52 protein-coding genes and 1 tRNA gene are annotated in these 41,343 nt (G+C 46.3%); 18 read left to right on the top strand and 35 right to left on the bottom strand.

Features of this window, described 5'->3' with window-relative positions:
• Nucleotides 1-107 precede the first annotated feature (107 nt).
• The 5 genes from ACQY6Q_RS09200 to ACQY6Q_RS09180 all read left to right on the top strand — a co-directional run bounded on the left by ACQY6Q_RS09200 (nt 108) and on the right by ACQY6Q_RS09180 (nt 5,868).
• Nucleotides 108-704, top strand: a complete 597-nt coding sequence (locus ACQY6Q_RS09200; protein ID WP_427980469.1) for a YitT family protein — start codon at nt 108-110, stop codon at nt 702-704.
• 3 nt (nt 705-707) lie between these two features.
• Complete coding sequence (locus ACQY6Q_RS09195) at nt 708-1,919, top strand: methyltransferase (protein ID WP_427980467.1); 1,212 nt, start codon at nt 708-710, stop codon at nt 1,917-1,919.
• Between the two features lie 64 nt (nt 1,920-1,983).
• Nucleotides 1,984-3,477: a succinylglutamate desuccinylase/aspartoacylase family protein gene (locus ACQY6Q_RS09190; RefSeq protein ID WP_427980464.1), complete on the top strand. Its 1,494-nt coding sequence runs from the start codon at nt 1,984-1,986 to the stop codon at nt 3,475-3,477.
• Nucleotides 3,470-4,057 (top strand): DNA-3-methyladenine glycosylase I, encoded by a 588-nt coding sequence (locus ACQY6Q_RS09185; protein ID WP_427980462.1) that lies wholly within the window; start codon nt 3,470-3,472, stop codon nt 4,055-4,057. The genes ACQY6Q_RS09190 and ACQY6Q_RS09185 overlap by 8 nt, the downstream gene beginning before the upstream one ends.
• An 860-nt stretch (nt 4,058-4,917) precedes the next feature.
• Nucleotides 4,918-5,868, top strand: a complete 951-nt coding sequence (locus tag ACQY6Q_RS09180) for an NADPH:quinone reductase (protein ID WP_427980459.1) — start codon at nt 4,918-4,920, stop codon at nt 5,866-5,868.
• Between the two features lie 67 nt (nt 5,869-5,935).
• Here the strand turns inward: ACQY6Q_RS09180 and ACQY6Q_RS09175 are convergent, their stop codons facing one another.
• On the bottom strand, nt 5,936-7,003 hold the full coding sequence (locus tag ACQY6Q_RS09175) for a TRAP transporter substrate-binding protein (protein WP_427980457.1): 1,068 nt from the start codon (nt 7,001-7,003) through the stop codon (nt 5,936-5,938).
• Nucleotides 7,004-7,322: 319 nt separating this feature from the next.
• On the opposite strand from ACQY6Q_RS09175, the gene ACQY6Q_RS09170 reads away from it, so the two are divergent.
• The gene (locus tag ACQY6Q_RS09170) at nt 7,323-7,862 is read left to right on the top strand and encodes a YfaZ family outer membrane protein (RefSeq protein WP_427980454.1); all 540 of its coding nucleotides are present in this window, start codon (nt 7,323-7,325) and stop codon (nt 7,860-7,862) included.
• A gap of 343 nt (nt 7,863-8,205) precedes the next feature.
• Nucleotides 8,206-9,885 (top strand): 2-isopropylmalate synthase, encoded by a 1,680-nt coding sequence (gene leuA / locus ACQY6Q_RS09165; protein WP_427980451.1) that lies wholly within the window; start codon nt 8,206-8,208, stop codon nt 9,883-9,885.
• A gap of 38 nt (nt 9,886-9,923) precedes the next feature.
• Here the strand turns inward: leuA and ACQY6Q_RS09160 are convergent, their stop codons facing one another.
• The 5 genes from ACQY6Q_RS09160 to ACQY6Q_RS09140 form a co-directional block, all read right to left on the bottom strand.
• Nucleotides 9,924-10,403 (bottom strand): FKBP-type peptidyl-prolyl cis-trans isomerase, encoded by a 480-nt coding sequence (locus ACQY6Q_RS09160; RefSeq protein ID WP_427980449.1) that lies wholly within the window; start codon nt 10,401-10,403, stop codon nt 9,924-9,926.
• A 99-nt stretch (nt 10,404-10,502) separates the two neighbouring features.
• Nucleotides 10,503-10,691, bottom strand: coding sequence for a hypothetical protein (locus ACQY6Q_RS09155; RefSeq protein WP_427980447.1), 189 nt, complete (start codon nt 10,689-10,691; stop codon nt 10,503-10,505).
• Between the two features lie 134 nt (nt 10,692-10,825).
• Nucleotides 10,826-11,179: a sirohydrochlorin chelatase gene (locus ACQY6Q_RS09150; RefSeq protein WP_427980445.1), complete on the bottom strand. Its 354-nt coding sequence runs from the start codon at nt 11,177-11,179 to the stop codon at nt 10,826-10,828.
• A 150-nt stretch (nt 11,180-11,329) separates the two neighbouring features.
• Nucleotides 11,330-11,602, bottom strand: coding sequence for a nucleoid-associated protein HU-alpha (hupA, locus tag ACQY6Q_RS09145; protein ID WP_055733924.1), 273 nt, complete (start codon nt 11,600-11,602; stop codon nt 11,330-11,332).
• A gap of 160 nt (nt 11,603-11,762) precedes the next feature.
• Entirely contained in the window at nt 11,763-12,353 is a 591-nt protein-coding gene (locus tag ACQY6Q_RS09140; protein ID WP_427980442.1) for a YjaG family protein, read from the bottom strand.
• 116 nt (nt 12,354-12,469) lie between these two features.
• On the opposite strand from ACQY6Q_RS09140, the gene ACQY6Q_RS09135 reads away from it, so the two are divergent.
• A complete protein-coding gene (locus tag ACQY6Q_RS09135; protein WP_427980439.1) occupies nt 12,470-13,402 on the top strand; it encodes a D-2-hydroxyacid dehydrogenase in 933 nt (310 codons plus the stop codon).
• Between the two features lie 41 nt (nt 13,403-13,443).
• Here ACQY6Q_RS09135 and ACQY6Q_RS09130 read toward each other — a convergent pair whose 3' ends face one another.
• The gene (locus ACQY6Q_RS09130) at nt 13,444-13,680 is read right to left on the bottom strand and encodes a TIGR02922 family protein (protein ID WP_427980437.1); all 237 of its coding nucleotides are present in this window, start codon (nt 13,678-13,680) and stop codon (nt 13,444-13,446) included.
• A 223-nt stretch (nt 13,681-13,903) separates the two neighbouring features.
• Between ACQY6Q_RS09130 and ACQY6Q_RS09125 the strand changes: the two genes are divergently transcribed.
• Both ACQY6Q_RS09125 and ACQY6Q_RS09120 read left to right on the top strand, forming a co-directional pair.
• Nucleotides 13,904-14,116 (top strand): DUF4177 domain-containing protein, encoded by a 213-nt coding sequence (locus tag ACQY6Q_RS09125; RefSeq protein ID WP_427980434.1) that lies wholly within the window; start codon nt 13,904-13,906, stop codon nt 14,114-14,116.
• 2 nt (nt 14,117-14,118) lie between these two features.
• The gene (locus ACQY6Q_RS09120) at nt 14,119-14,502 is read left to right on the top strand and encodes a TM2 domain-containing protein (protein ID WP_427980432.1); all 384 of its coding nucleotides are present in this window, start codon (nt 14,119-14,121) and stop codon (nt 14,500-14,502) included.
• Here ACQY6Q_RS09120 and ACQY6Q_RS09115 read toward each other — a convergent pair.
• The 5 genes from ACQY6Q_RS09115 to nudC form a co-directional block, all read right to left on the bottom strand.
• Nucleotides 14,499-14,672 carry a PLDc N-terminal domain-containing protein gene (locus ACQY6Q_RS09115; RefSeq protein WP_427980429.1) on the bottom strand — a complete coding sequence of 58 codons (174 nt, stop codon included), beginning with the start codon at nt 14,670-14,672 and terminating at the stop codon, nt 14,499-14,501. The two genes, ACQY6Q_RS09120 and ACQY6Q_RS09115, sit on opposite strands and share 4 nt — an antisense overlap.
• A gap of 24 nt (nt 14,673-14,696) precedes the next feature.
• Nucleotides 14,697-15,020: a hypothetical protein gene (locus ACQY6Q_RS09110; protein WP_427980427.1), complete on the bottom strand. Its 324-nt coding sequence runs from the start codon at nt 15,018-15,020 to the stop codon at nt 14,697-14,699.
• 12 nt (nt 15,021-15,032) lie between these two features.
• Nucleotides 15,033-15,812, bottom strand: coding sequence for a sulfite exporter TauE/SafE family protein (locus ACQY6Q_RS09105; RefSeq protein ID WP_427980424.1), 780 nt, complete (start codon nt 15,810-15,812; stop codon nt 15,033-15,035).
• Between the two features lie 367 nt (nt 15,813-16,179).
• Complete coding sequence (gene hemE / locus ACQY6Q_RS09100; RefSeq protein ID WP_427980422.1) at nt 16,180-17,244, bottom strand: uroporphyrinogen decarboxylase; 1,065 nt, start codon at nt 17,242-17,244, stop codon at nt 16,180-16,182.
• A 67-nt stretch (nt 17,245-17,311) separates the two neighbouring features.
• Nucleotides 17,312-18,112 (bottom strand): NAD(+) diphosphatase, encoded by an 801-nt coding sequence (nudC, locus tag ACQY6Q_RS09095; RefSeq protein WP_427980419.1) that lies wholly within the window; start codon nt 18,110-18,112, stop codon nt 17,312-17,314.
• 185 nt (nt 18,113-18,297) lie between these two features.
• On the opposite strand from nudC, the gene rsd reads away from it, so the two are divergent.
• On the top strand, nt 18,298-18,777 hold the full coding sequence (gene rsd, locus ACQY6Q_RS09090; RefSeq protein ID WP_427980417.1) for a sigma D regulator: 480 nt from the start codon (nt 18,298-18,300) through the stop codon (nt 18,775-18,777).
• Between the two features lie 74 nt (nt 18,778-18,851).
• On the opposite strand, the gene fkpA is transcribed toward rsd, so the two are convergent.
• Entirely contained in the window at nt 18,852-19,619 is a 768-nt protein-coding gene (gene fkpA, locus ACQY6Q_RS09085; RefSeq protein WP_427980414.1) for an FKBP-type peptidyl-prolyl cis-trans isomerase, read from the bottom strand.
• Nucleotides 19,620-19,766: 147 nt separating this feature from the next.
• Between fkpA and ACQY6Q_RS09080 the strand changes: the two genes are divergently transcribed.
• From ACQY6Q_RS09080 to ACQY6Q_RS09065, 4 genes are read left to right on the top strand one after another with little or no spacing between them, the layout of a single operon-like run.
• Entirely contained in the window at nt 19,767-20,744 is a 978-nt protein-coding gene (locus ACQY6Q_RS09080; protein WP_427980412.1) for a WD40 repeat domain-containing protein, read from the top strand.
• Nucleotides 20,745-20,748: 4 nt separating this feature from the next.
• A complete protein-coding gene (locus tag ACQY6Q_RS09075) occupies nt 20,749-20,970 on the top strand; it encodes a SlyX family protein (protein ID WP_427980410.1) in 222 nt (73 codons plus the stop codon).
• Nucleotides 20,971-20,978: 8 nt separating this feature from the next.
• Nucleotides 20,979-21,476, top strand: coding sequence for an N-acetyltransferase family protein (locus ACQY6Q_RS09070; RefSeq protein WP_427980408.1), 498 nt, complete (start codon nt 20,979-20,981; stop codon nt 21,474-21,476).
• 10 nt (nt 21,477-21,486) lie between these two features.
• Nucleotides 21,487-21,783, top strand: a complete 297-nt coding sequence (locus ACQY6Q_RS09065; protein ID WP_427980406.1) for a GNAT family N-acetyltransferase — start codon at nt 21,487-21,489, stop codon at nt 21,781-21,783.
• Nucleotides 21,784-21,949: 166 nt separating this feature from the next.
• Here the strand turns inward: ACQY6Q_RS09065 and ACQY6Q_RS09060 are convergent, their stop codons facing one another.
• Nucleotides 21,950-22,153: a YheV family putative zinc ribbon protein gene (locus ACQY6Q_RS09060; RefSeq protein WP_427980404.1), complete on the bottom strand. Its 204-nt coding sequence runs from the start codon at nt 22,151-22,153 to the stop codon at nt 21,950-21,952.
• Between the two features lie 101 nt (nt 22,154-22,254).
• Here ACQY6Q_RS09060 and ACQY6Q_RS09055 point away from each other — a divergent pair, with 101 nt between their 5' ends.
• The gene (locus ACQY6Q_RS09055; protein ID WP_427980402.1) at nt 22,255-24,174 is read left to right on the top strand and encodes an ABC transporter ATP-binding protein; all 1,920 of its coding nucleotides are present in this window, start codon (nt 22,255-22,257) and stop codon (nt 24,172-24,174) included.
• Between the two features lie 73 nt (nt 24,175-24,247).
• Nucleotides 24,248-24,595 (top strand): hypothetical protein, encoded by a 348-nt coding sequence (locus ACQY6Q_RS09050; protein ID WP_427980400.1) that lies wholly within the window; start codon nt 24,248-24,250, stop codon nt 24,593-24,595.
• 35 nt (nt 24,596-24,630) lie between these two features.
• On the opposite strand, the gene mgtE is transcribed toward ACQY6Q_RS09050, so the two are convergent.
• The 3 genes from mgtE to metA all read right to left on the bottom strand — a co-directional run bounded on the left by mgtE (nt 24,631) and on the right by metA (nt 30,906).
• Nucleotides 24,631-25,968 (bottom strand): magnesium transporter, encoded by a 1,338-nt coding sequence (gene mgtE, locus ACQY6Q_RS09045; RefSeq protein WP_427980398.1) that lies wholly within the window; start codon nt 25,966-25,968, stop codon nt 24,631-24,633.
• Between the two features lie 235 nt (nt 25,969-26,203).
• Nucleotides 26,204-29,875 carry a methionine synthase gene (metH, locus tag ACQY6Q_RS09040; RefSeq protein ID WP_427980395.1) on the bottom strand — a complete coding sequence of 1,224 codons (3,672 nt, stop codon included), beginning with the start codon at nt 29,873-29,875 and terminating at the stop codon, nt 26,204-26,206.
• A gap of 89 nt (nt 29,876-29,964) precedes the next feature.
• Nucleotides 29,965-30,906, bottom strand: coding sequence for a homoserine O-succinyltransferase MetA (gene metA, locus ACQY6Q_RS09035; RefSeq protein WP_427980392.1), 942 nt, complete (start codon nt 30,904-30,906; stop codon nt 29,965-29,967).
• Nucleotides 30,907-31,061: 155 nt separating this feature from the next.
• Here metA and ACQY6Q_RS09030 point away from each other — a divergent pair, with 155 nt between their 5' ends.
• On the top strand, nt 31,062-32,318 hold the full coding sequence (locus tag ACQY6Q_RS09030; RefSeq protein ID WP_427980389.1) for an HD-GYP domain-containing protein: 1,257 nt from the start codon (nt 31,062-31,064) through the stop codon (nt 32,316-32,318).
• A 75-nt stretch (nt 32,319-32,393) separates the two neighbouring features.
• On the opposite strand, the gene rplQ is transcribed toward ACQY6Q_RS09030, so the two are convergent.
• From rplQ to ACQY6Q_RS08940, 18 genes are all read right to left on the bottom strand, one after another.
• Nucleotides 32,394-32,786: a 50S ribosomal protein L17 gene (gene rplQ, locus ACQY6Q_RS09025; RefSeq protein WP_040307251.1), complete on the bottom strand. Its 393-nt coding sequence runs from the start codon at nt 32,784-32,786 to the stop codon at nt 32,394-32,396.
• Nucleotides 32,787-32,828: 42 nt separating this feature from the next.
• Entirely contained in the window at nt 32,829-33,815 is a 987-nt protein-coding gene (locus tag ACQY6Q_RS09020) for a DNA-directed RNA polymerase subunit alpha (RefSeq protein ID WP_427980386.1), read from the bottom strand.
• Nucleotides 33,816-33,838: 23 nt separating this feature from the next.
• Nucleotides 33,839-34,459 (bottom strand): 30S ribosomal protein S4, encoded by a 621-nt coding sequence (rpsD, locus tag ACQY6Q_RS09015; protein WP_427980383.1) that lies wholly within the window; start codon nt 34,457-34,459, stop codon nt 33,839-33,841.
• Between the two features lie 26 nt (nt 34,460-34,485).
• The gene (gene rpsK / locus ACQY6Q_RS09010) at nt 34,486-34,875 is read right to left on the bottom strand and encodes a 30S ribosomal protein S11 (RefSeq protein ID WP_016402131.1); all 390 of its coding nucleotides are present in this window, start codon (nt 34,873-34,875) and stop codon (nt 34,486-34,488) included.
• Nucleotides 34,876-34,888: 13 nt separating this feature from the next.
• Nucleotides 34,889-35,245, bottom strand: a complete 357-nt coding sequence (gene rpsM / locus ACQY6Q_RS09005; RefSeq protein ID WP_055733904.1) for a 30S ribosomal protein S13 — start codon at nt 35,243-35,245, stop codon at nt 34,889-34,891.
• 108 nt (nt 35,246-35,353) lie between these two features.
• On the bottom strand, nt 35,354-35,467 hold the full coding sequence (rpmJ, locus tag ACQY6Q_RS09000) for a 50S ribosomal protein L36 (RefSeq protein ID WP_000868186.1): 114 nt from the start codon (nt 35,465-35,467) through the stop codon (nt 35,354-35,356).
• A 40-nt stretch (nt 35,468-35,507) separates the two neighbouring features.
• Nucleotides 35,508-36,833, bottom strand: coding sequence for a preprotein translocase subunit SecY (gene secY / locus ACQY6Q_RS08995; protein ID WP_055733903.1), 1,326 nt, complete (start codon nt 36,831-36,833; stop codon nt 35,508-35,510).
• A gap of 9 nt (nt 36,834-36,842) precedes the next feature.
• Nucleotides 36,843-37,277: a 50S ribosomal protein L15 gene (gene rplO / locus ACQY6Q_RS08990; protein ID WP_427980377.1), complete on the bottom strand. Its 435-nt coding sequence runs from the start codon at nt 37,275-37,277 to the stop codon at nt 36,843-36,845.
• Nucleotides 37,278-37,279: 2 nt separating this feature from the next.
• Nucleotides 37,280-37,462, bottom strand: a complete 183-nt coding sequence (rpmD, locus tag ACQY6Q_RS08985; RefSeq protein WP_055733901.1) for a 50S ribosomal protein L30 — start codon at nt 37,460-37,462, stop codon at nt 37,280-37,282.
• Nucleotides 37,463-37,468: 6 nt separating this feature from the next.
• On the bottom strand, nt 37,469-37,972 hold the full coding sequence (rpsE, locus tag ACQY6Q_RS08980) for a 30S ribosomal protein S5 (protein WP_055733900.1): 504 nt from the start codon (nt 37,970-37,972) through the stop codon (nt 37,469-37,471).
• Nucleotides 37,973-37,982: 10 nt separating this feature from the next.
• The gene (gene rplR / locus ACQY6Q_RS08975) at nt 37,983-38,333 is read right to left on the bottom strand and encodes a 50S ribosomal protein L18 (protein WP_427980373.1); all 351 of its coding nucleotides are present in this window, start codon (nt 38,331-38,333) and stop codon (nt 37,983-37,985) included.
• Between the two features lie 9 nt (nt 38,334-38,342).
• Nucleotides 38,343-38,870 carry a 50S ribosomal protein L6 gene (gene rplF, locus ACQY6Q_RS08970; RefSeq protein WP_427980370.1) on the bottom strand — a complete coding sequence of 176 codons (528 nt, stop codon included), beginning with the start codon at nt 38,868-38,870 and terminating at the stop codon, nt 38,343-38,345.
• A 15-nt stretch (nt 38,871-38,885) separates the two neighbouring features.
• Complete coding sequence (gene rpsH / locus ACQY6Q_RS08965; RefSeq protein ID WP_055733897.1) at nt 38,886-39,278, bottom strand: 30S ribosomal protein S8; 393 nt, start codon at nt 39,276-39,278, stop codon at nt 38,886-38,888.
• Nucleotides 39,279-39,304: 26 nt separating this feature from the next.
• On the bottom strand, nt 39,305-39,610 hold the full coding sequence (rpsN, locus tag ACQY6Q_RS08960) for a 30S ribosomal protein S14 (protein WP_055733896.1): 306 nt from the start codon (nt 39,608-39,610) through the stop codon (nt 39,305-39,307).
• A gap of 13 nt (nt 39,611-39,623) precedes the next feature.
• The gene (gene rplE, locus ACQY6Q_RS08955; protein WP_427980367.1) at nt 39,624-40,163 is read right to left on the bottom strand and encodes a 50S ribosomal protein L5; all 540 of its coding nucleotides are present in this window, start codon (nt 40,161-40,163) and stop codon (nt 39,624-39,626) included.
• Between the two features lie 12 nt (nt 40,164-40,175).
• On the bottom strand, nt 40,176-40,490 hold the full coding sequence (rplX, locus tag ACQY6Q_RS08950) for a 50S ribosomal protein L24 (protein WP_055733894.1): 315 nt from the start codon (nt 40,488-40,490) through the stop codon (nt 40,176-40,178).
• 10 nt (nt 40,491-40,500) lie between these two features.
• The gene (gene rplN / locus ACQY6Q_RS08945) at nt 40,501-40,869 is read right to left on the bottom strand and encodes a 50S ribosomal protein L14 (protein WP_055733893.1); all 369 of its coding nucleotides are present in this window, start codon (nt 40,867-40,869) and stop codon (nt 40,501-40,503) included.
• Between the two features lie 322 nt (nt 40,870-41,191).
• A tRNA-Thr gene (locus ACQY6Q_RS08940) sits at nt 41,192-41,267 on the bottom strand.
• Nucleotides 41,268-41,343: the final 76 nt, after the last annotated feature.

Below are 41,343 nucleotides of genomic sequence, written 5' to 3'. Positions count from 1 at the left end.
TACTATGTTAGTGGTTTTTTTTGTTTTAAATCTTATACATAGTTGTTTATCTCAATCTTACAAAAACAGTGCTATTATTCACTGTCTATTAGCAACTGAAGAGCATCATGGAAAAGCACAACTGGCTAGAGGACATCCTCGCCTTAATTATTGGCAGCATAATGGTGTCATTAGGGCTGTTCTTTTTTAAAGAAACCCAGTTACTCACCGGAGGCACCGCTGGCCTCGCCTTATTAAGCAACCAGTTTATCGCGCTGTCTTTTGGCCAGATTTTCTTGTTAATCAATCTGCCATTTTTCATACTCGGCTTCGCTAAGATGGGCGCGGGTTTTACTTTACGCACCGTTGCCTGCGTAGTGCTAGTATCGCTAATGACCGACTACTTGCATTTAGTGATAGCCCTCAGTGAACTAAATCGCGCCTATGCAGCTTTGTCGGGGGGCTTTTTAATCGGCACCGGCATGCTTATCCTAATTCGCCACAAGGGCAGTTTAGGTGGCGTAAATATTCTGGCTCTCTACTTACAGCAAGCCTTTAATATTCGCGCGGGTCATGTGCAAATGGCCCTAGATGTATCAATTGTGGCCACCTCTTACTTCTTAGTGCCCTTGAGCATATTGCTATGGTCCATCGTAGGCGCCATCGCCCTGAACATTGTGATAGCCTTAAATCACAAGAGTGGCCGCTATCAGGGTTTGTCTTAATCAATGGTAAATAATAAAAGCGCGAGTTTTAGTCGCCAGTTTAAGCGCCTTGATCAGCTGCTGTATCGTTACCAAGACTACTGGCAGTTCAGCCCTTTTGAGCAGCAAACGCGTCCTTGGCAAAACCCAGCGCTAGATGCTTATCTCGACCAGCTGGAACCCAAACGACAGCAGACACCAGCGCAAGCTAAGCAAGCCGATGAAGGCTTAATTGCGTTCTTTCCAGAGCTTGCCGAAACGCTTGAGTCGCTTGCCTTAGCCAGCAGCAAGGCTGATAAACTGGCTACGCCATTTTGGCTAAATACCGGAATAAAAGGGCGTAAAGCAGAGCAAATCCAAGCCTTTAGTGAGCAGCTGCAAGGCGAGAACTTAGCCATACTGGAATGGTGTGCCGGCAAAGGCCACCTCGGTCGCTTACTCAGTTTTCACCATCAACTCTCGGTAGATAGTTTGGAGTGGCAAGCCAGTTTGTGCCAAGCGGGCCAACACACCAGCGATAAGCTCAAGCTAAGGCAACAATTTCATCACTGTGACGTGCTGAGCCCACAGGCACAACATTTTATTAAGCCACAACAACATGTGGTAGCGCTGCACGCCTGCGGTGAATTACACCTACAATTACTGCACTTGGCTAGCCAACAACAACCGCAGCGGCTTAGCCTTTGCCCCTGCTGCTATCACCTGATTGCAGAGCCACACTATCAGCCGCTATCAAGTGAAGCTCAAGCAAGCGATTTACGCTTAAGTAAAGCGGATTTACGCCTCGCGGTAGCGCAGTCGGTCACGTCTGGGCAAAGAGTACAAACCCTGCGTCAGCGGGAGATCCATTGGCGTCTTAGTTATCAGTGTTTGCGTGAACAAATCACCGGCCAAGCGCACTATCAAGCCCTTCCTTCCGTTGCCAAACATTGGTTTAGTCAGCAGGCACAATTTATTGATTTTGCCCGTTGGGCGGCGCAACAACATAGCCTAGACCTCCCCCAGCAAATAGCTCTACCGCAATTGTTAGAGCAAGGCCAGCAACGCCATCAACAAGTACAACAGTTGGAACAAGTGCAGCAGTTATTTCGCCCGCTAATTGAACGTTGGCTGCTGTTGGATCGCTGCCTATATTTACAACAACATGGTTACAAGGTTGAACTTATCGAACTGTTCCCCTTTACTACCAGTCCACGTAATAGCTTAATACAGGCCGAACTTGGCCCACGAAATTAAGCCATTACTTGCTACACTTGCGATAATGCTTGATCCTATTTTCGCTCGATTTATTGGAGCCCTTATGCCACGTCAGCTATTGTTTCTACTCTTGGGTTTAAGCCTAAGTACTTATGCCACAGAGCAGGAAGAACAATATGAAGAAGTCTTAAACCCCAGCTTGCATCAACAACAGCAAAATGCACAAACAGACACTGGGCCCACTTCCAGCCCAGCAAGCAACGAGGCTGCGGAACTACTAGCTCAGGACTCAGGCTTACCCGCTCCTCTCGATAGTATTGAAACCGTGGTAGCCGGAACCGCTGAAACTAGCGAAACCGCCACCGAGGTCGCAGCCCATAGCGAAGCCGAACCCGCTTGGGGAGCCATTTCGCTGCTAAATACCGAGCTCAGTCCCAACAGTACCGCCACCCTAGACTGGTACTCTGGCCACCTTCCTGGAGGATTTGAATTAGCTACCCCAGTGGTGGTGGTTCATGGTAAAGAGCCAGGACCACGGGTTTGCCTTACCGCCGCCATCCATGGCGATGAGGTGAATGGCGTAGAAATTGCCCGCCGCGTGGTACAAAACCTAAAAGCGGAAGACTTAAAAGGCACCATCATCTCGGTACCAGTGGTAAATATTGATGGTCTATGGCGTAAAGATCGCTATATGTCGGACAGACGTGACCTTAACCGCGCCTTTCCCGGTGATGCCAACGGCTCCACCGCCTCACGCGTTGCCCATAGCCTATTCACCAGCATCATTCGTCACTGCGATAGTTTGATCGATTTACACTCCGGCTCAATGTTTCGCGAAAACATTAGTCAGCTACGCGCCGACCTGACCCTGCCAGCAGTTGCTGAGTTAGCCAGCCACTTCGGTGCGATTCCGGTATTGCAAAGCATTGCCCCTCCCGGTAGTCTTCGCGGCGCCGCGACCGCAGCGGGCATCCCTGCGGTGGTCATGGAAGTAGGCGGCCCCTTCACTGTAGATGTCACCCTAGTGGAAACGGGCGTAAAAGCGCTACGTAGTTATCTTAGCGCCATAGACATGCTGCCGCGCTCGTTCTTTTGGTCTTCTCCACAACCGGTGTTTTATGCCTCAGAATGGCTGCGCTCGCGCCAAGGCGGCATTTTGATTAACAAAGTGACCTTAGGGCAACGAGTCAATAAAGGACAATTATTGGGAGAAATTAGCAACCCGATTACCGACGAAGTGGAAGTGCTTTATTCCCCCTTTGATGCAGTGGTACTAGGGCGCGCCCAAGACCAATTTGTCAGTGCCGGTTATGCCGTATTCAACCTTGGTGAACGTCGCACCATCGAAGACTTAGAACAGCAAGGTGAGATCATTAAACAGCAAGTGGTAGAAAAAAATGCTGAGCACATGGGGCTAAGCAAAGAGAATGCAGAACACAGCGAAACCAACATCTCCAGCCCAGCAGAACAACCAGCTGGGCAACAACAACCCGTGCCGCCAGCCAGTAGCGAAGAACCACCAGCCGAAAGCTCCGCTACTACCTTAGGCGAGCAGACCACACCAAAACCACTCCCTCAAGGAAATGAACATGAGTAATAGTGTGCAGCGCTGCCCTTGGTGCGGCCAAGATCAAGCCTATCAACATTATCACGACACGGTATGGGGGCGGCCGGTTTACGACTCCAAAGAGTTGTTCGCTAAACTTTGTCTCGATGGCCAGCAAGCAGGGCTGTCGTGGCTCACCATTTTACGCAAGCAAGCAAACTACTATCAGGCTTTTGCCCAATTTGAGCCCCAGCAACTGGCCTTGTTTAGTGAACAAGATTGTGAAGCCTTAATGGCTAATCCGGGAATCATTCGTAATCGATTAAAAATCAAATCGATAGTGAACAATGCCAAAGCCTATCTGCAGCTAGAATCACAAGGCGTGGCCTTTAATGACTACTTATGGAGTTTTGTTGGAGGCAAGACCATCGTTAATGATTTCCAGCGAAGTGAGCAAATCCCCAGTGAGAGCGCACAATCTCGGGCAATGTCAAAAGCCTTAAAAAAAGCCGGGTTTAGCTTTGTTGGCCCAACCATTTGTTATGCCTTCATGCAGGCGGTAGGCATGGTCAACGATCATTTAAGCGACTGCCATGTTTATCAGCAATGTCTAGAGTTAGCGCGTAAATAATGTATTCGAAGCGAGTATGCGGGCAGATAAAGTTAGGCTCTAAGCCTTTAGCGACTTACTCTGATAGTGTTATTGGGATGTTGTTTTGCGGCGGCTGAGGCCAGCGAGGAAAATAATGCTTCCTCTAAGAATTGAGGAGGCCGGTTCGCCTGATCGGCGATAACATAAATGCTACTATATAACTGACTGTTTACTATTAACTAGCGGCTTAATTCAGCGATGCGTTGTTCTTCAGTTTTTTGGTTACTTACTTGGCCAAGTGCAACCCAACCTAATAATTCTAACATATTCATCATGATTCTCTCTTTGTTAAAGTGTTTATTAACGGCTACGTTGTTGAAGTTCTTTTAACTTTTGAGCTTCAGTTTTGCTGCTTGAGAAATAAGCAACTAGACCCATTAGTTCATACATATTGATATCCTCTACTTTAAGACGTAAATTAACGGCTACGTTCAGCTAAAGATTTTTCGTTGCTTACTTTGTTGGCACGTAATGCGTAGTACAATCCAAATAATTCCATAATATTTCACCTGTTGTTTTAAGTTCATTTTGAAAGAAAATAACACTTACCAGCGGCTTTTTGTTATTAACTTTCTCTTACGCTTTAAATTTTATGCGACACGACGCACATTTAGTATTATGAAATTTGATTATAGCATTGCTAAATTTAACTTTTAGTAATTTTATTACCTTTAGGCAAGATTGAAAACATTTTCAAACTCCAGTGCTCGCCAGTTAAACTCGATTGCAGCCATCACGAACTATGGAAAATGATCACAAGATAGCAATAGCGAGCTTTTTCATACTGTGTTTTCGCTTATGCTAAGACAAGCTAAAGCAACTAATTTGGAGAAAGGATAATGAAAGCCGTTCAAGCACAGTTCCATGGCGACCAACTAGTAGTCAATGAGATTGCTAAGCTGCAAGCAGGCCCAGAGCAGATACTAATTGAGGTGGCCGCAGCTGGCGTCAACCCGGTAGACACCTACATTGTGGCAGGCACAAATAACTACACGGCACAGTTCCCTCACACTCCGGGAAAAGATGCTGCTGGCACAATTGTGCAATTAGGTGAACTAGTGAGCGGCTTTGAATTGGGCCAACGAGTTTATTGCAGCGGCACACTGAGCGGTGCCAGCGCCGAATACTGCTTAGCTAAACCAGAACAAGTATTTCCCCTGGCTGACTCACTCAGCTTTGAACAAGGAGCCTGTTTAGGTACGCCCTATGCCACCGCCTGGCGCGCGCTATTTATAAGAGCCCATGCTCAAGCTGGCGAAACCGTGTTGGTACACGGCGCTAGCGGCGGGGTTGGCTTAGCGGCGATTCAGTTTGCTAAAGCTGCTGGCTGCACCGTATTTGCCACCGCCGGTAGCGAACAGGGTTTAGCGCTAATCAAGCAGCAAGGAGCCGATGTGGTGGTTAACCACCATGAACCGGAGCATTACCAACAGCTGCAACAAGCCGGAAAAATAGATGTTGTTTTAGAGATGCTAGCCAACCAAAATTTAGCTGAAGACTTACCGCTACTCAATAAAGACGGTCGCGTGGTGGTAATCGGTAGCCGTGGTAGTGTGGAAATCAATCCGCGAGACCTTATGGCCCGTGATGCCTGCATCATGGGCATGGCCTTAGCGAATGCCAGTTCACAACAGCTACAGCAAATCCATCGCGCCATTTATGCGGGAGCGGAAGCAGGCTTCGTTAATCCGGTGATAGCCAAACGTTTTTCACTAGAGCAAACCGGCCAAGCCCATCAAGCAGTAATGCAAGCCGGCGCCACCGGCAATGTAGTCATAAACATCGCTTAGTCAAATAACCCCGAACGTAAAAAAGCGGCTACAGCCGCTTTTTTATCTCTATAGGATTGTGCCGGCGCTAAAGATCTTTAGTGCTCTGTAAATAGCCATAATCAGAAATTAAGGTATAGGCTCGCGCCTTCTTAGCAAAAGCCTGCTGGGATTCGATAATTTCTTTAGCCAGAGGGTCACGCTCAGCATACTCCGCCAACAATTCATCGTTCGCTTGTTTCAGTGCCACTAACACTTCTTTAGGAAAACTTCGCACCTTAATCTCTGGATACTCTTGCAGCATGGTTTCCCAGTTGTCGGTGCTCATGGCCGTAGCTTCAACAAAAATATCAAAGGCGGTTAAGCGCATGGCGGTTTGCAATATGCTTTGTAAATCGGCCGGCAGCCCTTCAAACACCTTTTTGTTTATTAAAAACATGTTTTCTGAACCAGGTTCGTGCCAACCCGTGTAATAATAAGGAGCAATTTTGTGAAAGCCCATACGCAAATCCAACGACGGGCCTACCCACTCCAAGGCATCAATGGTATTGCGCTCTAGTGCCGTATACAGCTCGGCGGGAGGAATATTCACTGGAGTGGCACCTAACTTGGCTAACACTTCACCGGCAAAGCCAGGAATGCGCATTTTTAGATTATGTAAATCTGTTACGCTATTAATCTCGTGGCGAAACCATCCCCCCATTTGTACACCGGTATTACCACCCGGAAAGGTTAATAAGCCATGCGGTTGATATACCTTGGCCATTAATTCCTTACCACCGCCATAACGATACCAAGCGTGTTGCTCCATAGCCGTCATACCAAAGGGCATGGTGGTAAAGAACATGGTATTGGGCACCTTGCCCTTGTAATAGTAGGAAGCTGAATGGCCCATGTCGTATTGACCGCTTTTTACTAAATCAAAAATACCTAAAGGGGCTTTATGTTTGTTGGCAGAGTCGACTTTTATTTTCAAGCGCCCATCAGACATTTGCTCAGCCATTTCGGCAAAACGTTGCACTCCTGAGTCTAACAATGGAAAGTTTGTTGGCCACGATTCCGCCAATTTTAAGCGATAAACCTTGCCTTCTGCCTGAACATTTAACGATAAGCTAGTACTGATCATCAGCACTGCTGCAAGCCATCCTTTGGTCATTTTTCTTCCTTTCTATTCTATCTGTCTGTTTGCTATATAGTTTTGTAGGGAATAAAAGCCGCGCCTTTATTAACATTACATTAACAGAGCAGATGAACCAAGCATAGTCGCGAATAGTCGTAGATCGGAACCGCCATAAGCAGAGCACTCCTGTCGGCTGTTATTAGGGGGTAAACACACCATTCCATCCACAGGGTCAGGCCCAGCAGCCTCGCTATATAACTATTTGATTTGCAACACAGTCAATATTCAGATAAAAACTACGCACACTCACCATAACCTTACCAAATCCCACAAAAACAGGGAATAGCGATACAATATGTTGAAAAATAACTTTCTAGCCAGTTTAATCATTGCTGGGAGCTGTAGCAGCGCTTACGCCAGTTCATTACATGTAGATTTGAATGACGACGTCGTGGAAGTCGGCTTTGAAACAGCCGTTACGGCTGGCGCAGAATTTTCTGCCAATTACCTGTACTCTCGCCCAGAAGGTGATTTAGCCGACATAGGGATCAAAGCCAGCCATCGCCAAGATATACACAGTTTTTCGATTGGCGCCAAATTCAGTAAGTTGTGGGCCAATCATCGCGGCAATCCCCACGCCTTTGCCATTGGCGGTGATTACAGCATTGATTTAGCCAACAAACTCACGCTCTCTGCTAGCGGCTATTACGCGCCTTCAGTATTAACCAGCTCGCAGCTGAGTCGCTACTATGATGTAGACGCGAAATTGGGCTACGCCATTATGCCACAAGCCAGTTTGCATATTGGTTACCGAGCCATTCAATTCCGCTATAAGGAACAAGCCAACCTCGACTTTACCAAAGGCTTATACATTGGCGCGGCCTTTAATTTCTAATCCCCTCAGCCCTGTTTAGCAGGGCAATAAAGACTAAGCGATAAGTTTCCCGGCCCAGCAACATCAAGCCAACCCACCACCAAAAACAACAAAACAAATCAATTATTGCTATAACTTAGCTATAGATGGAAACTTATTGCTCAAAACAAACAAATTAAAACATAATTAGCAAACACTCACCTTGGTGACTTTTCTATACTGTGCTTCAGTTAATTAGACGGAATAACTGGCCATGCGGAACACATTACGACTAAGCGGCAGTCAGCGCGTTAATCAGGCAAGCGCTGGCTGCTAATTCACTGTTGCCTGCGTTTTCATTTTCAATGCGCCACAAGGAGCTCTTATGTCACAGTTTAATCACCAAAAATACCAAGCTTTTCCTCCCGTGCCTTTACGTCAACGGCAATGGCCAGATCGCGTCATTAGCCAAGCACCACAATGGTGTAGCGTAGACTTACGCGATGGTAATCAAGCGCTTATTGAGCCGATGTCGGTGGAACAAAAGCAGCGCCTATTTGCATTGTTAATTAAACTTGGCTTTAAACAAATTGAAGTGGGTTTTCCTGCCGCTTCTAACACCGACTATGATTTTGTTCGTTGGTTGATCGACAATCAGCAAATCCCCGACGACGTATCAATTCAAGTGTTAACGCAGGCTCGCCCGGCCTTGATCGCCCGCACTTTTGAAGCCCTAAAAGGAGCCAAGAATGCCATCGTGCACTTATACAATTCCACTTCCAAAGTGCAGCGCGACAAGGTATTTAAGCTAGACAAACCCGGCATCATAGATATCGCAGTGCAAGGTGCGAAAGAGCTGCAAAAACACGCCGATCAATATCCACAAACTAACTGGCAATTTCAGTATTCTCCGGAAAGTTTTACCGGCACCGAACTCGACTTTGCGGTGGAGATCTGTAACGCAGTGGTGGCTGAATGGCGGCCTAAGGCCCAACAAAAAATCATTCTCAATTTGCCGGCTACGGTTGAGATGTCGACTCCCAATGTCTATGCCGATCAAATAGAATGGTTTATTCAACATATTCAACATCGTCAAGATATTATCATTAGCCAGCATACTCACAACGACCGAGGTTGTGGTATTGCCGCCGCCGAGCTCGGACAATTAGCCGGAGCAGAGCGCGTGGAAGGCACGTTATTGGGCAATGGTGAACGCACTGGCAACATGGACATCGTCACCATGGCGATGAACTTATATAGCCAAGGTATCGACCCACAACTCAAGCTAGCGGATATTGATGAGATTGTTCAGGTGGTAAAAGAGTGTACTCAATTACCAGTGCATCCGCGCCACCCTTATGTGGGCGAGTTAGTTTTTACCGCTTTCTCTGGCAGTCATCAGGATGCCATTAAAAAATGTTTAGATGCTCAGCAAGACGACGCCTATTGGGATGTTGCCTACTTGCCGATTGACCCAGCCGATCTCGGCCGCGACTATCAAGAAGTAATTCGCATTAATAGCCAATCCGGCAAAGGCGGCATCGCCTATATTCTCGATAAGGATTATGGCATCCAGTTGCCTCGCTGGGCGCTAATTGAGTTTAGTGCGGTGGTACAAAAAGACGCGGAACAAAGCGGTGAAGAAATTAGCCCACAAAAAATTTGGCAGCTATTTAATCAACATTACTTGGTGCAAGCGCAAGCCTATCAGTTGGCTAATTATCAGGTGAGCTACCAGCAGCAGGAGCAATTACAAGTTGAATTACAGCGAGAGCAACAAAGCATGCAGATTCATGCCACAGGTAATGGTGCGTTGGCGGCGTTTGCCAATGGCTTAACACAGCGCTTTGAGGTTGATATAGAAGTGCTAGATTACAATGAGCATGCGCTAAGCAAGGGAGCAGAAGCCGAAGCGGTGTGTTATATACAGGCGAAAATTGCAGGTAAGCGCTACTTGGGTGTAGCGATTGACAAAGATATTCTAACCGCCAGCCTTAAAGCCTTGTTGTGCGCGCTGAATCAGCAGGTGTTGCAACACGCCGACGCGCCCGCCCAACCGGCCTAACAGGAAGGGCCAGAGTGCACTACACTGGCCCGATAATTTTAGTGCTGATGGCCGCCTGCACCATGGGCGTGACCATGTGCGATTTCTTCCTCAGTAGCAGCTCGAACTTCAACGACTTTCAGGTCAAAATCAAGATGCTTACCCGCGTAGGGGTGGTTAGTGTCGACAGTGGCCATGAATTTACCCATTTTTAAAATGGTGACTTGGCGAGGGCCTTGCTCGGTTTGCACTAGCGCTACCATGCCCGGCCTCCAAGTTTTAGCACCTTGTAGGTGCTTCACTGAAATGCGCTCTTGTGCTTCTTCTCTACGTACACCATAAGCCTGCTCTGGCGCTAAGCTAAGTTTTACCTCATCACCGGCTTGCTTACCTTCTAAGCCTTCTTCAATTGCCGGAATCATCGCCTTATGCCCATGTAAATAAGCCACGGCTTGACCATCGGTACTCTCTAATAAAGCACCATCGGTTTCGTGTAGGGTGTATTCAAAGCGTACTACGGTATTTTTTGCAACTTGCATGCGGAATTCTCATGTTCAAAAGATGGCGACACTACAGCAAATAAACGCCCGCTTGCCAAGTATTAATGCAGCTGGGCAAAGCCTAAACTGACACGCCCTTTATTCAAGGTAGCAATTACAATCTAAAACGCTAAGAGAAAACTCGGATTGACTATGTTGTTGACCATTGCCCAACTTATTCACCAGGTTCACCTGACTAGCCAATTTAGTTAAAGAGTTACGACGATTGCGTCGCCGACGAGTAGACAATTGCACCGAAGCAATAGGGTTAAGCGAGTAGCTATTCATTGATCCTCCATGAAGTCGATATGATTGCACATCATTCAGCAAACTTTCAGAATAGACCAAGCTGCAACCACCATCCCTCCTACCAAAGTCGTATTTACTTTAGCTAAAGGGAATGGCTAAGCAAACGCTAAATTCTATAGAGACTGGCAAATAAACTCACTTAAACCACTAAAGCCACCAAGATGGGGTAACAGTTTAATCTCAAGCCCAGAATGTTGTTGTTTTGCCTCTTCGATAATACGCGGCAAATCGTTCACCACATGGGTACCTGCCGCCAAAAAATGCGGATAAATAACAATGTTATGAATGCCCTGCTGGTAACACTGAGCAATTTTTTGACTAATGCTAGGCTCTACTAGCTCTAAAAATGCCGCCTCAACCGCTTGAAATTGAGGTAGAGATGTCGCCATCTGTGCGGCAAGCTTGACCACTTCCTGATTAGACTGAGCACGACGGCTACCGTGAGCCACAACTAATAACGCTTGCATAAACTTCCTTAGAGCAAAAAAAGAAATTCATGATACGAGTTCGAACAGCAACAAAAAAGCCGTTTTGTAAAACTAAATGCGGGAAAATAAAGTTGGAGCGGAAGAAGTGAAACAATTAGCCCTTGCCGAAACAAGGGCTAATTAAAGAAACTATTTAACAGCGTCTTTTAATGCTTTACCAGCAACAAATGCAGGTACGTTAGCAGCAGCAATTTGAATCTCAGCACCAGTTTGTGGGTTACGGCCAGTGCGAGCTGCACGATGATTAACTTTGAATGTACCAAAGCCGATTAGCTGAACTTGATCGCCTTCTTTAAGCGCGTCAGTTACTGCACCTAAAGTTGATTCCAATGCTAGTTTTGCTTGTGCTTTTGATAGGTCAGCTTTTTCAGCAATAGCATCAATTAGTTCAGTTTTGTTCATAATATCTAAATCCTTTATGTTCGTTTAAATAATCCAGCTTCACTTTAAGAGAAAAAAAATCGCTGCGCAAAGAGTTTTTCCCCTTTCAAGCCTTGTTTGGCGGGGCTTTAACCAATTTATGCGTAAACAGTCACAAAAACACCGCTTAAATAATAAAGAATCACTCATTACCACTATCTAAGCTGATCCCTAAATTGCTCACACCTTGGTTAATCGCCAGCGTTTTCAAGGCTTGAAGCGAGGTTTTACTTCCGTCCAGCCGTTCAATATGGTCTAACAATTCGCTCTGAAAAGCCAACTCTTGAACCACTAATGGTTGATCCATTATTTGTTGTTCTGTTTGCTCGCCAAATTGCAGCTCAAGTAAGCTTAAAACACTCGCTAAGGAAGTTTGGCTAGCTTGTTCTGCTTCCTCTCCAGTGGCTTCTAACAAACAGCTAAACAAACAATCCACCACTACACAGCAGTCAAGTGCGGGATATACCCCGAACATGTCATAATCTTGGGGCTCAGGGATCAAGGCGTCAAAGCGCTCTCGTTGGGCGCTAAAGTTAATTTTGGTTTTAGGATGCATCACCCCTTCCCAAAATAACGCCAATAACTTATTGAATGCTGCATCATGCTCTAGTTCGACAGCTTGGCAAAACAGTAAATAATTCGGGGCCATTCTTTGTAATAAGCCAAGACAATATAAAGACTGCTGCTGACTAGTTAGGCGAGTTAGGCGCTCTGTATCACAAGGGGTAAGCATGGTTTGCTCCGCACTCCATAAAACGATTAAGATAATTAGGGCTGGTGAGCTGAGCAGCTTAACACTGCCGTAGCGCTTAGCGAAATGCCGTTTTATTACCCAACCGAAGGTCCACTATGCAAATCACTATTCTTAGCGCCGATGCTCAGCAATATTATCAACTATTACAACCACAATTTCCTCAATGTCAGTGGTTTTGGGCAGAACAAGCTGAACAACTTAGTCCAGCAGCCTTACAAAGTCAGGTGCTATTAGCCGCTCCGGCCGATGCAGCCGTTATACTCAAAGACATGCCGCAACTCGCTTGGCTACACTCCACCTTTGCTGGGGTAGATGCCCTGCTAGATAGCAGCTTACCTCGACACTATCAGCTCACCAATAGCCGTGGAGTGTTTGGACCGCTAATGAGTGAGTATGTGTTTTCTCATCTCCTTGCCTTGACTCAACAGCACCAAGCTTATCGAGCTCAACAAGCCAAAGCCTTATGGCAAGCTCTGCCCCATCAAAGCCTACAGGGGAAAACTTTCTGCTGCATAGGTAGTGGCAACATCAGCCAACACTTAGCCACTACGGCGGCACATTTTTCGATGAAACCAATCGCATTAAGCCACAGTGGCCAAGGTAAGCCAGCCTTTAACCAGGTGTATGCTTTTCAGCAAGGCTTGCCAGCTTGCCGCCAAGCCGACGTGGTGGTGGCGGTATTACCCAATACCCCTGCAAGCTACAAGATGCTAAATCAACAGTTCTTTGACCACTTAGCCGATGAGGTAATCTTTTTTAATGTGGGACGAGGCGCCACCGTAGATCATCAAGCCTTACTGGCATTTTTACAGCAAAAGCCCAAAGCATGGACGATCCTAGACGTATGTCAGCCGGAACCGCTACCTGAAGACCACCCTTTATGGCAACAGAGTAACTGTATCATTACCCCTCATATCGCTGCCCCTAGCAGGGTGAGTGATATCAGTAGGCTATTTGCTGAAAAATTGCAGGCTTATTTAGAAGGGCAAGAACTACAAGACAAGGTAGATTTTACTAAGGGCTATTAATTGCAGCGACGGTAAGTTTGGTACTTACCGTCGATTTACGATTAGACTTCATCGTCAAAAGAGATGTGCTTTTCAAGATCGAAAGCGGCAAAGGCGCGGTCACCTAAAGAGTTGAGAACTTTTACTTCCCCATCTAAGATGGCAATGATGATTTTTCCCTGCTTTTCCTCATTAGGAATGATCACTCGCCCCTTAGCACTTTGCTTTAAACCTGACAAAACTTGTTGCTGTAACAACAAAGGGTTGTCTTCATCATAGTAAAGCATGGTTACTTTCATAACTGGTTCCTAGGCCTCATCAACTCTCCAATCGTGTCTATAAAGGCCAAGCCCATAAATTTAATAAGCTTAAAGTCAACAAGACACTGCTAAACCGCCACAAAATAGGCGTTATATTTATCATGTCATTAACATTAGCACAGCATTTTATAAATGCTTAGCATTGGTTTTGTCTTTAAGCATAGCTTATAGTCGGACAAACATTTTTAAGGTGAGAAATACAATGGCTTTTAAAGAATACAAAGTTATCGCGATTACAGAAGGTGCTTTAGGCACTTTGTTTTTAGGCGCATCGGGCATGCCACTGCAAAAAGTTGAGGCCACCCTAAACAAAGAGGCAAGTGACGGCTGGCAGATGGTTTTCCAAGTTATCGAAAATCGTCGATTTTGGCTGTTTTGGAGCCGTGAAACGGTGATAGTCACGCTAGGACGTTAAGCATGCTAAACCGCCAGCACCTAGAGCAACAGCAAGAACAGCTGCGTCAGCAAGTTAATCAGCTACCAGCCAGTCAACGCAAACAGTTTTATCTAGCTTGGGAAAAACAAGTAAAAGACCCCGATAGTTACGCGGTGCTCAATTACTTGCTGCTGGCGGGATTACATCACTTTTACTTACACAAATGGTTAAGAGGGGCTATTAATCTACTGGTATCGTTACTCGCATTACTGCTATTGCTGCTCGGTATCTGGCCTTTAGGCCTCTTCTTATTAGTGGCGATAAGCCTGATCGAATTACCTGCTCTGTTTCGGGCCGACTTACAAGTATTGGCCTACAACAACCAAAAGATGCAGCAACTATTAGAGCAGGTTCAGCATTGTTAGCGCTTTGGGCCTTTAAACAACCATAAAACGAAGCCTAATACTGGAAAAGCGCAGATCAGAAAAACCCATAGGTACTTTCTGCCCACCTCCGCGCTGCTATTAATGATCTTCACGATGGCAAACATGTCGGTTACCAAGATGCCGATGCCTAACAACAATGAAAAAGACATTGTGACTCCTCTCAATAAAAGGCCTCATTCTAAATCAATTCGCCTTTGTAATCTCAATAGAATTTGCTGTTGCTGCAGCGTCTGCTTATCGTTAGCCACTAAAGCTAAACGTTGCTCTATTATCCGCTGTTCAAAATAAAGCCAACTTCTAACAAATACCGAATAACGAGTATCTAAGCCATAGGCCTCTAGGCAAGCATAATCTTGTTGCGGTGGTTGCTGATAGAGTTTAGCGCGAGAGGCCACCAATACTTCGCCAAGGCGTTGCTCCGAAGGCGCTTCACAAGCAAGACTAATAGAACAGACTAGGGCCAAGCCTGTAATGGCCAATAACTTACCTCGGTTCATCTTCACCTCGAATTATAATATTAGTTTGGCCGCCATAATCAGCAGCAGCAAAGCGAAAGCTTGTTTCAATCTTTTAGCGGGCAAACGGTAAGCTAAACGGCTCCCCAAACGGGCGAACAAAGCGCTACTGGCAATAATGCCGAACCAAGCGGGCAAATAAACATAACCCAAACTCCACTCCGGCAACCCCGGCTGTTGCCAACCATTATAAATATAGGCACTGGTGCCCACTACGGCGATGGGCAAACCACATACAGCTGCAACCGCCACCGCTTTAGGGGCCGGCACGCCAAACCAACTCAAACATGGAAATATAATAGTGCCACCACCAATACCAAACATCGCCGAAATGGTGCCTACTATCGCCCCTAACATACTGGTGCCAGTAGCCCCCGGTAAACTGCGTTGCGCTTTAGGAGTACGGCCAAATGCCATGTAGGCGGCCATCACCAATAAAAATCCGGCAAAATACCAAGTCAGTTGTTGTGCGGCCAGTTGGGTCGCTATCCAAGACCCAAGCATGGCTCCAAAAACAATACCTATACCCAGTCTTTTAACGATGGAGAGGTCAATCGAGCCTCGACAATAATGTGCGTAGCTGGCGCTGCTGGCGGTAATAAGGATTGAAGCGAGGGAGGTGCCAATGGCTAAATGAATGGCGAATTCACTAGCAAAGCCCATTGCAGCAAAGCTACCAATCAATACTGGCACGATTACCAAACCACCACCAATGCCAAATAAACCAGACATTAATCCTGCTACCGCTCCCACCAGCAGAAAGTTCAACAACATCACAATAGTATCAAGCTATTCGGTAATTTATATATGAGCCTCAGTCTGCTTTAACCACACAGGATGCGCAAGTGATTCACCAAGATTGGTCTGTAACGAGGAAAGTGGCGAAAGGTCATGTGAGCCGCCAACCCGTTTTAGTTTGTAGGTCAGCACGCATAACGCCATTAACAGAAGGACAATGCCGATTTGAAAAGGTGATTTCATACAGTAAGCTCTCAATTACGGTTTAACGAACTTCATCCGTAAAGAGTTCTAAGGCAGCGCAATATAGCACAACAAAATACAAAATCGATGGCATTTAGATAAATAAGACAAAAGTTTGGCTTTTGCCTTATTTAAATCCAAGATGCGTATTAAAGTGAGTCTAACGGTGATACTTCTGACTTAACTCGTGCACCGCATCAATGAATGCGCCTGCATGCTCTGGATTAACATCTGGGTGAATACCATGGCCTAAGTTAAATACATGGCCAGTACCCTCGCCAAAGCCCTCTAGTATTGTTTCTACTTCTTGGCGGATCCGTGGAATTGGCGCATACAACATAGAAGGATCCATATTGCCTTGCAGGGCCACTTTATCACCTACTCGCTGCTTCGCATCGGCGATATTAATCGTCCAATCTAAGCCCAACGCGTCACATCCAGTGGCCGCAATTTGCTCTAACCACTGCCCGCCATTTTTAGTAAACAAGGTCACCGGTACTCGTCTACCATCGGCTTCGCGACATAAACCATCTACAATTTTATGCATATAAGACAGCGAAAATTCTTGGTAATCTCGTGGTGACAATACCCCACCCCAAGTATCAAAAATCATCACCGACTGAGCTCCGGCGGCAATTTGCGCGTTCAAATATAAGATCACCGAATCGGCCAGCTTATCTAATAGCAGGTGCAGCGTTTGTGGCTCGCTGAACGCCATTTTTTTAATACCCGCAAAAGACTTAGTGGTGCCACCTTCCACCATGTAGGTGGCCAAGGTCCATGGGCTACCCGAAAACCCAATAAGTGGCACTTCCCCTTTTAACTCACGTTTAATGGTACGCACCGCATTCATTACATAAGCCAACTCTTGCTCAGGATCGGGAACACCTAAGGCTTCAACCTGAGCTTTACTGGTAACCGGGCGTTCAAATTTAGGCCCTTCCCCCGAGGAAAAATACAGCCCCAGTCCCATGGCATCGGGAATAGTGAGAATATCGGAAAACAAGATTGCCGCATCTAGGTCAAAGCGACGTAGAGGTTGAAGGGTCACTTCACAGGCTAAATCGGCATCTCGACACACCGTCATAAAGTCACCTGCGCCAGCGCGCACTTCTCGATATTCAGGCAAATAACGACCCGCTTGGCGCATCATCCAAACCGGTGTATGGTCAACCGGTTGTTTTAATAGTGCGCGTAAATAGCGATCATTTTTCAGTTCCGACATGCAACGTTCCTAATCATGTTAAATTTTAGCTAGTGCATTGTAACGAGCTACATTAACAACTCAAGCCTTAGTGCTGCGAACTGCCAGTTTGATGCAACCAATGCTCAATCATTTCTCGAGCGATGGTGCCATGTGGCGGTAAATTGGGCAGTTTGTCTGGCTCAAACCACTGAACATCACACAGTTCGCGACGATCAATATTTAAGTGTCCCGAATCATACTCTGCAAAATAAGCCGCCATTAAAGAATGAGGGAAAGCCCAAGGTTGGCTCTTCCAATAACGCAGGTTTTTAATCTTAACCCCAGTTTCCTCGCGCACTTCACGGTGTACCGTTTGCTCAAGCGTTTCGCCCGCTTCCACAAATCCGGCGATCGCCGTATAAATAGGCCAATCTTTTTGTTGATGGCGTCGATGGTTCGCCAATAACAATCGTTTACCATCACTAATTAATACGATGATACTGGGTGATATTCTCGGATAAGCGCGAAAGCCACAGTGTTCACACTGCATGGCCAACTCCCAATCAACCCGTTGTAAGCTTTCGCCACAACAACCACAAAAACGGTGAGTTTTAAGAAACAAGGCAAATTGCTGTGCTTTTCCCACCAAATCAAACAAGCTGGGGCTAAGCAATGCCATGCTGTTGCGTAAATCTACCCACTCTCCCATGCCCAAATCAAGCGGCTCATCTAACTCCATACGAATACAGGCTTCGCCTTTATAATGAGCAAAGCGTTCCGCTTTGGAGGTGTCTAAGAGTGGTACAGGTAAATCATCCAAGTCGCCATAGGGAATATGCTCGCCATGCGGGATCACCAAGATTTGTCGCTCACAAGTAAAAAACCACCAGCCAAATTGTTTATCCAAAGTGTCTCCTTGCTCTATCCTGCACTTGCTCAATAAGCGAATAATGACCAAGCTTACACGACATAACAAGCTTTTAACCAACAACAAATGTTTGGCACTCCGCAGTTAGGCTAAATACCAGTTGACGAGAGCAAGGAATTTATTTAGTTATAGATACAATGTTTAGGGATTTAAGGAGCAAGGGCATGCTAAGAAAAGTAGAACAAGCTCAAGCTAAATGGGGTGGTGCCAGCCAAGTGATCGACGCTTGGTTAAACGCTCGCAAACAACTACTGATTGCCTACTGTGAATTGGCCGGCTTACCTCCTTACGACAAGGTTGACCGCTCCCTTCCGGCCGCGCCTAAAATCTCTCAATTCTGTGAACAATTGGTTGATTACGTATCTACCGGACACTTTGAAATTTATGAGCAAATCGTTAACGAATGTGCCCATGATGGCGATACCGCTCCCGGAGAACGTTTACTGCCGCTGATTACCGAAACCACCGATACCGCCCTAGCGTTTAACGATAACTACGCTGAAGTGGATGAAAATATAGAACTCAATAGTTTTGACCGCGACTTGTCGCAACTGGGACAAGAAATGGAAGAACGCTTTGAGGTGGAAGATGAACTACTCGATCACCTCTATCAACATAGCCAACAGCAAGCCGCAGCAGAATAAGCTCGACTGTTTCTACAGCTAAAACAAAAAAGCAGCATCTAAATGCTGCTTTTTTACGACCATTTTTAGGCCACTTAGCTCGCTGGAGTTTCTTCCGCAGGAGCGTCTGCTTTTTCAATGTCGATTAATTCAACTTCAAACACTAAAACTGAGTTAGGTGGAATGCTACCCGCACCGCTTTCACCGTAACCTAGCTCTGAAGGGATGAAGAACTTGTATTTAGCGCCTTTAGACATTAATTGCACGCCTTCGGTCCACCCCGGAATCACACGGTTCAATGGGAAGGTGGCTGGCTCACCACGGTCGTAAGAGCTATCGAAAGGCGTTCCGTCGGTCAGAGTACCTTTATAATGAACCGTCACGGTATCTGCGGCACTAGGCTTGTCGCCTTCAGCATCACTCAATACTTCAAACTGCAAACCTGACTCGGTCACGGTAACACCTTCACGTGCGGCGTTATCGGCTAAGAATTTCTCGCTTTCCGCTTTAGCGGCAGCGGCATCGGCTTCTGCCTTAGCTTGCACTAAACCGGCTAGTTTTTCATCTAGCGCTTTCAGTGTTGACTGAATTTCTTCTTCAGACATAGATACTTCGCCACCTAAGCCATCTTCCATGCCTTTTAAAACTAAAGCATTGTCTAACTCAAGGCCCAACTCTTTTTGCTGCTCTAAAGTTGTCGCAATGTAACGAGATACCGATGCACCGATGGCATAGGCTTGCTGTTGCTCTGCTGTTTCTAAGGCAACTTGTGCTGCCGCAGTTGTTTCAGCTTTCTCTTCTTGACAGCCAGTTACGGCAAAAATCGAGGCGGCTAAAACCGACACGGCAAAATACTTCTTCATTCAATTATCTCCATTAGAGTCGCTTTAAATCTGTGGCGTGGTGTGCAAGATCATTATGAATAATTAAACACTTAGCCGACAAAGCCCTTATACTAACCCTATTAGTCAACACAACCTAGTGACAGTTCCGTAAAATTACGTAAAAAGATGATATCAATTAGACGCTTTGTGATCCTCTTAGTCGCTATACTCATCAGCAGTTGCAGTGACGACACGCCTCCCCTCAACAGCTGGGAACAAGCTCTTGAGGGCGCTTATGCCGCAGATTTGTCCACCGATGGCCGTTTTAGCATGGTGTCATCTATCCATCATGGCTTGAGCCTGTGGGATGTAAAACAACAACGTCAGCTGTTTCAATGGAGCCACCAAAACCAGCAAAATAATCAGGTTTTCCTGGTAAAAATTGCCGAAGGCAGTAACTTCGCCATCAGCGCCAGCCGTGATGATTTTGTGGTGTGGAATACCAACAGTGGCCAAGCGCTTGGTTATTGGCGACTCAGCGAATCCAGCATTCGGGATGTAGCCTTATCTAGCAACGGCCAACAAGTATTACTGGGACTTGGCAACGGTAAGGTCATCCATCTCGATTTACAAACCGGGCGGCGCTTGGAGTTTTTAGGCCACAGCGAAAAAATCAACTCGGTGGCGCTGTCGGCCAATGGCCGTTATGCCCTCACCGGAGGCAACGATTACCAAGCACTATTTTGGGATACCCAAACTGCCCAGGTACTATTGCGATTTCCCCATCCGGGACGCGTCTCTTCGGTGGCCTTACAAAGTGATGGTCGCTACGCCTTTACCTCGGATAATGGCAAACTGGCTAGAATTTGGGCCTTACCCAGTGGCGAACAAGTTAGCCAGCTTAAGCTCACCGCCAGACAAAACATTTTTTCTTATGTCACTTTTGCTAATCAAGGGGAGTGGTTAATCACTGGTTCAGCTGCCAGAAAACTCAGCCTATGGCATGTTAAAAGCGGCCAATTGTTGCAAGATTGGTTGGTCGCTCCCCATCAAAAAACCCGCCCTAAAAGCGCGGTTGTGTATAGCGCAGCGATGCTTGATAATGAGCGCTTAGCGAGCGCCAGCTCGAGTGGTTTAGTAGAAGTTTGGCAAATAAATAAGTAGCACAATGAAGCAACAACAATTAGAAGACATCATCGAGAGCCTAGAAACCAAATTGGCCTTCCAAGAAGATACCATTGAGCAACTTAACCTTGCTTTACAAAATCAACAGAAGCAACTAGATACCTTGCACTACCAGTTCAAATTAATTAGAGCCAAGTTGTTTGATGGTGACGCAGGCAATGCAGTTGCACCCCAAGAACAAGAAACACCACCTCCTCACTATTAGTAGCCTCTATGACTTACCAATTTCGTTTAGCCGAAGCGGCCGACTTACCCGCGATTGTTGAGATCTATAACTCAACCATTGCCTCTCGCCAAGTCACCGCTGATACCGAGCCGCAAAGCGTGGCTTCACGCCAACGGTGGTTTGAACAACACCAACACCCCAAACGCCCTTTATATGTAGTGGAACAGCAGCAACAAGTCATCGCCTGGCTTAGTTTTAGCGACTTTTATGGGCGCCCCGCTTACCAACACAGCGCCGAAATCAGCCTCTATATTGCCGAGTCACAACGCGGCAAGGGCTTGGGTAAACGGCTGCTACAAGACGCCGAAACCATTGCCAAACAATTAGGTATTGAAGTGCTGTTGGCCTTTATCTTTAGCCACAACACGCCTAGCATCGCCTTATTTGAGAAGCTGGCCTATCAACCTTGGGGTGAACTGCCCAAGGTGGCAAGAATGGACGAGCAAGACTACAGCCTAAGCATACTCGGCAAGCCGCTAAAATAAGCCAATACCGATGCAAGACTCTGTTAAGATTAATTATTATCAAGGGTCTTTGGCTGAAGTATTGCAAGTCAAGGCAGCGATTCCAGAGTTTCAAAGAGAAAATACTGAACAAATACTCCAAGAGCGACTTGCCGGAAAAACAAGACTAATTCTGCTAGCCAGTCATAATAAGCAGCCGATCGCCTACAAGCTCGGTTATCAGCGAGATAGTCATGAATTTTACAGCTGGTTAGGCGGAGTGGTTCCGGCCTATCGCCAACAGGGAATCGCCTCATGTTTGCTTGAACAGCAGGAAGCGTGGTCCTAGGCCCGTGGTTATCAACGCATTAGCGTATAATCTATGAATCGTTACCCAACGATGTTGCGCTTGCTAGCGGCTACCAAATTGTCGGATTTGAAGACAATGGCAGCCCCCACAATAGTAAAATTTATTTTTGCAAACAGCTTTAAACCTGTCTCAAGCCACCGCCAAACTAAGGCTTAAATAAACCAATAATATCTTGCTCTGAAGTAGCCTGTTGCTGTTTTGGCCGCTCGGCACGGTAATCACAGCTAACGCATTCAATAAACTCGTTTTCTTCAGCACCCTTACTGGTTGTTTCTACAATCAGACGAATAGAGTCGTGCTCGCCACAGGCGGGGCAGACTGCGCCTGCAATAAATCGATGTCTTGCCATTATTAACTCAACTTTGCTTTTGACGGTTGCTATGCGGCCTTCACCACATCAGGTATCATAGCGGCATTATTGCATAGTTTAAGCAGCACATAACACCCAGCATGATCGTAGCCAACAATATTAGCCTGCAACGTGGCAGCAAATTTCTCTTAGCCGATACCAGCCTAACCATTCACCCAGGCCAAAAAGTGGGTTTGGTGGGACAAAATGGCTGTGGCAAATCGTCCTTATTCGCCTTACTAAAGCAACAACTTCATGTTGACGCGGGCGATCTCTCCATCCCCAGTAAATGGGCTATCGCCAGCGTTGCTCAAGAAACCCCCGCCTTAGAGCGCAGAGCGATTGATTATGTGATCGATGGTGATGAAGAATTCCGCCAACTAGAGCAAGACATCGCCGCCGCTGAAGCGGCTAATCAGGGTGAGCTCATCGCCACTCTACATACCAAAATGGACACCATTGGCGGCTATCAAATTGCCACCAAAGCGGCAGAACTACTGGCTGGTTTGGGTTTTAGTGAAAGCAGTCAGCAACAAAGCGTTAGTGACTTCTCCGGTGGCTGGCGGATGCGTCTTAACCTAGCTCAAGCGCTACTGGTACGTTCCGACTTGTTGTTATTGGATGAACCCACCAACCACTTGGACTTAGATACTGTGGTGTGGTTGGAGCAGTGGCTGAAACGCTATCCTGGTACTTTGATTCTTATTTCTCACGACCGTGATTTTCTGGATAACATCGTTAATCGCATCGTGCATATTGAACATCAAAAACTCAATGAATATACCGGTGGTTATTCAGACTTCGAACAAATGCGCGCCACTCACTTAGCCCAACAACAAGCGATGTATGAAAAACAGCAACGCGAGCGTGCCCATATGCAAAGCTTTGTCGACCGGTTTCGTTACAAAGCCAGTAAGGCAAAACAAGCGCAAAGCCGCCTCAAAGCCTTAGAAAGAATGGAAGTCATTAACCAAGCGCATGTCGACTCGCAATTTAGCTTTCGCTTTAGAGAGCCCGATAGCCTGCCACTGCCTCTACTCACCATGGAAAAGGTCAGTGCCGGTTACCAAGATAAAACCATATTAGAACAAGTTAAATTTAACCTAGTACCGGGCAGTCGGATTGGCCTATTGGGGCGCAATGGTGCGGGTAAATCAACTTTTATTAAATTGCTATCCGGCGAACTCAAGGCACTAGCTGGAAATGTTGAAATCAACAAAATGGCCAAAGTGGGCTACTTTGCTCAGCACCAATTGGAAACGTTGCGTTCTGAAGACAGCCCTATGCAACATTTACAACGACTCGCCCCCACCACCAGCGAAGCCGACTTACGTAAATACTTGGGTAGCTTTGGTTTTCAAGGGGACAAGGCCTTAGAAGCTGTAGCACCGTTTAGTGGAGGTGAAAAAGCCCGCTTGGTATTGGCCTTGGTAGTATGGCAAAAACCCAACTTATTGTTGCTTGATGAGCCGACCAACCACCTCGACTTAGAAATGCGTCACGCGTTGACCTTAGCGCTGCAGGAATTTACCGGTGCGATGATTATTGTGTCGCACGACCGAGCACTACTGCGCGCCACTACCGATGAATTCTACTTGGTTGATAGCCAACGAGTGTCGCCCTTCGACGGCGACTTAGATGACTACCAGCAATGGTTGAGCCAAGCCAACCGCGCCGAAAACAGCAGCCCTAGTTCAAGCAACGCTAATAATCCGGTTAACCAACGTAAAGAACAAAAGCGCCGAGAAGCCGAATTCCGCCAGCAAACTAAAGCGCTACGTAAGGAGCTAGAAAGCTTGGAAAAACGCAGTAATAAAGCCCAGCAAAGCCTCGATGAAATTGAACAAAAAATGGCTGAGCCTGAGCTCTATGAAGCAGATAACAAAGCCACGTTACAACAGTATTTACAGCAGCAGGCGCAGCTAAAAAACGAACTGGAGGAGACCGAGTTAGCGTGGTTTGAACTTCAAGAAGAGTTGGAGCAACAACAGCAAGCTTTTGGTATAGAGGCCAAGCCCTAAATCACTTGACCGGCAGCTTGAGTGCAGTAAAGTGACTAGCAATAAAAGTATTAATAATTATTCAAGGATGTATATGAATAAGTCACTGGAACTCACTCGCTTGATCCTCGCAATTGTCTTAATTGTGGTGGGGGTAGCGGTCATCGGCTACGTACTACCACAAACTATCAGCTTAGTTACCTTGCCCCACGATGCGCCTTTTATGCAGGGCTTTTTTAATTGGTTAATGGCCGATACCGACGCCATTATCACCCAAGTAAGCGAAGAATTTTTCGAGATATTCCAAACCTTTATCAAAGTTATCGTGCTGATCGTTTTTCTTTGGGTATGCGTTAAATTGGTGTATCTGGGGCTGATGATTATTCGTGAGGGCGTCGGGCTGATCCGCCCTACTGAGAGCAAGCAGAAAAAAGCCGATTAAAGCAGCATAGCGGGGAGCCCCCGCTACAAATACCACTATAAAGCTAGGATCAAACTGGCTAGGCTGAAATAAACCAATACGCCGGTTACGTCAGCAATGGTCGCCACCAACGGCCCCGATGCGGTGGCGGGATCCATTTTAATTTTATTGAGCATAAATGGCAGGCTCAAACCTACTAACGAGCCGGCTAACACAATAATCACCATCGACATTGATACGATAATCGCCACTTCTGGACCACCTCGATATACCCCTACTCCGTACACCGCAATTGCCATGGTGAGCCCTAGGGCAAAGCCGACTAACAGCTCTCTGGCAAATAACTTTGACCAGTCGCTTTTATCTACCTCTCCGGTGGCCAAGGCGCGCACCATCAAGGCCGCCGCTTGAGAGCCTGCATTACCGCCACTACCAATGAGCAAGGGTAAGAAGAACACTAAGGCGACATGGCTGGAAATGATGTCTTCAAAATGGGCGATTCCAGCACCTGAGAACATCGCACCAAATACTAACAATACCAGCCACAATACCCGTTTACGGTACAACTCCCAGATGCTGACTCGGTCTACGGTTTCATCCAGCTTGCCCACCGAAGCACTTTTTTGCGCATCCTCTGTGGCTTCTTCTTCGGCTGCATCCATTGCATCATCATAAGTGACGATGCCGACTAACTTTTGTTGCTCATCCACCACCGGTAAGGCTAATAAATCATAATGGCGAATTTGGTGAGCGGCGGTCTCCTGAGTCTGATCCACCGTCACCGACACGACTTCGCTACGCATTAAATCACTCACCGCAGTATCGGGCGAAGCCAAAATCAATTCACGTAACGAGATGGTGCCGAGCAAACGACGCTCTCGGTCGATAACATAGGTCTGATAAATGGTTTCTTTATCGGGCGCTTCCAAACGCAACTGCTTCAAGGCTCGGCTCACCACCCAGTGTTCTTTCAAGGTTGCGTAGTCGGAAGTCATGATCGAGCCCACCGTACCCTCGGCGTAGCTGGCCAGCTTGCGTAAGTCTTCCCGTTCCGCCTGAGCTAAGCCCGGCAATACCATAGCGCGTTGCTCGTCATCTAAGGCGTTAAATAAATCGGCCCGTTCGTCGGCCTCCATTCGCGAAAACAAAGCCGCCAGTTTATGTCGCTTCATTAGAGCCGCGACATCGGCTTGCATATAGGGAGGCAGATAAGAAAACACTTTAGCGCGATCGGCCAGTGAAAACATCGAGATTAACGGTAAGGCTTCCTTAGGTGTAAATTCAGCTAAGGCTTGGCCAATATCGGCAAAGTGGTATTCATCAAGGGTGGAACGAAGAGTTAACTTATCTAAGTTAACCAGAGCAAGCTCTAATTTTTGTTGAAGTTGTGCCATTTACTGCTCCAGCATTCGCATAGAGCTAGCCATTAAGCAGACAGTCTATGCGAAGAAATAGTGTACGATTGGAATTAAAAAACAATGAAAATGTCGACTGTCGGGGTCCGGTGTCATAATAGCTTCTCGGATAAAAATTCGGCGCAATTGTAGGAGGGAAAAGCGGCTAATTCAAGCGCTTTATTGCTCCTGAGCAGCGCTGCAGGAGCAATCATTAACTATCGCTTTAAATCAATTAACTAATGTTGGGGGCTAACCAACGCTGTGCCTCTTCAAGACTCATGTTTTTACGCTGGGCGTAATCTTCCACCTGATCAGCTTGAATCGAAGCCACCGCAAAATAACGGCTATCAGGATGAGAGAAATACCACCCCGAAACAGCAGCCCCAGGCCACATGGCGTAGCTTTCGGTCAACTTCATGCCAATGCGAGATTCCACCTCTAGCAAGTCCCAGATCAAGCCCTTTTCGGTATGTTCAGGACAAGCTGGATAACCCGGTGCCGGACGGATCCCTTGGTAGTTCTCTCGGATCAGCTCTTCGTTAGTTAAGTTCTCATCAGGGGCGTAACCCCAGAATTCTTTACGTACTCGAGCATGCAAGTATTCAGCAAAGCCTTCTGCCAAACGATCTGCCACCGCTTTAACCATAATCGCGTTGTAGTCGTCACCATCGGCTTTATAGGCTTCGGCCAGTTCATCTTCACCAATACCGCCAGTCACCGCGAAGGCACCAAAGTAGTCCGCCTTAGCTGAAGACTTAGGCGCAATAAAATCAGCTAAACAATAGTTTGCGCCATTTTTCTTTTCAGTTTGTTGGCGTAGTTGAGAGCTAAGCGCTATCACTTCGCTACGTGACTCATCGCGGTAAATCTCGATGTCATCACCCACACTATTAGCCGGGAACAAACCACAGACACCCGAGACTTTAATTTCTTTAGATTGCTTAAAGCGCGCGAGCATATCCTTGGCATCCTTGAATAGGCGCTGCGCTTCTTCACCCACCACTTTATCTTCCAATATCCTTGGGTACTTGCCAGCCAAAGACCAAGTCATGAAGAACGGCGTCCAATCGATATAAGGTTCAATATCAGCTATCGCCACATCGTCAAACTGTTGCACGCCCAGTTGCTTGGGCACTGGCGGGGTATAGTTTTGCCAATCGATATCGAGGCGATTGGCCCGAGCTTGTTCTAAGCTTACCGGCGCCGAACGAGGGCGCTTGCGGGCATGCTGCTCACGCACAATGTCATATTCTTTAGCCAGTTTTTCGGCAAAACCGGCACGGGTTTCATGGGATAATAAACTTTGGCAAACCCCTACTGCCCGAGAGGCATTGGAGACGTACACCACCGGATGCTGGTAATTTTGTTCAATCTTCACCGCGGTGTGCGCTTTAGAGGTAGTGGCACCTCCAATCAATAACGGAATGTCCATGCCAGTGCGCTGCATTTCTTTAGCCACATGCACCATTTCATCCAGCGAAGGCGTGATCAACCCGGACAGGCCAATCATATCCACCTGCTCTTCTTTGGCGACTTTTAAGATTTTATCGCAGGGCACCATCACCCCAAGGTCTATTACCTCGAAGTTATTACATTGCAGCACTACGCCAACAATGTTTTTACCGATGTCGTGCACATCGCCCTTCACCGTCGCCATCACAATCTTGCCGTTAGAGCGCTGCCCTTCCCCTTTCTCGGCTTCGATAAAGGGTTGTAAATAAGCTACGGCGCGCTTCATTACCCGCGCCGATTTTACTACCTGGGGCAGGAACATTTTACCCGCGCCAAATAAGTCACCCACCACGTTCATGCCATCCATTAATGGACCTTCAATCACGTGTAGCGGACGCTCTGAAGCTTGTCGAGCCAGTTCGGTATCTTCCTCAATATACTCGGTAATACCTTTAACTAAAGCGTGCTCAAGGCGTTTTCTTACATCCCATGAGCGCCACTCTAAATCTTGGGTATTTTCTTGCTGGCTGCCGTCACCACGGTATTTTTCAGCGATGGCTAAGAGCTCTTCAGTAGCATTATCGTGGGTATTTAGTACCACCGCTTCGACTTTGTCTTTCAGCTCTTTGGGAATGTCTTCATAAATGGCTAATTGGCCAGCGTTAACGATTCCCATGTCCATGCCGTTCTTGATGGCGTAATAGAGGAACACAGCATGGATAGCTTCGCGCACTGGGTTATTACCGCGGAACGAGAAACTCACGTTAGATACCCCACCCGAAATCATCGCGTGTGGTAGCTTATCTTTAATATCTTTTACCGCTTCGATGAAATCCACAGCGTAGTTATTGTGTTCATCAATGCCGGTCGCTACCGCAAAAATATTAGGGTCGAAGATAATATCTTCTGGCGGAAAACCCACTTGGTTAACCAGAATGTCGTAAGATTTTTGGCAAATCTCAAACTTACGCTCACGAGTATCGGCTTGCCCTACTTCATCGAAGGCCATCACTATCACAGCAGCGCCATAGCGGCGTAAGATCTTAGCTTGCTGAATGAACGGCTCCACCCCTTCTTTCATCGAGATAGAGTTCACTACGGGCTTACCTTGCACGCACTGTAAACCTGCTTCGAGGATGTCCCACTTAGAAGAGTCGATCATCACCGGTACTTTGGCGATATCAGGCTCTGAGGCAATAAGGTTAAGGAAACGGACCATGGCGGCTTTAGAATCGAGCATGCCTTCATCCATGTTCACATCGATGATTTGCGCGCCGTTTTCCACCTGCTGTAAGGCAATCTCAATCGCCTTGTCGTAGTCTTCGTCGATAATCAAGCGTTTAAATAGCGCCGAACCAGTAACGTTGTTACGTTCCCCAACGTTAACAAATAAAGTCTCGGGGCTAATGGTGAGGGGTTCTAAGCCCGCTAGACGACAGGCGACGTCAATCTCTGGCAGCTTACGTGGCGCAATGCCTTCCACCGCTTCGGCCATGGCTTTAATATGTTGCGGCGTGGTACCACAGCACCCCCCCACTAAATTAAGAAAGCCAGCACGCGCCCATTCGCCAATGTGTTCCGCCATTTCATCGGCTTCGAGATCGTATTCTCCAAAGGCGTTAGGCAAACCTGCGTTGGGGTGAGCAGAGACATAGCTCTCACTGACTCGACTCAGCTCTTCCACATATTGGCGTAATTCATCGGGGCCAAGGGCACAGTTAAGGCCCATGCTAATCGGCTCTGCATGACGTAGAGAATTATAAAAGGCCTCGGTGGTTTGGCCACTTAAGGTACGGCCCGAGGCATCGGTAATGGTGCCCGAGATCATAATTGGCAGCTCAATATCAAGCTCATCAAAGACCGATTTCACCGCAAATACCGCAGCCTTTGCATTGAGGGTATCGAAGATAGTTTCAATTAAGATCAAGTCACTGCCGCCTTCAATCAAGGCCTTAGTCGACTCTTGATAGGCTTCCACCAGTTCATTAAAGGTCACATTACGATAGCCAGGATCATTCACATCCGGCGAAATAGAACAGGTTCGGTTTGTTGGCCCCAGCACCCCCGCCACGAAGCGCGGACGCTGCGGATTGAGCGCCGTTACCTCATCGGCCACCTGACGAGCGATACGCGCCGCCTCACGGTTAATTTCCGCCGAGTGCGCTTGCATGTCATAGTCAGCCATGGCGATAGTGGTTGCGTTAAAGGTATTGGTTTCAACGATGTCGGCACCGGCCAACAAATACTCGCGATGAATGTCGGCAATAATTTTCGGCTGGCTTAAAACCAGCATATCGTTATTGCCTTTTACATCGGTGTGCCAGTCAGCAAACCGCTCTCCACGGTAATCAGCCTCTTCAAGTTTATAAGACTGAATCATGGTGCCCATGCCACCATCGATAATCATGATGCGCTGGCTTAGCTGGTTTTCTAATGTTTGTCTTACTGACACGGGTATATCCTATTTCTTTCGCCGGTAATTCGGTGCGGCAGTGTAACACAGCGCCTTATATGACATCTCTGCGATAAAGTTATATGAAATTATTTCAAGATATTATCGGACTTAGGTTTTAAATCAGCCAAGTCATAAGGCGTAATTTGGTAAACGCAGTAGTTTAACCAGTTGTTGTACAGCAGGTGTCCATGGCTGCGCCAAGTAGCACAGGGGCTAGCCTTACTATCGTCATTCGGATAATAGTTTTCCGGAAGCCGCGGATTCAGTCCTTCCTGGGTATCACGGACAAACTCATTATGTAGCGTATCGGCAGCATATTCCGGATGGCCGGTAATAAACACTTGGCGAAAGTCTTCGCTGGCGAACAAATAGCTACCAGCATCTGGACTATCAGCCAATACTTGTAAGTCAGTTTCTTCGCTAATAAGGCTAGAATCAAACTTGGCGTAACGTGATAACGGCGCTAAAAATGCGTCATCAAAGCCTCGAACCAAAGGATTATGACGGTGTTTGGTTTGATGCCAATATACCCCTGACAGCTTAGTCTCATGGGTTTGTTTCTGTAGTCCATAAAGATGATAAAGCGCTGCTTGGGCTGCCCAGCATAAAAACAAGGTCGAGGTAACATGAGTCGTTGACCAATCGATGATCTCTTTGATTTGTTCCCAATAATAAACATCTTCAAAGTCGACTTGGCCCAGCGGCGCGCCGGTAATAATCAAGCCATCGAAATTACGCTCACGCAATTTGTCGAAATCACGATAAAACCGGTCGATATGCTCTTGTGGGGTATTTTTTGAAGCGCGGTGGTCTATCCGCAATAACTTAACATTCACCTGTAAGGGAGAATTGGATAACAACCGCAGGATTTGATTTTCAGTTTCTATCTTTTTCGGCATCAAGTTCAGCAACACCACTTCCAGTGGGCGAATATCCTGATGCGCAGCACGGCTTTCCGGCATGACAAAAATATTTTCGTTACGTAGTACTTCAGCAGCAGGTAATTGATCAGGAATACAAATGGGCATGAACTGGCTCCTCGCAAACATAATATATATGTCTAGACATCTAGATACCCATTTTAATTAGATTATGGAGTATGTCTAGAACTTGTTAAAAGCAGCTGATTTTAAGTCTAAATTTATACATAATGCAGCTTGGATATTTTTTGTAGTAAAGGGATATGGCAGAGTTAAAGCTGACGGTTGAACGTTTACAAATTGGAGTGTTTGTTAAACTTCCAGTCAAATGGGGCGAGCACCCGTTTATGTTCACTAGCTTCAAAATTAAAAGCCAAGAGCAAATCGAGGTTATTCGTAACCTTGGCTTAAAACACGTCATTGTTGTACCAGAAAAAAGCGACAAACCGCCGTTACCAGTCAATCATAGAGCCGAAGAGCCGTCAGATAACAAAGCCTCTGAGCACTCAAAAAATGCCTTGTGGGATGAAAAACGCGCCCGCATTGACGAGCTTAAAAACTATCGCCGCAACTTGCAAAAGGTAGAAAAAGAGTTTGACCGCTCGATGGCTCAAGTGCGTGCGGTGATGTCAAAACTGCAAAATCGCCCACTAAATGCTGTGGAAGATGCCACGACCCTTGTCAACAACTTAGCGGAAGATCTCCTCTCCGGTGAAAACATCGTATTACATCTGATGAATGATAGTAACGAAGCTGATAGTTTTTACTATCACAGCCTCAACGTATCGATTCTATCGATGATGTTAGCCAAAGCGGTGGGCTTTTCAGAACGTGATATTAAGTTACTTGGATTAGCTGGGCTGTTCCACGATGTGGGCAAGATGAAAATTCCTGATACGGTACTGCGCAAGCAAGGTAAGCTGACCCCGCAAGAAAACAACCTATTAAAGATGCATACCAAGTATGGATTAGACTTTTTAAAACTCTCGGAAACCATTCCCGAGAAAGTTAAAGTCATCACAGAACAGCATCATGAGTATCTCGATGGTAGCGGTTACCCCAAACAGCTCAAAGGGGATCAAATTGACCGTTTGTCGCAGCTCATTGCAGTGGTCAATGAATACGACAGTTTATGTCACCCCAGAGATCCAAAACTTTCGCGCATCCCGTTTACCGTTATTGCCTACCTCTATAAGCAGCGCAAAAAGCAGCTGAACAACGGCGATTTAGGTGTATTGATCCGCTTACTTGGTATTTATCCTCCAGGCAGTGTAGTACAGCTTAGCTCAGGGCAAATTGGCTTGGTTATGTCGGTGAATTCGGAACGTTTATTGTTCCCTACAGTGCAGGTGTATGACGCCGCTATTCCACGCAGTGAAGCCCCGATTATTGATTTAGAAGCGGCTGGACTCACTATTGAAAAGGCCTTAAAACCGGGTGCACTACCCGATGCAGTATTTGAGTACCTTAATCCCAGAACGCGAATTTCTTATTTCTTTGATAACAACAAGAAACTATAGCCTTTGATGGTTTAATCAAAAATAAGCAAAAAAAAACCGGACCAAAGTCCGGTTTTTTATGCTTGTTGTCCGAGTTTACTCAGCAGCTTCTTCAACTACTTCTTCAACTTCTGGACGGTCCAACAACTCAATGTATGCCATTGGGGCATTGTCACCGGCACGGAAACCGCATTTTAAAATGCGAGTGTAACCGCCAGCACGCTCTTTGAATCGTGGGCCAATTTCTGCGAATAGCTTACCAACCACTTCTGCATCGCGGGTGCGAGCAAAAGCAAGGCGGCGGTTAGCTACACTGTCGTTTTTAGCCAATGTGATTAATGGCTCAACAACACGGCGAAGCTCTTTGGCTTTAGGCAATGTTGTCTTGATAACTTCATGGCGAACCAATGAACTGGCCATATTCCGGAACATAGCCTGGCGATGGCTGCTATTACGGTTCAATTGACGACCACTCTGACGATGGCGCATGACCTTATCCTTCTATAATAAGACGTTAAAACCAGTGATGACTTACTTATCAGCGATGCTAGCTGGTGGCCAGTTTTCTAGACGCATGCCTAGAGACAAACCACGAGATGCCAATACATCTTTGATTTCTGTAAGCGACTTCTTACCCAAGTTAGGGGTCTTAAGTAGCTCAACCTCGGTACGTTGTACCAAGTCACCAATGTAATGAATCGCTTCTGCTTTCAAACAGTTAGCAGAGCGAACTGTCAACTCTAGATCATCGACAGGACGAAGCAGGATTGGATCAAACTCTGGCTTCTCTTCTTTTTCTTCAGGTTCACTTACATCACGTAAGTCAACGAAGGCATCCAATTGCTCCGCAAGAATAGTTGCGCTGCGACGGATAGCTTCCTCTGGATCAAGAGTACCATTGGTTTCCATATCGATAACCAATTTATCCAAGTCGGTGCGTTGCTCAACACGAGCAGCTTCAACAGTATAAGCAATACGCTCTACTGGGCTGAAAGCCGCGTCAGTTAGCAAACGACCGATTGGACGCTCTTCATCTTCAGAGTGAACCCGAACTGAAGCTGGTACGTATCCACGACCACGTTCTACTTTAATGCGCATGCTAATTTCAGCATTGCTGCTCAAGTGACAAATAACGTGCTCAGGATTCGCAATTTCGACATCCGCATCGTGCTGAATGTCGCCTGCTACCACAGGACCTGCTCCAGACTTGGTAAGACTAAGGGTTACTTCGTCTTTACCTTCTAACTTCACAGCAATACCTTTAAGGTTTAGCAAGATTTCCAAGACATCTTCTTGAACGCCTTCCTTACTGCTGTACTCATGCAGCACGCCGTCGATTTCTACTTCAGTTACCGCACAACCAGGCATAGAAGATAAAAGAATACGACGAAGAGCATTACCTAAAGTATGGCCAAAACCACGCTCTAACGGCTCAAGCGTAACCTTTGCACGAGTTGGGCTAACTTGTTCAATCTCAACTAGCCTTGGTTTTAGAAACTCTGTTACAGAACCCTGCATTGTGTCCTCTCTATAATTCAACTTTACTTAGAGTAAAGTTCGACGATCAGCTGTTCGTTAATTTCCGCAGATAAGTCGGCGCGCTCAGGTAGGCGTTTGAAAGTACCTTCCATTTTAGTAGCGTCTACTTCTATCCACGATGCCGCTTCACGTTGTCCGGCAATTTCTAAAGATGCAACGATACGAGCTTGCTTCTTAGATTTTTCACGAACACTGATAACGTCTTCTGGTAATACCTTGTAAGAAGGAATGTTTACCACTTTACCGTTTACTAGAATTGCTTTGTGGCTTACTAGCTGGCGAGCTTCGGCGCGAGTTGCACCAAAACCTAGACGATAAACAACGTTATCTAGACGGCTTTCTAACAATTGCAACAAGTTTTCACCGGTGTTGCCTTGAAGGCGAGCAGCCGATTTGTAGTAGTTGCGGAACTGTTTTTCAAGAATGCCATATAAACGACGAACTTTTTGCTTCTCACGAAGCTGTAAACCGTAGTCTGAAAGACGCGCTTTACGTGCACCGTGTTGTCCAGGTGCTGTATCCAGCTTACACTTTGTGTCGATCGCGCGAACACCACTTTTCAAGAAAAGATCGGTACCTTCACGACGGCTAAGTTTAAGCTTTGGACCTAAATATCTTGCCATTTTTCTTTCTCCAATCTATCCAGAAACTACACGCGGCGTTTCTTAGGTGGACGACAACCGTTGTGTGGAATCGGAGTCACGTCGGTGATGTTAGTCACACGGAAACCCGCTGCATGTAATGCACGGATTGAAGACTCACGACCAGGTCCTGGTCCGTTAACAAACACTTCTACGTTTTTGAGGCCGTAGTCTTTAGCTGCTTCAGCAGCACGCTCAGCAGCAACCTGTGCAGCGAACGGAGTAGACTTACGAGAACCACGGAAACCTGAACCACCTGCGGTAGCCCAAGAAAGCGCGTTGCCCTGACGATCAGTGATAGTCACGATAGTATTGTTGAAAGAAGCATGGATATGAGCCATGCCGTCAGCAACTTGTTTTTTTACGCGTTTACGAGCGCGAGTCGGAGTTTTAGCCATTTTCCCTCACCCCTTATTTCTTAATAGGTTTGCGAGGACCTTTACGGGTGCGCGCATTAGTTTTAGTGCGCTGACCGCGAAGGGGCAAACTGCGACGATGACGAAGTCCACGGTAACAACCTAGGTCCATCAAGCGCTTAATGTTCATTGATACTTCACGACGTAGATCACCTTCAACAGTGAATTTAGCTACTTCGTCACGAAGTTTATCGATTTGTGTTTCGTCAAGTTCTCTGATCTTAACATCTTCAGCGATACCAGCTGCCGCACAGATTTGCTGTGAACGGGTTAAACCAATACCGAAGATTGCAGTTAAAGCGATAACTGCATGCTTCTGATCAGGAATGTTAATGCCGGCTATACGGGCCATTGGCACACTCCTATATTTTCGTGTTAAACGAAGGCCATCTGTGAAAAGCCCGTAAGGATACTCAACAGATGACCACATTGCAAATAATATTGTCTTGAAATCTACTAACTAGCCTTGGCGCTGTTTATGCTTTGGCTCACTGCAAATTACACGCACAACACCGTTGCGCTTAATAACTTTACAGTTACGGCAGATTTTCTTAACGGATGCACGTACTTTCATTGCTATCTCCGCAAAAGTTAAAGTCCAATCTCAAGGTGGCCTATCGGCCGTAACCTTTAAGATTAGCTTTTTTCAGAACCGAGCCATATTGATGAGACATCAAATGGGTTTGGACCTGAGCCATAAAGTCCATGATAACCACCACTACAATAAGTAGTGAAGTACCACCGAAGTAGAACTGAACGTTCATTCCGATCATCATAAACTCAGGAATTAAACATACAAACGTGATGTACAAAGCACCAGCTAGGGTTAAACGAGTCATCACCTTGTCGATGTATCGCGAGGTTTGTTCACCAGGACGAATCCCTGGAATAAACGCGCCACTCTTCTTCAAGTTGTCTGCTGTTTCGCGTGGATTAAATACCAACGCAGTATAGAAGAAACAGAAGAAGATAATAGCCGCAGCATACAAGAACACATATAAAGGTTGTCCAGGCTGTAGCGTTAATGATAGGTCAGATAAGAAAGACAAGCTTTCATTTTGACCAAACCACTGGGCTAAAGTGCCAGGGAACAAAATAATACTTGAAGCAAAAATAGCAGGAATAACCCCAGCCATGTTTACCTTAAGTGGTAAATGTGTGCTTTGCGCTGCAAACACTTTGCGACCTTGTTGGCGTTTTGCATAGTTAACAACAATACGACGTTGTCCACGTTCTACAAATACCACAAAGAAGGTCACCGCAAATACAAGAGCAACGATGAACAAGAGTAACAATAAGTGCAACTCTCCTTGACGCGCCTGCTCAGCCGTCTGACCGATTGCAGAAGGCAATCCTGCCACAATACCAGCAAAAATCAGAATCGAAATCCCGTTGCCAATACCGCGTTCAGTAATTTGCTCCCCTAACCACATCAGGAACATTGTTCCTGTTACCAAGCTAACCACCGCAGTGAAATAGAATGGTAGGCCTGGATTAATAACCAGACCCGCCATCATATTTGGTAAGCCAGTAGCAATACCAACAGCTTGGAAGGTTGCTAGAACCAGTGTGCTATAACGCGTGTATTGACTAATTTTACGTCGACCCGACTCGCCTTCTTTTTTCAATTCAGCAAGAGTGGGATGAACAACAGTCAATAACTGGATGATAATCGATGCCGAAATATACGGCATGATACCTAACGCGAAAATAGACGCACGTGAAAGAGCACCACCTGAGAACATGTTAAACATTTCCAGAATGGTACCTTTCTGCTGGTCAAACAACGCGGCCAGTACAGCGGCATCAATCCCAGGTAACGGCACAAAGGAGCCTGCTCGAAACACAATAATTGCTCCAAGCACAAATAATAAACGACTCTTAAGTTCGCTTAAACCGCCTTGTGCACTTGCTGATGCTGTTCCTGGATTCTTTGCCATGTTTTGTACTTATTCCTCGATTTTACCGCCAGCAGCTTCAATTGCTGCTTGTGCGCCTTTGGTTACACGCAGGCCACGTAGGGTAACTGGTGCTTTTACTTCGCCAGATAATACTACTTTCGCAAACTTAATGTTACGAGTAATAAGACCAGCAGCCTTCAAAGCGTCCAAATCTACCACGTCAGCAGTAACTTTCGCTAGCTCGCTAGTGCGAACTTCTGCAGTTACCAATGATTTACGTGAAGTAAAACCAAATTTAGGCAAACGTTGTTTCAATGGCATTTGACCGCCTTCGAAACCTGGACGTACAGTACCGCCAGAACGTGACTTCTGACCTTTGTGACCACGACCACCAGTTTTGCCTAAACCAGAACCGATACCACGACCTACACGCTTAGCGCTTGGCTTAGAGCCAGCAGCTGGAGAAAGAGTATTCAAACGCATGATTATTCTCCCTCAACCTTAACCATGTAAGAAACTTTATTAATCATACCGCGAACACAAGGAGTATCCTCTAGCTCAACAGTGTGATTAATGCGACGAAGACCTAGACCGGTTAGGGTCGCGCGGTGCTTAGGCAAACGGCCGATAGCACTTTTGGTCTGTGTTACTTTAATTTTGTTCGACATGGCTTATTACCCCAGAATTTCTTGGACGCTTAGGCCACGCTTAGCAGCAACGTCTTGTGGAGAATGCATATTCTCAAGAGCGTCAATAGTAGCGCGAACAATGTTAATTGGGTTAGTAGAACCGTATGCTTTAGACAATACGTTCTGCACACCCGCAACTTCTAGAACAGCACGCATCGCTCCACCGGCAATAATACCAGTACCCTCTGATGCAGGTTGCATGTAAACACGCGACCCAGAGTGGCGACCCTTAATAGGATGCTGCAGTGTAGTACCGCGAAGTTCTACACTAGTAAGGTTACGACGTGCTTTTTCCATTGCTTTTTGAATAGCAGCAGGAACTTCACGTGCTTTACCGTAACCAAACCCTACGCGACCGTTACCGTCACCCACTACTGTTAGAGCAGTGAAGCTGAAGATACGACCACCTTTAACTACTTTTGACACACGGTTTACCGCGATAAGCTTTTCGTTCAGCTCACTACCGGCTTGTGCTTCAAATTTAGACATGACTCACTCCTTAGAACTGAAGACCAGCTTCACGTGCTGCTTCTGCAAGCGCAGCAACGCGGCCGTGATACTTAAAGCCAGAACGGTCAAAAGCTACAGATGTAACGCCTTTTGCCGCAGCACGTTCAGCGATTGCTTTACCTACTGCTGTAGCGGCAGCTACATTACCTAAACTTTTTAGCCCTTCAGAAACGGCTTTATCTACTGTTGATGCAGTGGCGATAACCTTTGCATCAGGTGCAATCACCTGCGCGTAAATATGGCGCGGAGTACGGTGAATCACCAGGCGGGTTTTCCCCAACTCTTGCATAGCTTTGCGAGTGCGTGTTGCACGACGCAGACGAGCAATTTTCTTTTCCATAGTGTTAACCTACTTCTTCTTAGCCTCTTTACGGCGAACATTTTCGTCAGAGTAACGAACACCTTTACCTTTGTAAGGCTCTGGCGGACGGAACGCGCGAATGTTTGCTGCTACCTGACCTACCACCTGCTTGTCAGTACCTTTAAGTACGATTTCAGTCTGTGATGGACACTCTGCTGTAACACCTTCTGGTAAGGTGTAATCTACAGGATGAGAAAAACCTAGAGTTAGGTTTACAACATTGCCTTTAACTGCGGCACGGTAACCAACACCTAATAATGTTAGTTTTCTCTCAAACCCGTCTGTAACGCCAACAACCATGTTGTTGCTAAGAGCGCGAGCTGTACCTGCTTGAGCTGAAGAAGCACCTTCAACTACAGCAAATTTCAATTCGTTTTCTTCTTTCGTTACTACAACTGCGTCATTAAAAACGCGAGTCAATGTACCTTTGCTACCTTTAACCGTTAATTCTTGGCCGTTGAGAGTGACTTCAACGCCAGCAGGAATTGTAACGGGAGCCTTGGCTACGCGAGACATATTACCTACCTCCGGTTAAGCTACGTAACAGACGATTTCACCGCCCATGCCAGCTTTACGTGCTGCACGGTCAGTCATAACGCCTTTTGATGTAGAAACGATTGCAACGCCTAGACCACCCATAACTTTAGGTAGGTCTTTAGCACCTTTATAAATGCGTAGGCCTGGACGGCTTACACGTTCAATCTTTTCAATAACTTTTTTACCTTCAAAATATTTGAGGGTAACTTCTAATGACTTCTTAACGTCACCAGTCACAGCATAATCTGTGATATAACCTTCTTCTTTCAGCAAGTTAGCAATTGCCACTTTAACTTTTGACGAAGGCATAACAACAGATACTTTATTTGCCGATTGACCGTTGCGAACGCGAGTCAACATATCCGCAATAGGATCTTGCATGCTCATAATCGTTTACTCCGTAATTAAGTGGTTTACCAGCTGGCTTTCTTAAGGCCAGGAACCTCACCGCGCATCATCGCTTCACGCAATTTGATACGGCTCAAGCCGAACTTGCGTAGGTAGCCATGAGGACGGCCGGTTACGTTACAGCGATTACGCTGACGAGACCGACTTGAATCACGAGGTAAAGATTGCAATTTTAGAACTGCGTCCCAACGCTCCTCATCAGAGCTGTTCACGCTACTAATAATCGCTTTAAGCGCCGCGCGCTTTTCCGCAAAACGAGCGACAGTTTTTTCGCGCTTCGCTTCACGAGCTTTCATTGATTGTTTAGCCATAACTAACTCTACCTTACTTACGGAATGGGAAGTTAAAGGCAGCCAGCAGAGCGCGGCCTTCCTCGTTGGTTTCGGCAGTCGTAGTGATAGTAATATCCATACCACGAACCTTATCAACTTTGTCATAGTCAATTTCAGGGAAGATGATTTGCTCACGTACACCCATACTGTAATTACCACGACCGTCGAATGATTTAGCATTCAGGCCACGGAAATCACGAATACGAGGAATCGCGATTGAAATCAAACGCTCCAAAAACTCCCACATACGCTCACCGCGTAGAGTCACTTTACAACCAATTGGATATCCATCACGGATCTTAAAGCCTGCTACAGATTTACGAGCTTTGGTGGTAAGAGGTTTCTGACCTGAGATAGCTGCTAGATCGGCAATTGCGTGCTCTAGTACTTTCTTGTCATTAACCGCTTCACCCACACCCATGTTAAGGGTGATTTTCTCAATCCGAGGGACTTGCATGATGGATTTGTAACCGAACTCCTTAATGAGTTCAGGCGTTACAGTTTCCTTATATAGGTCATGCAGTTTCGCCATCGTTAACTCCAGTTACTTTACAATTTCATTAGACGATTTGAAAACACGAACTTTTTTGTCGTCTTCAAATCGGAAACCAACGCGATCAGCCTTGCCAGTGGCAGGGTTATAAATCGCTACGTTTGATGCATCAAGGGCCGCTTCTTTCTCAACAATACCGCCAGCTTGACCCAATTGAGGGTTAGGCTTTTGGTGCTTCTTGATTACGTTTACGCCTTCAACGAATAGTTTACCGGTTGGTAAAACTTTGGTTACGCTACCGCGCTTACCTTTGTCTTTACCTGCAATAACTATTACTTCATCGCCTTTTTGGATTTTATTAGCCATTTGGGACTCCTTAAAGTACTTCTGGCGCTAGAGACACAATTTTCATGAACTGTTCAGTTCGAAGTTCACGTGTCACAGGACCAAAGATACGAGTACCAATAGGCTGATTGTTTGCATTCAAAATAACCGCTGCATTGCGATCAAAACGAATTACAGAACCATCAGGACGACGTACGCCTTTTCTAGTACGCACTACCACAGCATTCATTACGTCACCTTTTTTAACTTTACCGCGAGGAATTGCTTCCTTAACAGTAACTTTAATGATGTCGCCAATTCGTGCATAACGGCGGTGCGAACCACCTAGGACCTTAATACACTGTACAAGGCGCGCGCCGGAATTGTCCGCCACGTCCATAGTAGATTGCATTTGGATCATTTCAGTGCTCCGCTATATATTACAACTGACCCCAGCAATTAGCGCTGAGATCTCTGGCTGCCTAATTAAAGGGCGCGAAATTATAACACCCTAAATTTTTAATTGGTAGGATTGTCTAAAATTTGTTTAACTTATTTAAAAAACTCATTAAAAACAAAAACTTAAAAGCAAACGATCGCTAAAATCACCATTAAAAATTGGGTTATTTCACGCTTGATTCGCTAGCTTTGCTTAATATTTCGGCAAGCTAACAACAAATATCGACCTTAAATGATCGATAAAAACAAAAAAGCCCAGCAGTTTTGCCGGGCTTTTCTGAATATGGTGCTGATAGGCAGATTCGAACTGCCGACCTCACCCTTACCAAGGGTGCGCTCTACCAACTGAGCTATATCAGCCAAATAAAAACCCAGCAACAGCTGGGTTTTCAAATTGGAAGCCTGGCAGTGACCTACTTTCACATGGGGAAACCCC

The organism is Agarivorans sp. (genome assembly GCF_050295395.1).
Lineage (GTDB): Bacteria > Pseudomonadota > Gammaproteobacteria > Enterobacterales > Celerinatantimonadaceae > Agarivorans.
This window is presented reverse-complemented; position numbering and strand designations above follow the sequence as displayed.

What these genes read in the sequence shown, in the direction of transcription:
- rplF (WP_427980370.1), bottom strand. Translation starts at nt 38,870, where the DNA reads ATGTCTCGCGTAGCCAAGGCTCCCGTTACAATTCCTGCTGGCGTTGAA.
- hemE (WP_427980422.1), bottom strand. Translation starts at nt 17,244, where the DNA reads ATGTCGGAACTGAAAAATGATCGCTATTTACGCGCACTATTAAAACAA.
- rplR (WP_427980373.1), bottom strand. Translation starts at nt 38,333, where the DNA reads ATGGAAAAGAAAATTGCTCGTCTGCGTCGTGCAACACGCACTCGCAAA.
- ACQY6Q_RS09185 (WP_427980462.1), top strand. Translation starts at nt 3,470, where the DNA reads ATGAGTAATAGTGTGCAGCGCTGCCCTTGGTGCGGCCAAGATCAAGCC.
- ACQY6Q_RS09200 (WP_427980469.1), top strand. Translation starts at nt 108, where the DNA reads ATGGAAAAGCACAACTGGCTAGAGGACATCCTCGCCTTAATTATTGGC.
- ACQY6Q_RS09060 (WP_427980404.1), bottom strand. Translation starts at nt 22,153, where the DNA reads ATGGCAAGACATCGATTTATTGCAGGCGCAGTCTGCCCCGCCTGTGGC.
- ACQY6Q_RS09030 (WP_427980389.1), top strand. Translation starts at nt 31,062, where the DNA reads ATGGCAGAGTTAAAGCTGACGGTTGAACGTTTACAAATTGGAGTGTTT.
- ACQY6Q_RS09055 (WP_427980402.1), top strand. Translation starts at nt 22,255, where the DNA reads ATGATCGTAGCCAACAATATTAGCCTGCAACGTGGCAGCAAATTTCTC.
- rplX (WP_055733894.1), bottom strand. Translation starts at nt 40,490, where the DNA reads ATGGCTAATAAAATCCAAAAAGGCGATGAAGTAATAGTTATTGCAGGT.
- ACQY6Q_RS09180 (WP_427980459.1), top strand. Translation starts at nt 4,918, where the DNA reads ATGAAAGCCGTTCAAGCACAGTTCCATGGCGACCAACTAGTAGTCAAT.
- rpsM (WP_055733904.1), bottom strand. Translation starts at nt 35,245, where the DNA reads ATGGCCCGTATAGCCGGCATTAACATTCCTGATCAGAAGCATGCAGTT.
- rpsE (WP_055733900.1), bottom strand. Translation starts at nt 37,972, where the DNA reads ATGTCTAAATTTGAAGCACAAGCCGGTAGTGAGCTGAACGAAAAGCTT.
- ACQY6Q_RS09070 (WP_427980408.1), top strand. Translation starts at nt 20,979, where the DNA reads ATGACTTACCAATTTCGTTTAGCCGAAGCGGCCGACTTACCCGCGATT.
- rplQ (WP_040307251.1), bottom strand. Translation starts at nt 32,786, where the DNA reads ATGCGCCATCGTCAGAGTGGTCGTCAATTGAACCGTAATAGCAGCCAT.
- ACQY6Q_RS09020 (WP_427980386.1), bottom strand. Translation starts at nt 33,815, where the DNA reads ATGCAGGGTTCTGTAACAGAGTTTCTAAAACCAAGGCTAGTTGAGATT.
- ACQY6Q_RS09170 (WP_427980454.1), top strand. Translation starts at nt 7,323, where the DNA reads ATGTTGAAAAATAACTTTCTAGCCAGTTTAATCATTGCTGGGAGCTGT.
- fkpA (WP_427980414.1), bottom strand. Translation starts at nt 19,619, where the DNA reads ATGAAGAAGTATTTTGCCGTGTCGGTTTTAGCCGCCTCGATTTTTGCC.
- ACQY6Q_RS09080 (WP_427980412.1), top strand. Translation starts at nt 19,767, where the DNA reads ATGATATCAATTAGACGCTTTGTGATCCTCTTAGTCGCTATACTCATC.
- secY (WP_055733903.1), bottom strand. Translation starts at nt 36,833, where the DNA reads ATGGCAAAGAATCCAGGAACAGCATCAGCAAGTGCACAAGGCGGTTTA.
- ACQY6Q_RS09120 (WP_427980432.1), top strand. Translation starts at nt 14,119, where the DNA reads ATGCTAAACCGCCAGCACCTAGAGCAACAGCAAGAACAGCTGCGTCAG.
- ACQY6Q_RS09065 (WP_427980406.1), top strand. Translation starts at nt 21,487, where the DNA reads ATGCAAGACTCTGTTAAGATTAATTATTATCAAGGGTCTTTGGCTGAA.
- metA (WP_427980392.1), bottom strand. Translation starts at nt 30,906, where the DNA reads ATGCCCATTTGTATTCCTGATCAATTACCTGCTGCTGAAGTACTACGT.
- rplN (WP_055733893.1), bottom strand. Translation starts at nt 40,869, where the DNA reads ATGATCCAAATGCAATCTACTATGGACGTGGCGGACAATTCCGGCGCG.
- ACQY6Q_RS09190 (WP_427980464.1), top strand. Translation starts at nt 1,984, where the DNA reads ATGCCACGTCAGCTATTGTTTCTACTCTTGGGTTTAAGCCTAAGTACT.
- rpsH (WP_055733897.1), bottom strand. Translation starts at nt 39,278, where the DNA reads ATGAGCATGCAAGATCCTATTGCGGATATGTTGACTCGCGTTCGCAAC.
- ACQY6Q_RS09105 (WP_427980424.1), bottom strand. Translation starts at nt 15,812, where the DNA reads ATGTTGTTGAACTTTCTGCTGGTGGGAGCGGTAGCAGGATTAATGTCT.
- leuA (WP_427980451.1), top strand. Translation starts at nt 8,206, where the DNA reads ATGTCACAGTTTAATCACCAAAAATACCAAGCTTTTCCTCCCGTGCCT.
- rsd (WP_427980417.1), top strand. Translation starts at nt 18,298, where the DNA reads ATGCTAAGAAAAGTAGAACAAGCTCAAGCTAAATGGGGTGGTGCCAGC.
- ACQY6Q_RS09155 (WP_427980447.1), bottom strand. Translation starts at nt 10,691, where the DNA reads ATGAATAGCTACTCGCTTAACCCTATTGCTTCGGTGCAATTGTCTACT.
- rplO (WP_427980377.1), bottom strand. Translation starts at nt 37,277, where the DNA reads ATGCGTTTGAATACTCTTTCTCCAGCTGCTGGCTCTAAGCCAAGCGCT.
- ACQY6Q_RS09175 (WP_427980457.1), bottom strand. Translation starts at nt 7,003, where the DNA reads ATGACCAAAGGATGGCTTGCAGCAGTGCTGATGATCAGTACTAGCTTA.
- ACQY6Q_RS09050 (WP_427980400.1), top strand. Translation starts at nt 24,248, where the DNA reads ATGAATAAGTCACTGGAACTCACTCGCTTGATCCTCGCAATTGTCTTA.
- mgtE (WP_427980398.1), bottom strand. Translation starts at nt 25,968, where the DNA reads ATGGCACAACTTCAACAAAAATTAGAGCTTGCTCTGGTTAACTTAGAT.
- ACQY6Q_RS09130 (WP_427980437.1), bottom strand. Translation starts at nt 13,680, where the DNA reads ATGAAAGTAACCATGCTTTACTATGATGAAGACAACCCTTTGTTGTTA.
- ACQY6Q_RS09135 (WP_427980439.1), top strand. Translation starts at nt 12,470, where the DNA reads ATGCAAATCACTATTCTTAGCGCCGATGCTCAGCAATATTATCAACTA.
- ACQY6Q_RS09110 (WP_427980427.1), bottom strand. Translation starts at nt 15,020, where the DNA reads ATGAACCGAGGTAAGTTATTGGCCATTACAGGCTTGGCCCTAGTCTGT.
- ACQY6Q_RS09075 (WP_427980410.1), top strand. Translation starts at nt 20,749, where the DNA reads ATGAAGCAACAACAATTAGAAGACATCATCGAGAGCCTAGAAACCAAA.
- rpsK (WP_016402131.1), bottom strand. Translation starts at nt 34,875, where the DNA reads ATGGCTAAAACTCCGACTCGCGCTCGTAAACGCGTAAAAAAACAAGTT.
- rplE (WP_427980367.1), bottom strand. Translation starts at nt 40,163, where the DNA reads ATGGCGAAACTGCATGACCTATATAAGGAAACTGTAACGCCTGAACTC.
- ACQY6Q_RS09115 (WP_427980429.1), bottom strand. Translation starts at nt 14,672, where the DNA reads ATGTCTTTTTCATTGTTGTTAGGCATCGGCATCTTGGTAACCGACATG.
- rpsD (WP_427980383.1), bottom strand. Translation starts at nt 34,459, where the DNA reads ATGGCAAGATATTTAGGTCCAAAGCTTAAACTTAGCCGTCGTGAAGGT.
- rpmD (WP_055733901.1), bottom strand. Translation starts at nt 37,462, where the DNA reads ATGTCGAACAAAATTAAAGTAACACAGACCAAAAGTGCTATCGGCCGT.
- rpmJ (WP_000868186.1), bottom strand. Translation starts at nt 35,467, where the DNA reads ATGAAAGTACGTGCATCCGTTAAGAAAATCTGCCGTAACTGTAAAGTT.
- ACQY6Q_RS09140 (WP_427980442.1), bottom strand. Translation starts at nt 12,353, where the DNA reads ATGCTTACCCCTTGTGATACAGAGCGCCTAACTCGCCTAACTAGTCAG.
- rpsN (WP_055733896.1), bottom strand. Translation starts at nt 39,610, where the DNA reads ATGGCTAAACAATCAATGAAAGCTCGTGAAGCGAAGCGCGAAAAAACT.
- hupA (WP_055733924.1), bottom strand. Translation starts at nt 11,602, where the DNA reads ATGAACAAAACTGAACTAATTGATGCTATTGCTGAAAAAGCTGACCTA.
- ACQY6Q_RS09195 (WP_427980467.1), top strand. Translation starts at nt 708, where the DNA reads ATGGTAAATAATAAAAGCGCGAGTTTTAGTCGCCAGTTTAAGCGCCTT.
- ACQY6Q_RS09125 (WP_427980434.1), top strand. Translation starts at nt 13,904, where the DNA reads ATGGCTTTTAAAGAATACAAAGTTATCGCGATTACAGAAGGTGCTTTA.
- ACQY6Q_RS09150 (WP_427980445.1), bottom strand. Translation starts at nt 11,179, where the DNA reads ATGCAAGCGTTATTAGTTGTGGCTCACGGTAGCCGTCGTGCTCAGTCT.
- ACQY6Q_RS09160 (WP_427980449.1), bottom strand. Translation starts at nt 10,403, where the DNA reads ATGCAAGTTGCAAAAAATACCGTAGTACGCTTTGAATACACCCTACAC.